Source organism: Ruegeria alba (genome assembly GCF_022321465.1).
Lineage (GTDB): Bacteria > Pseudomonadota > Alphaproteobacteria > Rhodobacterales > Rhodobacteraceae > Ruegeria_B > Ruegeria_B alba.
Genome location: NZ_JAKOEM010000002.1, coordinates 279,698 through 334,985 on the forward strand (window position 1 = coordinate 279,698; position 55,288 = coordinate 334,985).

General features: G+C 64.9%; 57 protein-coding genes and 1 pseudogene (2 of these 58 cut by a window edge). 22 read left to right on the forward strand and 36 right to left on the reverse strand.

Annotated features, from left to right (window positions below; translation table 11 throughout):
- The 4 genes from MB818_RS22035 to MB818_RS05120 form a co-directional block, all read right to left on the reverse strand.
- On the reverse strand, positions 1-1,426 hold the 5' portion of the coding sequence (locus MB818_RS22035; RefSeq protein WP_238904197.1) for a glycerophosphodiester phosphodiesterase. Its footprint begins 419 nt before the window's first position; 1,426 of the gene's 1,845 nt are visible here — the first part of the coding sequence; its start codon is at positions 1,424-1,426; its stop codon lies off the left edge, out of view.
- 70 nt (positions 1,427-1,496) lie between these two features.
- Entirely contained in the window at positions 1,497-1,952 is a 456-nt protein-coding gene (locus MB818_RS05110) for a DUF6173 family protein (RefSeq protein WP_234137196.1), read from the reverse strand.
- A 3-nt stretch (positions 1,953-1,955) separates the two neighbouring features.
- Positions 1,956-3,002: an MBL fold metallo-hydrolase gene (locus MB818_RS05115; RefSeq protein WP_234216108.1), complete on the reverse strand. Its 1,047-nt coding sequence runs from the start codon at positions 3,000-3,002 to the stop codon at positions 1,956-1,958.
- Positions 3,002-4,705 (reverse strand): acyl-CoA dehydrogenase, encoded by a 1,704-nt coding sequence (locus MB818_RS05120; protein WP_238904199.1) that lies wholly within the window; start codon positions 4,703-4,705, stop codon positions 3,002-3,004. Before MB818_RS05120 ends, MB818_RS05115 begins: the two co-directional genes overlap by 1 nt.
- A 125-nt stretch (positions 4,706-4,830) precedes the next feature.
- Here MB818_RS05120 and MB818_RS05125 point away from each other — a divergent pair, with 125 nt between their 5' ends.
- Complete coding sequence (locus tag MB818_RS05125; RefSeq protein ID WP_234137193.1) at positions 4,831-5,781, forward strand: L-threonylcarbamoyladenylate synthase; 951 nt, start codon at positions 4,831-4,833, stop codon at positions 5,779-5,781.
- Positions 5,782-5,928: 147 nt separating this feature from the next.
- On the opposite strand, the gene MB818_RS05130 is transcribed toward MB818_RS05125, so the two are convergent.
- Positions 5,929-6,483 (reverse strand): YqgE/AlgH family protein, encoded by a 555-nt coding sequence (locus tag MB818_RS05130; protein WP_234184752.1) that lies wholly within the window; start codon positions 6,481-6,483, stop codon positions 5,929-5,931.
- A 140-nt stretch (positions 6,484-6,623) separates the two neighbouring features.
- Between MB818_RS05130 and MB818_RS05135 the strand changes: the two genes are divergently transcribed.
- Both MB818_RS05135 and MB818_RS05140 read left to right on the forward strand, forming a co-directional pair.
- Positions 6,624-7,436: a protein-disulfide reductase DsbD domain-containing protein gene (locus MB818_RS05135; protein WP_238904200.1), complete on the forward strand. Its 813-nt coding sequence runs from the start codon at positions 6,624-6,626 to the stop codon at positions 7,434-7,436.
- 3 nt (positions 7,437-7,439) lie between these two features.
- A complete protein-coding gene (locus MB818_RS05140) occupies positions 7,440-7,859 on the forward strand; it encodes an NUDIX hydrolase (RefSeq protein WP_238904202.1) in 420 nt (139 codons plus the stop codon).
- Positions 7,860-7,866: 7 nt separating this feature from the next.
- On the opposite strand, the gene MB818_RS05145 is transcribed toward MB818_RS05140, so the two are convergent.
- From MB818_RS05145 to MB818_RS05170, 6 genes are all read right to left on the reverse strand, one after another.
- A complete protein-coding gene (locus MB818_RS05145; RefSeq protein ID WP_238904204.1) occupies positions 7,867-11,268 on the reverse strand; it encodes an efflux RND transporter permease subunit in 3,402 nt (1,133 codons plus the stop codon).
- A gap of 6 nt (positions 11,269-11,274) precedes the next feature.
- A complete protein-coding gene (locus tag MB818_RS05150; protein ID WP_234142501.1) occupies positions 11,275-12,732 on the reverse strand; it encodes an efflux RND transporter periplasmic adaptor subunit in 1,458 nt (485 codons plus the stop codon).
- Between the two features lie 96 nt (positions 12,733-12,828).
- Positions 12,829-13,371: a molybdenum cofactor biosynthesis protein B gene (gene moaB / locus MB818_RS05155; protein ID WP_234137188.1), complete on the reverse strand. Its 543-nt coding sequence runs from the start codon at positions 13,369-13,371 to the stop codon at positions 12,829-12,831.
- Positions 13,372-13,375: 4 nt separating this feature from the next.
- On the reverse strand, positions 13,376-13,996 hold the full coding sequence (locus tag MB818_RS05160) for a LysE family translocator (RefSeq protein ID WP_234216112.1): 621 nt from the start codon (positions 13,994-13,996) through the stop codon (positions 13,376-13,378).
- Entirely contained in the window at positions 13,993-14,592 is a 600-nt protein-coding gene (locus tag MB818_RS05165; RefSeq protein ID WP_238904206.1) for a metallophosphoesterase family protein, read from the reverse strand. The genes MB818_RS05160 and MB818_RS05165 overlap by 4 nt, the downstream gene beginning before the upstream one ends.
- Complete coding sequence (locus MB818_RS05170; RefSeq protein WP_234165580.1) at positions 14,592-15,377, reverse strand: uracil-DNA glycosylase; 786 nt, start codon at positions 15,375-15,377, stop codon at positions 14,592-14,594. Before MB818_RS05170 ends, MB818_RS05165 begins: the two co-directional genes overlap by 1 nt.
- Before the next feature lie 80 nt (positions 15,378-15,457).
- Here MB818_RS05170 and MB818_RS05175 point away from each other — a divergent pair, with 80 nt between their 5' ends.
- From MB818_RS05175 to MB818_RS05210, 8 genes are all read left to right on the forward strand, one after another.
- Complete coding sequence (locus tag MB818_RS05175; RefSeq protein ID WP_234176289.1) at positions 15,458-16,051, forward strand: scavenger receptor class F, member 2; 594 nt, start codon at positions 15,458-15,460, stop codon at positions 16,049-16,051.
- 71 nt (positions 16,052-16,122) lie between these two features.
- On the forward strand, positions 16,123-17,058 hold the full coding sequence (locus MB818_RS05180; RefSeq protein ID WP_234176287.1) for an aspartate carbamoyltransferase catalytic subunit: 936 nt from the start codon (positions 16,123-16,125) through the stop codon (positions 17,056-17,058).
- The gene (locus MB818_RS05185) at positions 17,055-17,579 is read left to right on the forward strand and encodes a hypothetical protein (RefSeq protein ID WP_234176285.1); all 525 of its coding nucleotides are present in this window, start codon (positions 17,055-17,057) and stop codon (positions 17,577-17,579) included. Before MB818_RS05180 ends, MB818_RS05185 begins: the two co-directional genes overlap by 4 nt.
- Positions 17,564-17,950, forward strand: coding sequence for a hypothetical protein (locus MB818_RS05190; RefSeq protein WP_234137181.1), 387 nt, complete (start codon positions 17,564-17,566; stop codon positions 17,948-17,950). Before MB818_RS05185 ends, MB818_RS05190 begins: the two co-directional genes overlap by 16 nt.
- The gene (gene pyrC, locus MB818_RS05195) at positions 17,947-19,227 is read left to right on the forward strand and encodes a dihydroorotase (RefSeq protein WP_234137180.1); all 1,281 of its coding nucleotides are present in this window, start codon (positions 17,947-17,949) and stop codon (positions 19,225-19,227) included. The genes MB818_RS05190 and pyrC overlap by 4 nt, the downstream gene beginning before the upstream one ends.
- Positions 19,227-19,838 carry a glycerol-3-phosphate 1-O-acyltransferase PlsY gene (plsY, locus tag MB818_RS05200; RefSeq protein ID WP_238904208.1) on the forward strand — a complete coding sequence of 204 codons (612 nt, stop codon included), beginning with the start codon at positions 19,227-19,229 and terminating at the stop codon, positions 19,836-19,838. Before pyrC ends, plsY begins: the two co-directional genes overlap by 1 nt.
- Positions 19,835-20,110, forward strand: coding sequence for a hypothetical protein (locus MB818_RS05205; RefSeq protein ID WP_234142487.1), 276 nt, complete (start codon positions 19,835-19,837; stop codon positions 20,108-20,110). Before plsY ends, MB818_RS05205 begins: the two co-directional genes overlap by 4 nt.
- Positions 20,111-20,288: 178 nt before the next feature.
- A complete protein-coding gene (locus MB818_RS05210) occupies positions 20,289-20,762 on the forward strand; it encodes a YHS domain-containing (seleno)protein (protein WP_234162815.1) in 474 nt (157 codons plus the stop codon).
- A 218-nt stretch (positions 20,763-20,980) separates the two neighbouring features.
- Here MB818_RS05210 and MB818_RS22040 read toward each other — a convergent pair whose 3' ends face one another.
- From MB818_RS22040 to MB818_RS05230, 4 genes are all read right to left on the reverse strand, one after another.
- The gene (locus MB818_RS22040) at positions 20,981-21,460 is read right to left on the reverse strand and encodes a group I truncated hemoglobin (protein WP_369426322.1); all 480 of its coding nucleotides are present in this window, start codon (positions 21,458-21,460) and stop codon (positions 20,981-20,983) included.
- An 85-nt stretch (positions 21,461-21,545) separates the two neighbouring features.
- Complete coding sequence (locus MB818_RS05220; RefSeq protein ID WP_234137175.1) at positions 21,546-22,916, reverse strand: glutamate--cysteine ligase; 1,371 nt, start codon at positions 22,914-22,916, stop codon at positions 21,546-21,548.
- Positions 22,917-23,055: 139 nt separating this feature from the next.
- Entirely contained in the window at positions 23,056-23,583 is a 528-nt protein-coding gene (locus tag MB818_RS05225) for a hypothetical protein (protein ID WP_234137174.1), read from the reverse strand.
- The gene (locus tag MB818_RS05230) at positions 23,580-24,305 is read right to left on the reverse strand and encodes a 16S rRNA (uracil(1498)-N(3))-methyltransferase (protein ID WP_238904210.1); all 726 of its coding nucleotides are present in this window, start codon (positions 24,303-24,305) and stop codon (positions 23,580-23,582) included. Before MB818_RS05230 ends, MB818_RS05225 begins: the two co-directional genes overlap by 4 nt.
- 12 nt (positions 24,306-24,317) lie before the next feature.
- Here MB818_RS05230 and ubiA point away from each other — a divergent pair, with 12 nt between their 5' ends.
- The 3 genes from ubiA to MB818_RS05245 all read left to right on the forward strand — a co-directional run bounded on the left by ubiA (position 24,318) and on the right by MB818_RS05245 (position 27,568).
- Entirely contained in the window at positions 24,318-25,280 is a 963-nt protein-coding gene (gene ubiA, locus MB818_RS05235) for a 4-hydroxybenzoate octaprenyltransferase (RefSeq protein ID WP_238904212.1), read from the forward strand.
- Positions 25,281-25,342: 62 nt separating this feature from the next.
- On the forward strand, positions 25,343-27,256 hold the full coding sequence (locus MB818_RS05240) for an OmpA family protein (protein ID WP_238904214.1): 1,914 nt from the start codon (positions 25,343-25,345) through the stop codon (positions 27,254-27,256).
- Positions 27,257-27,568: a hypothetical protein gene (locus tag MB818_RS05245; protein ID WP_011049311.1), complete on the forward strand. Its 312-nt coding sequence runs from the start codon at positions 27,257-27,259 to the stop codon at positions 27,566-27,568.
- Between the two features lie 18 nt (positions 27,569-27,586).
- Here the strand turns inward: MB818_RS05245 and MB818_RS05250 are convergent, their stop codons facing one another.
- The 11 genes and pseudogenes from MB818_RS05250 to MB818_RS05300 all read right to left on the reverse strand — a co-directional run bounded on the left by MB818_RS05250 (position 27,587) and on the right by MB818_RS05300 (position 37,499).
- Positions 27,587-28,030: a molybdenum cofactor biosynthesis protein MoaE gene (locus MB818_RS05250; protein ID WP_234162817.1), complete on the reverse strand. Its 444-nt coding sequence runs from the start codon at positions 28,028-28,030 to the stop codon at positions 27,587-27,589.
- A gap of 5 nt (positions 28,031-28,035) precedes the next feature.
- Positions 28,036-28,281, reverse strand: a complete 246-nt coding sequence (moaD, locus tag MB818_RS05255; RefSeq protein WP_234162818.1) for a molybdopterin converting factor subunit 1 — start codon at positions 28,279-28,281, stop codon at positions 28,036-28,038.
- On the reverse strand, positions 28,281-28,952 hold the full coding sequence (gene pgsA, locus MB818_RS05260) for a CDP-diacylglycerol--glycerol-3-phosphate 3-phosphatidyltransferase (protein ID WP_234165567.1): 672 nt from the start codon (positions 28,950-28,952) through the stop codon (positions 28,281-28,283). Before pgsA ends, moaD begins: the two co-directional genes overlap by 1 nt.
- Positions 28,953-29,009: 57 nt before the next feature.
- Complete coding sequence (locus MB818_RS05265) at positions 29,010-30,170, reverse strand: serine hydrolase domain-containing protein (RefSeq protein WP_238904216.1); 1,161 nt, start codon at positions 30,168-30,170, stop codon at positions 29,010-29,012.
- A gap of 50 nt (positions 30,171-30,220) precedes the next feature.
- Positions 30,221-32,092, reverse strand: coding sequence for an excinuclease ABC subunit UvrC (gene uvrC / locus MB818_RS05270; protein ID WP_238904218.1), 1,872 nt, complete (start codon positions 32,090-32,092; stop codon positions 30,221-30,223).
- A gap of 289 nt (positions 32,093-32,381) precedes the next feature.
- Positions 32,382-33,170: pseudogene (locus tag MB818_RS05275) on the reverse strand (SDR family oxidoreductase); the annotation flags it as partial.
- Between the two features lie 17 nt (positions 33,171-33,187).
- Positions 33,188-34,147, reverse strand: coding sequence for a calcium/sodium antiporter (locus MB818_RS05280; protein ID WP_238904220.1), 960 nt, complete (start codon positions 34,145-34,147; stop codon positions 33,188-33,190).
- Positions 34,148-34,315: 168 nt separating this feature from the next.
- Positions 34,316-35,113, reverse strand: a complete 798-nt coding sequence (locus tag MB818_RS05285) for a S49 family peptidase (RefSeq protein ID WP_234176266.1) — start codon at positions 35,111-35,113, stop codon at positions 34,316-34,318.
- Between the two features lie 113 nt (positions 35,114-35,226).
- Positions 35,227-35,988 (reverse strand): ABC transporter permease, encoded by a 762-nt coding sequence (locus MB818_RS05290; protein WP_234137162.1) that lies wholly within the window; start codon positions 35,986-35,988, stop codon positions 35,227-35,229.
- Positions 35,985-36,914: an ABC transporter ATP-binding protein gene (locus tag MB818_RS05295; RefSeq protein WP_238904222.1), complete on the reverse strand. Its 930-nt coding sequence runs from the start codon at positions 36,912-36,914 to the stop codon at positions 35,985-35,987. Before MB818_RS05295 ends, MB818_RS05290 begins: the two co-directional genes overlap by 4 nt.
- A 72-nt stretch (positions 36,915-36,986) precedes the next feature.
- Positions 36,987-37,499, reverse strand: a complete 513-nt coding sequence (locus MB818_RS05300) for an SRPBCC family protein (protein ID WP_238904224.1) — start codon at positions 37,497-37,499, stop codon at positions 36,987-36,989.
- A 147-nt stretch (positions 37,500-37,646) separates the two neighbouring features.
- On the opposite strand from MB818_RS05300, the gene MB818_RS05305 reads away from it, so the two are divergent.
- Positions 37,647-38,630: a DMT family transporter gene (locus MB818_RS05305; RefSeq protein ID WP_238904227.1), complete on the forward strand. Its 984-nt coding sequence runs from the start codon at positions 37,647-37,649 to the stop codon at positions 38,628-38,630.
- 2 nt (positions 38,631-38,632) lie between these two features.
- Here the strand turns inward: MB818_RS05305 and MB818_RS05310 are convergent, their stop codons facing one another.
- Positions 38,633-39,493, reverse strand: a complete 861-nt coding sequence (locus MB818_RS05310; protein WP_234137158.1) for a crotonase/enoyl-CoA hydratase family protein — start codon at positions 39,491-39,493, stop codon at positions 38,633-38,635.
- Positions 39,494-39,629: 136 nt separating this feature from the next.
- Between MB818_RS05310 and MB818_RS05315 the strand changes: the two genes are divergently transcribed.
- Positions 39,630-40,724 carry a CaiB/BaiF CoA transferase family protein gene (locus MB818_RS05315; protein ID WP_238904230.1) on the forward strand — a complete coding sequence of 365 codons (1,095 nt, stop codon included), beginning with the start codon at positions 39,630-39,632 and terminating at the stop codon, positions 40,722-40,724.
- A gap of 65 nt (positions 40,725-40,789) precedes the next feature.
- Here MB818_RS05315 and hemE read toward each other — a convergent pair whose 3' ends face one another.
- Positions 40,790-41,824, reverse strand: a complete 1,035-nt coding sequence (gene hemE, locus MB818_RS05320) for a uroporphyrinogen decarboxylase (protein WP_238904232.1) — start codon at positions 41,822-41,824, stop codon at positions 40,790-40,792.
- 106 nt (positions 41,825-41,930) lie between these two features.
- Here hemE and hemC point away from each other — a divergent pair, with 106 nt between their 5' ends.
- From hemC to MB818_RS05340, 4 genes are all read left to right on the forward strand, one after another.
- Complete coding sequence (gene hemC / locus MB818_RS05325; RefSeq protein ID WP_234142442.1) at positions 41,931-42,890, forward strand: hydroxymethylbilane synthase; 960 nt, start codon at positions 41,931-41,933, stop codon at positions 42,888-42,890.
- A gap of 89 nt (positions 42,891-42,979) precedes the next feature.
- A complete protein-coding gene (locus MB818_RS05330) occupies positions 42,980-44,752 on the forward strand; it encodes an adenylate/guanylate cyclase domain-containing protein (RefSeq protein ID WP_238904234.1) in 1,773 nt (590 codons plus the stop codon).
- A gap of 64 nt (positions 44,753-44,816) precedes the next feature.
- Positions 44,817-45,761: a fatty acid desaturase family protein gene (locus MB818_RS05335; RefSeq protein ID WP_238904236.1), complete on the forward strand. Its 945-nt coding sequence runs from the start codon at positions 44,817-44,819 to the stop codon at positions 45,759-45,761.
- 80 nt (positions 45,762-45,841) lie between these two features.
- A complete protein-coding gene (locus tag MB818_RS05340) occupies positions 45,842-46,261 on the forward strand; it encodes a hypothetical protein (protein ID WP_234142445.1) in 420 nt (139 codons plus the stop codon).
- A 93-nt stretch (positions 46,262-46,354) separates the two neighbouring features.
- On the opposite strand, the gene hemF is transcribed toward MB818_RS05340, so the two are convergent.
- Genes hemF through clpS form a run of 4 tightly spaced genes read right to left on the reverse strand, consistent with a single transcriptional unit; the run spans position 46,355 to position 49,441 of the window.
- Positions 46,355-47,239 carry an oxygen-dependent coproporphyrinogen oxidase gene (hemF, locus tag MB818_RS05345; RefSeq protein WP_238904238.1) on the reverse strand — a complete coding sequence of 295 codons (885 nt, stop codon included), beginning with the start codon at positions 47,237-47,239 and terminating at the stop codon, positions 46,355-46,357.
- 11 nt (positions 47,240-47,250) lie between these two features.
- Positions 47,251-48,051 (reverse strand): SDR family NAD(P)-dependent oxidoreductase, encoded by an 801-nt coding sequence (locus tag MB818_RS05350; RefSeq protein WP_234137150.1) that lies wholly within the window; start codon positions 48,049-48,051, stop codon positions 47,251-47,253.
- A 37-nt stretch (positions 48,052-48,088) separates the two neighbouring features.
- Positions 48,089-49,054: a class I SAM-dependent methyltransferase gene (locus tag MB818_RS05355; protein ID WP_238904240.1), complete on the reverse strand. Its 966-nt coding sequence runs from the start codon at positions 49,052-49,054 to the stop codon at positions 48,089-48,091.
- 45 nt (positions 49,055-49,099) lie between these two features.
- On the reverse strand, positions 49,100-49,441 hold the full coding sequence (gene clpS, locus MB818_RS05360) for an ATP-dependent Clp protease adapter ClpS (protein WP_234137148.1): 342 nt from the start codon (positions 49,439-49,441) through the stop codon (positions 49,100-49,102).
- A 90-nt stretch (positions 49,442-49,531) separates the two neighbouring features.
- Between clpS and MB818_RS05365 the strand changes: the two genes are divergently transcribed.
- Positions 49,532-50,233 carry an HAD family hydrolase gene (locus tag MB818_RS05365; RefSeq protein ID WP_238904242.1) on the forward strand — a complete coding sequence of 234 codons (702 nt, stop codon included), beginning with the start codon at positions 49,532-49,534 and terminating at the stop codon, positions 50,231-50,233.
- A gap of 304 nt (positions 50,234-50,537) precedes the next feature.
- The gene (locus MB818_RS05370; protein WP_234216133.1) at positions 50,538-51,923 is read left to right on the forward strand and encodes a D-alanyl-D-alanine carboxypeptidase family protein; all 1,386 of its coding nucleotides are present in this window, start codon (positions 50,538-50,540) and stop codon (positions 51,921-51,923) included.
- Between the two features lie 71 nt (positions 51,924-51,994).
- Here MB818_RS05370 and MB818_RS05375 read toward each other — a convergent pair whose 3' ends face one another.
- The 4 genes in view from MB818_RS05375 to MB818_RS05390 are tightly spaced (at most 10 nt apart) and all read right to left on the reverse strand, a layout consistent with a single transcriptional unit that may run on beyond the window.
- The gene (locus MB818_RS05375) at positions 51,995-52,756 is read right to left on the reverse strand and encodes a LamB/YcsF family protein (RefSeq protein WP_238904244.1); all 762 of its coding nucleotides are present in this window, start codon (positions 52,754-52,756) and stop codon (positions 51,995-51,997) included.
- Between the two features lie 10 nt (positions 52,757-52,766).
- The gene (locus MB818_RS05380; RefSeq protein ID WP_238904246.1) at positions 52,767-53,765 is read right to left on the reverse strand and encodes a 5-oxoprolinase subunit C family protein; all 999 of its coding nucleotides are present in this window, start codon (positions 53,763-53,765) and stop codon (positions 52,767-52,769) included.
- Positions 53,762-54,511 carry a 5-oxoprolinase subunit B family protein gene (locus MB818_RS05385; RefSeq protein ID WP_234137143.1) on the reverse strand — a complete coding sequence of 250 codons (750 nt, stop codon included), beginning with the start codon at positions 54,509-54,511 and terminating at the stop codon, positions 53,762-53,764. The genes MB818_RS05380 and MB818_RS05385 overlap by 4 nt, the downstream gene beginning before the upstream one ends.
- On the reverse strand, positions 54,498-55,288 hold the 3' portion of the coding sequence (locus MB818_RS05390; RefSeq protein WP_238904248.1) for a hypothetical protein. The gene runs 130 nt beyond the window's last position; the window shows 791 of its 921 coding nt (coding positions 131-921); the start codon falls outside the window, past its right edge; it ends in the stop codon at positions 54,498-54,500. Before MB818_RS05390 ends, MB818_RS05385 begins: the two co-directional genes overlap by 14 nt.

Here is a 55,288-nt window from a genome sequence, read left to right on the forward strand (position 1 = left end):
CCTCGACCAGGGCAATCACCCGGTTCTCCAGATCCACGTCATGGCCGTAATATTTCAGTTCGATCAGGACGTTGGACTTACCCTTGGCGGTCTCCAGAACCGCGCGCAAGGTAGGTGCCCGCTCGGCCGCGTAGTCCGGCGAAAACCAGCTGCCGATATCGATTTCCTCGATATCCTGCATGGTGGCGTCCCAGATCTTGGTCGGCACGCCGGAAAGCTTCATGAAATCGCTGTCATGCATGACGACCACCTCGCCATCGGCGGTCTCCTGCACGTCGATCTCGACCCAGTCGGCGCCGTCCTCGATCGCTTTGACGACCGAGGCCATGGTGTTCTCGGGCCGCGCCCCGGCGGCGCCGCGATGGCCAATCACGGTCACCTCGTCCGCAGCCGTCAGTTGGGTCAGCACCCCGTCGCTGACCCACATGCCAACGCCCAGCGCAAGAGCGGCCAGTATCGCCGCTCCAATGAGCCGCGCGCGCAGGCCCTGCGGATCCGCGGGCGGCAGGGGGGCCGCCGCCGCGGCTCCGTCGTAGAAACGATCCAGTAGCTTGGTCAGCGCCCCCAGCGCAGTCGCGGCCAGCACCAGCCCGGCCAGCGACCAGAGCCCCATCACCAGCACCACCAGTACCAACGCCCGACGCAACGCGCCCTCGGCCGGGATCGGTACCAGTGCCAGCGCCGCGCTGGCCAAAGCGCCCAGAACGGCGGCCAGCGCCAACCGGGTCAGAAGCCAGAGCACCAGTTCTATCTTGAGCGCGGTTCGGCGGGTGCCCATGCGGCGGGTGCTTTCGGCAAAGGCCTGAGCCGGCTGGATCCCTTCGAAGATGACCAGATGCAGCGCCAGCGCCCAGCCCGAGAGCCGCAGCATCAAGAGCCAGGCCAGGATTAGAACCAGAACCGCGATGGCCGCCATCGCCAGCCGGAACGAGGGCGGGCGGAAGGTCAGGTAATAGTTGATGTCGTAATCACCCAGCACCCACCAGGCGATCAGCCCGGCGAGCGCGACAAAGGGCAACGCCAGTACCAGCACCCGCAGAACAAAGAGCGCGGCAAAGGCCAGCAGCGGCCGCAGGTGCCGCAGCACCAGAGCCAGACCGGAACTGCCCGCGTGCCAGACATTGCTGGCACCGCTGCGCAGGGTCGCGGCCATCACCGCAAAGCTCAGCACCTCGGCAACCAGAAGGATGCTCAGCACCGCAAGCGTCGCGGCAAAGCCCAGCGGAGACAGGACAAAACGCGCGATATCCTGATCGGTCAGCGCCGATTGGTCCGACAGGCCGACGGCCAGATTGATCAGCCCAGCCAGCGCAGGCGCGATCAGCGCCAGAACCAGCAGGCGCAGTGCGGCATAGAGCGGAACAAAGACCCGTCGCCGAGCCCAGGAACCGGACCAGGCATTGCGGACATGGGTAAAATGCGACACGGGCGGCTATCTCCTGCAAACAATGCAGGTATTGAACGGCCCTACCGCTGCCAAGGCAAGCCGAAAGCGCCTAGTCCGCTTCCAGGTCGGCGGCCAGCCGGAAACCGATGCGCTGGGCAGGACGATCCTCGGTCGCCACCGGCATGGCGCGCAACATCACGTTCAACTGGCTCACATGCTGGACCAGCTGGGTCCGCGCGCCGGTGCCATCGGCCCCGTAAAAGGTGACGATATCGGGGTCGAAATAGCCGATCCCCTCGATCCGCAACACCCCGGCATCGCCGCCGACAAAGCCCATCGCCACCTCTTGGCTGGCATCAAGCTGCTTTTCGAAGTTGCGGATATAGAGGATCAGACGTTCATAGGCCCATTGCGCCGGGCTTTTGTTCTGGACCGGTTCCTGCAGCGGTGCGGGCACCTCGGTCATACGGGCGGGGCTGTCAGGATCGGCATGCACCTCGTGGCACCGGGGCGGCAACACCGCCGCCTCGGCATATTCGGCCGAGGTCTCGATCTTGTTTTCCATGGCTCATCCTTTCCGCTGATAGAGCCAGGCGCCATCCGCGCGCCGGGTCCGTGTCACCTCTCCGGTATGATAGAGATGGTTGACATGGGCAACCGCTTCAACCAGCGCCAGCCCGTACTCGCCCTCGCCAATGGTGCGCTTGAACAGCGGCGCGAAACAGTCCGAGGCCGGCTTTGGCGTATCGAGATGATCACGCAGGCGCGTCAGCGCGCCATGATGGTTGTCGATCAGTTGCCGCATCCGGATCGGCAACCCGGTAAAGGGCAGCTTGTGCCCGCCCAGCGCCAGATGCTCGGGGCGTGCCAACGGTGCCAGCCGTTCACAGGTTTCCAGCCAGTCGGCCAGCGGGTCGGCCATCGGTTCGGTCGCATAGACACCGATATTGGGGCTGATCGAGCTGAGGATCTGGTCGCCGGTGATGACCAGATTGTCATCGCGGCTCCAGAAGGTCGCATGTTCGGGCGCGTGGCCGTTACCCATATGCACGTCCCAGTCGCGCCCGCCCATGCGGAACACGTCGCCCTGCTTGATACGGGTGAACCCCAGCGGCATCGGATAGACCATATCGGCAAAGTTGAACGGCCGCTCGGCCATACGCTTTGCCAGGATCTCGGGCGCCATGCCCGCGCTGCGATAATAGTCCAGTGTTTCCTCGGGCCAGGTCTCCTGCACGTCCAGCGTCAGCATGCGCGAGAACAGCCATGCGGTGCGCGTGGTGACCAGCTCGGCACCCAGTTCAGACTGGAACCAGCCTGCATTGCCCATATGGTCGGGGTGGTGATGGGTCACGACCACCCGGCGCACCGGCTTGCCCGCCAGCGGCCCGTCGATCAGCGCCTGCCAGATGCCGCGCGTCTTGTTCGACGAAAACCCGGTGTCGATCACCGTCCAGCCATCGCCATCATCCAGCGCATAGACATTGACATGATCCAGCTTCATCGGCAGCGGCAGGCGCATCCATAGCACGCCCTCGGCCACTTCGATCGCTGAACCATGGGCAGGCGGTTCGTCCCAGGGGTAGCGCATGGCCAGGCCCGGTGTCCGATCCATCACGCCGACAGCTCTTCAAGGCTGATGGCATACAGGTCGGCACAACCGCCCTGCGCTTGTTCGAGCAGGCCGGCATGTTCGGGCAACAGCGCGTTGATATAGAACCGCGCCAATTTCTCGCGCGCGCCACCGGGATCGGACAGCGCCGCGATCAGGTGGAAATGGCCGCCCAACACCCGCGCAAAGGCGCGCAGGAATGGCACCGCCCCGGCAAAGCGGTCGTTCATCTCACCTTGCGCCACCATCCATTCGGTCGCCTCGCGCAGGGTTTCGGTCGCCTCCCAGACGGGTCCGGCCAGTTCCGGCAGGCGGCCACGGGCGCGCTCGGCGTGGTCCTCGATCTCGTCCAGCAGCTTGGCCGCCGCCTCGCCGCCATCCATCATCTTGCGCGCCACCAGGTCCATCGCCTGAATGCCGTTGGTACCCTCGTAGATCGCCGTCACTCGCACATCGCGATAAAACTGCGCGGCACCGGTTTCCTCGATAAAGCCCATGCCGCCATGCACCTGCACCCCGGCTTCCGAGACCGCGATACCCGTGTCTGTTCCAAATGCCTTGGCAATCGGGGTCAGGAACGCGGCGCGCGCCTTCCACTCGGCCGACCCGGTGGCATTGCCCATGTCAATCGCCACCGCACAGGACGCCAGGATCGCACGGGCGGCAAAGACATCTGCCTTCATGCTGGTCAGCATCCGCCGCACATCGGCATGGTCGGCTATGGTGCCCGAGGCCGATTTGCCCTGTTTGCGCTCCATCGCATAGGCCATCGCGTGCTGCCAGGCGGCCTCGGCCACGCCGACGCCCTGCCCACCCACGCCAAGGCGCGCGTTGTTCATCATGGTGAACATGGCCGCCATGCCGCCATGTTCCTCGCCCACCAACCAGCCGGTGGCGCCGTCATATTGCATCACGCAGGTGGGAGAGCCATGCAGGCCCATCTTGTGCTCCAGCGAAACCACCTTGAGGCTATTGGCCACGCCCGCATTGCCATTCTCTTCGGGCAGGTTGCGCGGCACCAGGAACAGCGAGATGCCCTTGGTCCCGGGCACACCATCGGGCAGCCGTGCCAGCACCAGGTGGCAGACATTGTCGCAGAAATCGTTGTCGCCCCAGCTGATGAAGATCTTCTGCCCGGTCACCGCATAGGTGCCGTCGCCATTGGGCTCGGCCTTGGAGCTCAGCGCGCCCACATCCGACCCGGCCTGCGGTTCGGTCAGGTTCATCGTGCCCGACCACTCGCCCGAGATCAGCTTGGGCAGGTACAGCTCCTTGATCGCGTCGCTGGCATGGTGTTCCAGCGCCTCGATCTGGCCCTGGCTCATCAGCGGCGCCAGTTGCAGCGACAGGCAGGCACCGCTCATCATGTCGTTCACGGCGGTGGTGACCGCCATCGGCAACCCCATGCCACCATGCTCCGGCGACCCGCTCATCCCGATCCAGCCGCCTTCGGCAATCGCTTTCCACCCTTCGGCAAAGCCGGGCGAGCTGCGCAGCGCCCCGTTTTCCAGCCGCGCAGGGTTCAGATCGCCACCGCGTTGCAAGGGCGCCATCACCTCGTCGCACATCCGCCCTGCCTCGGTCAGGATAGCGCTCACCATATCGGCACCCGCCTCGGCATATTTCTCGGTCCCGGACACCCGGTCATATCCCACCACATGGCTCAGCAGGAACGTATAATCGGTCACGGGCGAACGGTATGGCATGGGGTCCCCTCGGTGGTGGTCTTGGTGGCTTGGCAAGCTGCGGGCGCATCGGTATGTATCAAGGCTTGTCCGATTACCTATCCAGAGCCATCCGGCAAGCAACCAAAACGCCGCGTCACCCCGCCATGCCTGTCCAACACACCCTTCGCCTTGCCGCCGATCCCGACGGCATCGCCCGCGCGGCAGAGCTGCTGCGGGCGGGCCAGCTTGTCGCCTTTCCGACCGAGACTGTCTATGGGCTGGGTGGCGATGCCACCAACGGGAAGGCAGTGGCGGGGATCTATGCCGCCAAGGGCCGGCCCAGCTTCAACCCGCTGATCGCCCATGTCGCCAGCGCCAAGGCGGCCCGGCGCCATGTGCAGTGGTCCGAAACCGCCGAGCGGCTCGCCACCGCCTTCTGGCCCGGCCCGCTGACGCTGGTTCTGCCACTGCGCTCCGATCATGGGATTTCAGAGCTGGTTACCGCCGGGCTCGACACGCTGGCGGTGCGGGTGCCCGCCCACCCGACCGCCCGCACGCTGCTTGCCACCCTCGACCGGCCGGTCGCCGCTCCCTCGGCCAACCCTTCGGGCCGGATCAGCCCGACCACGGCGGATCACGTGCTGGCGGGCCTCGATGGCCGGATTGCGGCGGTGCTCGACGCAGGCCCCTGCGGCGTGGGTGTGGAATCGACCATCATCGGCCTTTCCGGCACGCCCACCCTGCTGCGTCCCGGTGGCCTGCCCGCCGAAGAGATCGAGGCGCTGCTTGGCCAGTCTTTGGAGCGGCACCAACAGGGCGACAACATCAGCGCCCCGGGTCAGCTGCTGTCGCATTACGCGCCTCAGAGCACAGTCCGCCTCAATGCCACAGCCCCCTCTGAGGACGAGGTCTTTCTCGGCTTCGGCCCGGTGGACTGCGACGAAAACCTTTCACCCACCGGCGACCTGACCGAAGCCGCCGCCAATCTCTTTGCCGCGCTGCACCGCCTCGACGCAACGGGCCACCCCATCGCCATTGCCCCGATCCCCGAGCGCGGCCTGGGCCTTGCCATCAACGACCGCCTGCGCCGCGCCGCCGCCCCGCGCATGTCCTAAACCCGCTTCATTTCGCCCCAAATACTCCCGCCGGAGGCATCAGCCCCCTCACGACCCAAACAGCAAGACGGCACGTCACGCCGCCACAAACACCGAGGAGGAGGAACGACGACGAGATATCGAGCGCGCCGCAGGCGCTCGATTGGGTCAGGCGTGGCCAGCGCTGGCCGACAGCAAAAGCGCGTCAATCCCGAGCGATTTCAGCGCAGCTTCCCATTTTCCCTCATCACGACTGCCGAACACGATGTCGGGGTCCGCCTCGGCGGTCAGCCAGCCATTGTCGGCGATTTCCGCCTCGAGTTGGCCCGGACCCCAGCCGGAATAGCCCAGCATCAGCACCGCGCGGGCAGGGCCGTTGTCGCGCGCGATGTCTTCGAGAATATCCAGCGTCGCGGTCATGGTGAACGCGTCCGACACTTTCAGCGACTGCAACTTGCCCGCGTAATCCGGTGAGTGCAGCACAAAGCCGCGTGCCATCTCTACCGGTCCGCCCAGCCGTACCGGCGCCCGGGCGGCAGAGGCCGAGGTCGCAGGAATCTCAAGCTGCTCCAGCAGCGTGGCAACATTCAGATCGGCGGGCTTGTTCACGATCAGCCCCATGGCACCGTCCTCGCCATGGCTGCACAGGAAGATCACCGAGCGTTCGAAGCGCGGATCGCCCATCCCCGGCATCGCGATCAGCAGTTTTCCGGTCAGGTCCATCATCGGCTAGGGCTCTCCTTTGCCCTACAATGGGCAACCGCAGGCCAGGGTGCAAGGGACAGCGGGCAGGACGCGCGGAAATCCCGCGGTTGACTGCATCGTGACTTGGCAAACCGCATTTGAAAGCGCATCTATTGGTCATGTCGACCCGTTTTTCTGCCTTGGCGCTTGTCGCGCTGCTGAGTCTGCCGCTCGCCAATCCCGCGCCTGCCGCAGGGCTGGACGATCTGGTGCAGATCGAAATCCTCGACGGCGGGCTGACCCCACGCGGCACCTATCTGGGCGCGATCCGCATGACCCTGTCCGAGGGCTGGAAAACCTATTGGCGCGCTCCGGGCGAAGCGGGTATCCCTCCCAGTTTCGACTGGCGCGGCTCGCGCAATCTGGGCGAGGTGAGCATCACCTGGCCCGCGCCCGAAGTGTTCGAGCAAAGCGGCCTGCGGTCGATCGGTTATACCGACCAGATGGTGCTGCCGATCGAGATCACCCCAAAGGATGCCAACCGCCCGGTACGGCTGCGCGGCGAGATGGAATTTGGCGTCTGCAAGGATATCTGCGTGCCCGGCAATCTGGACTTCGATCATACGCTTGACGCTGGCGCACCGCGCAACCCGGCCATCGTGGCGGCGCTGGCCCGGCGGCCCTATTCGGCGGCCGAGGCGGGCGTGACCTCGGCCACTTGCCGGATCAGCCCCAGCCAGGACGGTATGCGGATCGAAGCGCGGATCGCGATGCCTTCAACCGGCGGCTCGGAACTTGCCGTGTTCGAACCGGGCGACCCGACTCTCTGGGCGGGCGAGGCGCAGACCCGGCGCCAGGGCAATACCCTGATCGCCAGTTCGGAAATCCTCAATGCCGGCGGCACCGCCTTCGCCGTCGATCGCTCGCGCATCCGGATTACGGTACTGGGGGCCAAGCGGGCGGTGGATATCCACGGCTGCCTGCCGGGCTGATCGGTGACACCCGAGCCAAAGATCGGCGCGTTGGCCGTGGTGATCCACGAGGGCCAGGTGTTGCTGGCGCAGCGCGGCAAGGATCCCGGGCGCGGGCTTTGGGGCTTTCCCGGCGGCCACGTGGAATGGGGCGAGACCGTGCGCGAGGCCGCCTTGCGCGAACTGCGCGAGGAAACCGCGATCGAGGCCCGCGCCCAGCGCTATCTGACCCATTTCGATCTGATCCACCACGACGACAACGGGCAGGCCGTGGTGCATTACCTGCTGGTCGGTGTGCTCTGCCGCTATCAGGGGGGCACGTTGCAGGCGGGCGACGATGCAATGGATGCACGCTGGTTCCCGATTGACCGCTTGCGCGATGGTACGGTGCCGGTGATCGACCGGGTGACCGAACTGATGGAAATCGCGCTGCGCGCCAGCTAAGCCCCGCTCAGGCCGGTTTGCGTCCTGCGTTGCGCATCAGGATCAGTGCCGAGACCGCCATTGCCAGCAAGCAGACAACAAGCGCCCCTGCAATGAACAACACCAGCGCGGTAGGCATCGGCGCCAAACTCTGCACCTGCGGTACCAGCCCCAGCATCCAGACAGGCAGCGCGCCCGTTACCGCAACCCAGGCCACCGTGACACCCAGCCAAGCCAAGGTCAGCACACCGCTTACCGCCACCGCCCCACGCGCCAGAGGCGCCCCGCCGCGCAGCGCTCGGCGCAACGCCGACAACGGGCGCGCCACATCATTCTGCACCGCCAGCAGCGCGGGAACCACCAGCAGCACCAACAGCACGCCAAATCCCAGCCCGTAGACCAGCGTGATCACCGTGGGCTTGAGGAATTGCGCCTGTTGCGAGCTTTCATAGAGCAGCGGCGCCAGACCCAGTACCGTGGTCAGCGAGGTCAGCAAAACGGGCCGCAAGCGGTCGGCCGTCCCGTCGATGATCGAGGGCAAAAGCCCCCTGCTCTCGGCATATTCGTCGATGGTGGTCACCAGCACGATGGAATCGTTGATGATGATGCCGGTCATACCCAAGAGGCCCACAACCGTGAACATGCTCAGCGGCACCTCCCAGATATAGTGACCCCAGATCGTCCCGACGAGGCCGAAGGGGATGATCGCCATCACCACCAGCGGCCGGGTCCAGCTGGCAAAGATCCATGCCAGCACCAGGTAGATGCCGGTCAGGCACAGGGTCAGCCCGGTCGCCGCCTCGGACAGGAACGTGTCCTCCTGCTCGCTCAGCCCCGCCATGCGCCATTCGACCTGCCGTTCACTGGCGATGCGCGGCAGGATCTGCGTTTCCAGCGCGGTCGAGATCTCGGTGGCCCGGGCCGGGTCGTCCTCGGAGATATCCCCGGTGACCGAGATCCGGCGGATGCCGTTTTCGCGCCGAACGGTCGAAAACCCGGTGCGCTGGCTGACCGAAACGATATCGGCCAGCGGCACATAGACCCCGGCAGGCGCCCGCATCAGCGTGCGCTCCAGAAAATCGGCGGTCAGCTCGCCCTCGGGCAGTTCCACCCGGATTTCGGCACTGCGGGGACCGTCGGGATAGGTGGCCGCCTCGATCCCGTTCAGCCGCGCCCTGAGCGCCCGGCCCAGCGCGTCGACGGTAAAGCCCATCGCCTGCCCCTGCGCGGTCAGGTCCAGCACCACCTCTTCCTTGTCATAGGCCAGATCATCCTCGACCGCCGACACCTCGGGATAACGCAACAGCGCCGCCTGAAGGTCGTTCGACGCCGCCTTGAGCACCTGTGCCGAGGCGCCATAGAACTGAACGTCCAGCGCATCGCCACCCGGCCCCGAGCGCCAGCCACGGAAGCTGAGCGTTTCGACCTTGGGGTGGCGGGTGACGAAATCCTGCAACTCGCCGACAAAGGCAAAGCTGGAATAAGGACGCAGATCGGCGTCGATCAACTCGATCGAGATACCGCCCAGCAGGTCGGCATCCTTGGTTTCTGCCCCCGCCAGACCGCGCCCGGCATTGCCGCCTATCTCGGCCAGAACATAGTCGATCGGGTTGCGGCCGTGGCGCTCTTCGTAGATGCGGCCCAGTTCCTCGGTGGCGCGCTGCAATTCGCGCATCATCTCGAGCGTGTCGGCGCGGGTGGCGCCTTCGGCCATGATAAAATTACCCGTGACCGAGCCGCGCTCGGGCGCATTGAAGAACCGCCATTGCACATCACCGGTGATGAACAGTGCCGCCTGGCTGGCCAGCACGGTGACGGCCGCGGCCAGCACCACATAGCGGGCCTGCACCACCCAGCCGACAAAGGGCCGGAACAGGTGATCGCGCAGCCAGCGAAAGCCGCGGTTCACCACCCGGTTGGGCCAGTCATACCAATGTTCCTTGGCCGAATGGGCGATGGCATGGGACATGTGGTTGGGCAGGATCAGGAAACACTCGACCAGCGAGGCCGCCAGCACCGCGATCACGGTAAAGGGGATGTCGCGGATCAGCTCGCCGAACCGGCCACCGATGGCGGTCAGGCCGAAAAAGGCGATGATCGTGGTCAGCGTCGCGGCAAAGACCGGCATCGCCATGCGGCGCGCGGCGGTCTCGGCGGCGACCACGGGGTGTTCGCCCAGACGCCGGGCGCGAAAATCGGCGTGCTCGCCCACCACGATGGCGTCGTCCACCACGATGCCCAGCGTGATGATCAGGCCAAAGAGCGACACCATGTTGATGGTCAGCCCACCCACATACATCAGCGCGATCGCCGCGAACATCGAGGCCGGGATCCCCGCCGCAACCCAGAAGGCGGTGCGCGCGTTCAGGAACAGGAACAGCAGCATCACCACCAGCGCCAGCCCCATCAGCCCGTTGTCGACCAGAATGTTGAGACGGTCGCTGATCGCCTCGGCCCGGGTGCGGATCAGCTGCATGGTGACGCCTTGGGGCAGGCTGGCCTGCATCCGCTCGACCACCTCGGCGACCTGCTTCTGTACCCGGATCGCGTCGCCCCGGTCGGAGCGGTCGACCCGGATCGACATGGCCGGCTGGTCGCCGACCCAATAGGAGCGGTCGCGGGTGACGCCTTCGACCCGGATCTGGGCCACATCCGCGATCCGCAGCTTGGAGCCATCGGGGTTCGAGCGCAGGACAATGCCCGCGATATCCTCGGGACTGCGCTTTTCCACCCCGGTTCGGATGCGCGCATTGGCCCCCGACACATCGCCCGCCGGGTCGCCGGTGACCTCGGCGGCGATGGCCGTTGCGATCTCGTTCATCGAGATATCGTTGGCGATAAGCTTGGCCGAGGACACCTCGACCACCGTGCGCGGCGCGGCGATGCCTCGAATGGTGGTGCGGGTGACGCCGATCTCGAACAGGCGCACGATCAGCTCGTCGGTGAAAAGCGCCAGCTGCTGCGGACCCACCGGCCCCGTGATCACCACATCGGTCACCCGGTCGCGCCAGGCGCCCCGGCGCACCGCCGGGTCCTCGGCATCCTCGGGCAGGGTGGTGACCGCGTCGACGGCGGCCTGCACATCGTCGGCGGCCTGCGACATGTCCCAGCCGGGCTCGAATTCCAGCTCGATATCGGCGCGCCCTTCGCGGGAACTGGCGGTGGTGCTTTCCACCCCGTCGACCGCCAGCAACGCCGGTTCCAGCACCTGCACGATGGCGCTGTCCACATCCTCGGGGCCGGCGCCTTCCCATTCCACGTTGACCGAGACACTTTGCACGATCACATCGGGAAAGAACTGCGCCCGCATGTTGGGGACCGCCGCCGCGCCCAGCACCAGCAACACCATCAAGAGCAGGTTCGCCGCCGTCCGGTGCCGGGTGAAATAGCTGAGCAAGCCGCCCGCCGCGCTGGGGATGCCGCGCACCATCGCGGATCAGCCCCCGGCCCGGTCTTCCAGCCGGGCCACCAGCCCGGCGGGAACGCGGGTTTCGGCGAGCTGGCCCAGCACCTTGGCCTTCACTTCAGAGGGCATCCGCTCGTTGGCTTCGACCAGCGCCACCAGCCGGGCACGATGTTCGTCGCTCAGTTCCAGCATCGACAGATCGGGGCTGCCCGCCTGCGCCTCGTCCCTCAGGGGACGGACCCGGATGCCGGGGCCAAGCAGCGGCGTGCGGCCCAGCACCACCTCGCGCCCGGCCAGCCCCTCACCCCGGATCAGCACCATATCACCCTGCCGCCGGATCAAGGTGACCGGCACTTGTTCCAGCCGGTCCTCACTGTCCAGAACCAGCACCGTGCCCGCCGCGTCCAGCGCCGAGGCCGGCAGGCGGACCACGTCGGCCAGCGGCGGTTCCTCGACACGGACGGTGACGAAATCGCCGGGCTTGAACCCCGGCGCCGCATCGAGACGGGCATAGATCACCCGGCCCGACTGTCCCTCGCCCGCTGCCGCGCTGTCGCGGCTGACAGTGCCGGTGGCGGTCAGATCGGCCCCCGCCACATCCAACTCGATCTCGACTGCAGCACCAATCAAACGACCGGCCGCATCCAGCAGCCGCGTATGCTGGGCCGTCGAGACGCGGAACACCACTTCGAGCGCGTCGGGGTCGATCAGTTCGGCCAACTTCTCGTTCACCGCCACCAGCCGCCCCTCGACGAGAGTCACGCCGCTGAGCGTGCCGTCGAACCGGGCTGTCACCTCGGTTTCGGTCAGGTCGCGTTCGGCCTGTTCCAGCGCCAGCCGGGCGCGGGCCAGACGGGTCGCTGCCTGATCCACGCGCGCCTCGGCCTGGGCCACCGCGATGCGCCGCGCCAATACGGCTTGCCGCGCCTGGGCATCGGCCAGCTCTGCGGTCTCGGCGGCGGCGGCGCTGCCGACGCCGCGTTCCACCAGGTCCCGTTGCCGCTTCATCGCCTGGGCCCGCAAGGCCGACTGATCCTCGGCGGCCTGCAACTCGTCACCGGCCAGGATCAGCGCCCTTGCGGCATCGCGTTCCTCGGCCTCGGCATCCATCAGGTCGGATCGCGCGCGGTCCAGCTCGGTCTGCGGCTTGGCCGGGTCGATGCGCACCAGCACCTCGCCCATAGCGACCGTGCCGCCCTCGACGAAATTGTCCGACAGGCCGATCACCCGCCCGCCCATCGCGGCGCGCAGTTCCAGCGTGCGCCGGCTTTGGACCTGACCGAAGGCTTCGAGAACCGGGGTGACGGTGCCATATTCGGCACGCTGCACATTGACCGCAAAGACCCGTTCGCGCGCGGCCGGCGGCTTGCGGTCACCGGCCATTCTGGTTTGCACCGCCTCCATCACCAGCTGTCCGGCCCAGATCAGCAGGGCAAGCGCCACCGAGGCCAGAAAGACACCCAAAAGGCTCTGCCGCAAAAATCGCATCGGTTTTCGCACCCCGCTCGCTCAGGATCGCACTGTAACAGAACTAGCAGCGCATGGAAAAACGCCAAGCCCCAAGTGCTTGAACGGGTCGCAAAGCTATTTCCGTCGCAGATGTTCGTCCAGTCTGGGCATGATTTCCACGAAATTGCAGGGCCGGTGCCTATAATCCAGCTGTTTTTCCAGAATTCCGTCCCAGGCATCCTTGCAGGCACCGGGGCTGCCGGGCAATGCGAACAGATAAGTGCCGCCCGCCACACCACCCGTGGCGCGTGACTGTACCGCCGAGGTACCGATCTTTTCCATCGAGATCAGGGTAAAGACGGTGGCAAAGGCCTCGATCTCTTTTTCATAGACGTCGCGATGGGCCTCGACGGTCACGTCGCGCCCGGTCAGGCCGGTGCCGCCGGTCGAGATGATCACGTCGATCTCGGGGTCTGCAACCCAGGCGCGCAGCTGGTCGGCAATCTGGGCGCGTTCGTCCCGGATGATGCGCCGGTCGGCCAGCACATGACCTGCCCGCGCGATCCGGTCGACCAGGGTCTGGCCCGAGCGGTCTTCCTCCAGCGAGCGGGTATCCGACACGGTCAGCACCGCGATACGGACCGGGATGAAATCGAGGCTTTCGTCGATGCGGGACAAGGGATCAGGTCCTTTCTAGCAAGGCAAGCCGCAGCGCCAGCGCGGCGAAAATGCCGGCGGTAAAGCGGCTGAGCAGACGGCCCAATCGCGGATCGCCGGTCAACCGTCTGCCCAATCCGCCAGCGAACTGACCCACCATGCCGTTGACGATGAATCCGCCGATCGCGATTACAAGGCCAAAGGTCAGGAATTGCATCAGGATCGGTCCGGCAGCCGGGTCGATGAATTGCGGGATGAAGGCAAGCACGAACAGGATCACCTTGGGGTTGGTGAGGTTTACCAGCATCCCGTCACGAAAGGCGCGGCGCGCCGGGCGTATCGGCACCTCGGATGCGCTGAACTCTTGCCGCAACGCGCCCCAGGCCAGCCAGAGCAGATAGGCAACCCCGACCCAGCGGATCACGTCGAACAGCCAGGGCATCGCCTGTACCGCAGCCCCCAGACCCAGTCCCGCGATCGAAACATGCACCATGCCACCCGCCGAAATCCCGGCGCTGGCGGCCCAGCCCGCGCGTGGACCCGCGCGCAGCCCCTGCCCGAGACAAAACATCATGTCGGCCCCCGGTGTCAGGTTCAGCGCGAGCGCGGCGGGAACGAATGTAAGCAAGGTGACCGGATCGATCATGCCGGTATCTCGAACCAGTTCACGGTGGGGCCAAGGTTGACGACCCGGCTGCGCCCGATCATGCCCTCAGCCCCCCAGCTGTCATGGATATGACCGCACAGCGCCAGCCGGGGCTGGACCCGTTCGATGGCGTCGCGGATCTCGGTCGACCCGACCGAAAGCCCGGTTCCGGTCACATCGCCGATCCCCTTGGGCGGCGAATGGGTGATCAGGATATCGGCACCTGTGCAGCGGTCGAGCAATTCGGCCGCCGCGCCCTCGGTCAGGTCGCAGGACCAGTCGCCAAAGGGGGTGGGCGGCACACCGTATCCCACACCGAACAGGCGCAACCCGTCGATGCGCGCGCCAGAGCCGTGCAGCACATGGGCACCATCGGGGGCGGCAGCGCGCAGCTCGTCGGCGCTTTCGGCATTGCCGGGCACCAGCACCAGCGGCACCATGATCCCGGCCAGCATGGCCATCGCCTGATCCAGGCCCTGCCGCCCGTTGCAATAATCGCCCGCCCCGATGACCAGATCGGCCTCAAGACTGGCGGCAACCAGATCGGCGGCCCGGGCGCGCGCCATGTGCAGATCGGAAAAGGCCAGAATGCGCATCACGCCTCCCTCAGCTTCGCCTGAAGCTCCAGCAGATCGACCCAGGCCTGCCGCTTCATCTGCGGCTGACGCAGCAGATAGGCCGGATGAAACATCGGCAGCACCGGCAGGCCCATGGCTTGGGTCCATTGCCCGCGCAACCGGGTAATCCCGCGTCGGCCCAGCACCGTTTCGCAGCTGATATTGCCCATCAACACCAGCACCTCGGGCTTGGCCAATGCCACATGCCGTTCCAGAAACGGCTTCATCATGCCGATTTCCACCGGCAACGGGTCGCGGTTCTGCGGGGGCCGCCATGGCAGGACGTTGGTGATATAGACGCTCTCCGACCGGCTGAGACCGATCGCCGCCAGCATCCGGTCCAGCAACTGCCCGGCCCGGCCGACAAAGGGACGGCCCTCGCGATCCTCGTCACGGCCCGGAGCCTCGCCAATGATCATCACCCGCGCACCGGGCGCCCCATCGGCAAAGACCAGATTGCGGGCCCCGCGCTTCAGGTCGCAATGCTCGAACTCGGCCAGCGCAGCACGCAAGGCATCGAGCGAAGCTGCCGCATGCGCGGCGTGCGCAGCTTCTTGGGCCGGATCGACCTCGGGCGCCTTGGGAGGCGGCGCGGACATTGCCGGGCGACGCGGATCGGGCGTCGCATGCACCGACTGGCGCGGTTCGGTGTCGGTCAGCGCATAGCGATCCAGCGGCGCATCCATGATCGTCTCGGACACACCCAGTTCGACCTGCCATTGCAGCAGGGCCAGCGCGGTATGAGGGTCAAGTGCCGATTCCATGCCCCCAATCTAACCGTCCCTGCGGCAAGGGAAAGCGGATTGGGCTGGACAGCGCGCGCGACGGGGTCGAGCATGGGGTCATGTCCCGCGTCCACCTCTTGCTGTTGCCCGTTCTGCTCTGGTTCTGCGTCACGCTGCCTGCTGGCGCCGCAACCGCAGATTGCCCGCCCGGAACCTTGCGGTGTGGTGCGACAAGCTGTTGTTCAGGGGCGCAGACCTGTTCCTGGGACGGCTATTGCATCCCCCTGGGCGCGACTTATTGCGGCGGCGGGCGCTCGTGCGGCCCGTTCGAGCAATGTGTGGCGGGTGGTACCCGCTGCGCCCCCAAGGGAGACGGCAGCTGCCAATCGGGCCTGACCTGCGGCCCCGGCATGACCTGCACCGTCAGTGGCAGATGTGTTCCTATCACAACGCGCGAGCTGGAAACTCCGATAAACACACCCTGCAAGGACGGGCGGGTCTGCCCGGCAGGCACTCAATGCCTGCCCGGTGGCGGGTGCAGTCGCGTCGGCTGGTTCCTTTGCGAAGAGACCGGATCGCAATGCAGGCCCGGCTTCAAATGCTCGGCCGAACGGGGCTGTGTCCCGCAGCTGGCGGTCGATTGCGGACAAGGCAAATGGTGCAAACCGGGCGAGATCTGCCTGCCCGAGGGCGGCTGCGCGCCCGCCGACTGAGGCGAAGGGCCGTATTGCCCCCAGACCGCACCCTTTCTATAAGCGGCGCAATCGCCTGACCGGAGCCGCCCATGTCATTTGCCCACCGACACCTGCTTGGCATCGAACAGCTGTCTCCCGCCGATATCACCGCCATTCTGGACCTGGCCGAGACCTATGTGGCCCTGAACCGGCAATCGGCCAAGCATTCCGACGTGCTGTCGGGGCTGACCCAGATCAACATGTTCTTTGAAAACTCCACCCGCACGCAGGCCAGTTTCGAACTGGCGGGCAAGCGGCTGGGAGCGGATGTGATGAACATGTCGATGCAGGCAAGCTCGATCAAGAAGGGCGAAACCCTGATCGACACCGCGATGACATTGAACGCGATGCATCCTGACCTGCTTGTCGTGCGGCATCCGCATTCGGGCGCCGTGGACCTGCTGGCGCAGAAGGTCAATTGCGCGGTGCTGAACGCGGGCGACGGGCGGCACGAACACCCGACCCAGGCGCTCTTGGATGCGCTGACGATCCGCCGGGCCAAGGGGCGGCTGCACCGGCTGAACATCGCCATCTGCGGCGACATCGCGCACAGCCGCGTTGCCCGCTCGAACCTGATCCTGCTGGGCAAGATGGAAAACCGGATCCGCCTGATCGGCCCGCCAACGCTGGTTCCCGGCCAGTTCGCCGAGTTCGGCGCCGAGGTCTATGACGACATGCGCGAGGGCCTGAAAGACGTCGATGTGGTAATGATGCTGCGCCTTCAGCGCGAGCGGATGGATGGCGGCTTCATCCCGTCCGAGCGCGAATACTACCACCGCTACGGGCTGGATCGCGACAAACTCGGCCTCGCCAAGGCGGACGCCATCGTGATGCATCCCGGCCCAATGAACCGGGGGGTCGAGATCGACGGAACACTGGCCGACGACATCAACCGCTCGGTGATCCAGGAACAGGTGGAAATGGGCGTCGCCGTGCGTATGGCGGCGATGGAGCTGCTGGCCCGCAACCAGCGCGAGGCCGCATGACCCGGCTGGACGTTTCCGCAACCGAACACGGCGTGATCCGGCTCTATTCCCTCGACATGCGGCCCGAAGAGGCGCGGTTCCTGCAAGAGCCGGGTGCGGTGGCGCAGCTATTGGGGGCCGAGACGCTCGACATGGATCATGTCGAAGTCTTTCCGATCTCTGACCTCGAAGAGTTGGGCCTGGACGGATACCTGACCGAGGGGCTGGGCGTGCCCGAGGATCAGTTCGACCGAGCGGACTTGCGGGCGCGCACTGGCTGGGTGCTGATGCTGCGCAGCCGGGCCTTTGGCGGGCGGGCGCTGGACCTGCCGCTGCCGGCGGTGCTCAAACCCATCGGGACGTATCGCGAGGCCGGAACCGACTGGACCGGCACCCCGATAGAGACCGCCAGCGCCCTGCCCCATTCCGCGCCCCGCCTTTCTCCGCGCGCGGCACGGCGCAAGGCACGCAATATCGGCTTCGCCCTGTTTGCCATCATCATGTCACTGATCATCGTGGGGCTGGCATGGCTGATCCTGTGATCCGCTTTGTTGCAGACCGGCAGGCCTATCTGCGCAACCACACATGGATGGCGGCAATCGCCATGGGTGGCGCCATGGCCGTGCTCTGGGCATTGGGCAACCCCTATATCTGGACCGGCGCTCCAGCGGGTCTGGCCGCGATTGCCCTGCGCGGCTGGTACCTCGCTTCCGAGGAACTGGCGGTGGTCTGGGAAATCTCCGGGGGCACGCTCAGCGGGCCCGGCCCCCGCGTGCCGCTCAACCAGATCGAAATGGTGCGCACCATGGGCAGCTATGTGCAGGTGATCACCAAGGGCGGTGACAAGCACCTGATCAAGTATCAGGCGGATCCGGCCGCTACCAAGGCCGCCATCGAAAGGGCGATGACATGAGCAACATCCTTTTCACCAATGCCCGGCTGATCGACCCCGAGGCAGGCACCGACGAACGCGGTGCGTTGCTGGTCGAGGGCGGGCGGATCGTGGCGCAGGGCCACGAGATCGGCGTGCCCGAGCATGTCGAGGTGGTCGATTGCGGCGGCAAGTGCCTGGCCCCCGGCATCGTCGATATCGGGGTCAAGGTGGGCGAGCCGGGCGAGCGCCACAAGGAGAGCTTTAAATCCGCAGGACTTGCAGCGGCGGCGGGCGGTGTCACCACCATCATCACCCGGCCCGACACTCACCCGGCCATCGACACGCCCGAGGCGCTGGAGTTTGTCACCCGCCGGGCGCAGGCCGATACGCCGGTCAACGTGCTGCCGATGGCGGCACTGACCAAGGGGCGGCAAGGCCGCGAGATGACCGAGATCGGCTTCCTGCTGGATGCGGGCGCGGTGGCGTTCACCGATTGCGACCATGTGGTCGCCAATACCAAGGTGTTTTCCCGCGCGCTGACCTATGCCAGGTCCTGCGGCGCTCTGGTGATCGCGCATCCGCAGGAACCGGGGCTGAGCGAGGGGGCGGCAGCCACCAGCGGCAAGTTCGCGGCACTCTATGGCCTGCCCGCCGTGTCGCCCATGGCGGAACGGATGGGTCTGGACCGGGATATCGCGCTGTTGGAGATGACCGGGGCAAAATACCACGCCGACCAGATCACCACCGCGCGCGCCCTGCCCGCGCTGGAACGGGCCAAGAAGAACGGGCTGGACATCACCGCTGGAACCTCGATCCATCACCTGACGCTGAACGAACTGGATGTGTCGGGCTATCGCACCTTCTTCAAGGTCAAGCCGCCCTTGCGCAGCGAGGACGACCGGCAGGCGGTGATCGAGGCGGTGCGCACGGGCCTGATCGACACGATCAGTTCCATGCACACACCACAGGACGAGGAAAGCAAGCGACTGCCCTTTGAGGAGGCCGCCAGTGGCGCGGTGGCGCTGGAAACCCTGCTTCCAGCGGCACTCAGGCTTTACCACGCGGGCCAACTGGACCTGCCGACCCTGTTCCGGGCCATGGCGCTGAACCCGGCGCGGCGGCTGGGGCTGGCGTCGGGACGGATGAGCGCGGGGGCGCCCGCCGATCTGGTGCTGTTCGACCCGGATGTACCCTTTGTACTGGACCGGTTCACGCTGAAATCGAAATCGCAGAACACTCCGTTTGACGGCCAGCGGATGCAAGGTAGGGTGCTGGCAACCTATGTCGCGGGCCTGCCCGTCTATCGGAGAGACTGATGCCCCCAATCGATACCGCCACCAATGCGCTGATCCTCTGGGCCTTGATCGGCTACGGTCTGGGTTCGATCCCCTTTGGACTTCTGCTGTCACGCATCATGGGTCTGGGCAACCTTCGCCAGATCGGTTCGGGCAATATCGGTGCCACCAACGTGCTGCGCACCGGCAGCAAGAAGGCGGCGGCACTGACCCTGCTATTGGACGGCGGTAAAGGGGCGGTGGCGGTGTTGCTGGCGCGGGTGTTCGCTGGCGAGGATGCCGCACAACTGGCGGCGCTGGCAGCGTTCCTGGGCCATTGCTATCCGGTCTGGCTGGGCTTCAAGGGTGGCAAGGGAGTCGCCACCTTTCTGGGTCTGTGGCTGGCGTTGGCCTGGCCTGTCGGCATCGCCTGCTGTCTGACCTGGCTGGTGGTAGCCTTTGTCACCCGTATTTCGTCACTCAGTGCCCTGGCAGCGGCGGCCAGCTCGACGCTGTGGCTGGTCTTTCTTGGCCATGGCACGACGCTGTTCCTGGGCATCGCGTTGACCCTGCTCGTCTATTGGCGTCACAGCGCCAATATCGCCCGCCTCAAGGCCGGCACCGAGCCGCGCATCGGACAGAAATCCAGTTGAGCCCCATCCCGACGGCACTGACCTGCCTGCGGAACTGGCCGCTGGGAACGCATTACGGTCAGTCTGGTGGCAAGCACTATCTAGTCAGCAAGACCGTCTTTGCCGCTGGTCGCTCGATCAAGCTGGTCGCGCATGAGCGCGGCGGCAACGATTACATCAGCCTTTGTTTCTACGACCTGACCGCGGGGCCGCGGCTGGCGCCCTGCGAGATGCCGCTGGACAAGGTCATCACCTTCCTTAGCCAGTTGCGCCGCGAGGGAAACCGGGGCTAGGTCCTGCTGTCCCCGGCGTGCTCACCGACACAACACGCCCACTCAAAAAGAGTTGCTTTGAACGTGATCGGGGGACCTCCCAGATCGGGGTCACCACGGCGCATTACGCCGTGCGGGATCAAAGGGCCCTTACAGCGCATAGACCGCCAAGGGGCCATCAACGCGAAAGGCACATAGAATGAACACTCTCAAATCTTTCATCGGCGGCGTCGCCCTGTCGCTGACGCTGGCCGGGTCGGCCCTGGCAGCCGGTGTCGAACTGAACGCAAGCTCGACCGGACTGGCGCTGCAAGGCTATGACCCGGTGGCCTATTTCACCGTGGGCGAAGCCACTGAAGGCGACTGGAAGATCACCTCGGTCTATCATGACGCCACCTATCGCTTTGCCAACAACGAGAACAAGGCGGCGTTCGAGGCAAACCCGGAAGCCTATCTGCCGGCTTATGGCGGCTATTGCGCCTTCGGCGCAGCGATGGGCTTCAAGTTCGATGGAGACCCGGACAACTGGAAGATCGTTGACGGCCAACTGTACCTGAACCTGTCCGACGAGATCCAGGCCAAGTGGGAAGAAGACATCTCCGGCTTTATCGTGAAAGCCGACACCAACTGGACCGACATCGCCGCGAAGAGCCCGGCTGAACTGCAGAACTGAGTCCGGTTTCCGGAACAAGGATCGGCGGCAGTGCATACTGCCGCCGGTCGCGTTTTGTAGTGTGCGGGTAGGGCAGTCTGTAGCAGAACCGTCCACAAGGCCACGGCATGTAGAATAGAGGGGCCTATCGCGCAATGTTCGAATATCAGCAGCGCGTAAGCATCATTCACCAGGCAATTCATAGACAGATGCCCAGGGTTGCCGCGGTGTCGAGACAGTCAGATTCCGACGACCTGATCTTTGAGGCTGTACAAATTAAACAAGACTTCTTCTTGTTCCCGCTGACCAACATTGTTCGCTTGCAGAGCGTTCATCGCATCGTCGAGAACTGCGACAAACTCGTCTCCACTGATATTCATGTGCTTGTGGGCCGCAATCATGTCCTTGCCCGTATAAATCTCGGGCACGCCAGAGCCAGCTATGAAGAAATCTCCGGCCATTTTCTTGAGGTTCTTCATATCGCTTCCCGCAAATCGTGGCGCCACGACAGGGTTTTTGGCGTGATTATCGACAAGTACACCGACGATGCGTCGGATACCGTCCGCTCCTCCCAGACGGTCAAATAACGTTGCAGCAATGATGCGCCTCCTCGTTTCCGGACGATTTCGAAACAGTGGTCTATCGTCGACGCTAGTATGGAGGCCTATTTGGACCAAAACGCCCAGAATTTTGGTCGTACTGACGCGGCCAGCTCGCAACTGACAGCCTAGCCGGATATGGCGCGCGAACTGCGCTCGTCAAGCAAGGACTCTGCCCGAAAAGGCAACTGGCCGCCGGGGGCAGTCAATAGCTGTATTGTGCGTAGATCTGGCTCAGGTCGCCGTTCCAGTCGCTGTTGTAATGGTCGAGCAGTTCGTCGGCGGGGACCTTGCCTGTTTCGACGCTGTCCCTCAGCGCGCTCAGGAAGTGGGTCTCGTCCGGGACCATGCCGCCGGCGCCAGGGCGGGCGCGGGCCTTCAGCCCGGCCTCTGAGATCGCCAGCACCTCGCGCGCGAGATCGTGCATGCCGATGTCACCAGCCTGTGCCTGAAGACCCTGACGGCTGGCCTCTACTCGCAATGTCTCACGGGTCTCGGCATCCCACCCCTTGACAAGGTCCCAGGCGGCATCGAGCGCGGACTGGTCGTACATAAGCCCGACCCAGAAGGCGGGCAGCGCACAAAGCCTGCGCCAAGGGCCACCGTCAGCGCCGCGCATCTCGATGAATTTCTTGATCCGCGCCTCGGGGAAGAGCGTGGTCAGGTGATCGGCCCAGTCGGACAGCGTCGGCGTCTCGCCCGGCAGCGCGGGCAATTGGCCCTTGAGGAAATCGCGGAAGGATTGGCCCAGCGCGTTGATATACGCGCCGTCGCGGTAGACGAAATACATCGGTACATCGAGCGCGTATTGCACCCACCGTTCGAACCCGAACCCCTCTTCGAACACGAAGGGCACCATTCCGGTGCGGTCGTTGTCGAGATGCCGCCAGACGCGGGCGCGCCAGCTCTTGTGGCCGTTGGGCTTGCCTTCGAGGAAGGGGGAATTGGCAAACAGCGCGGTGGCCACCGGTTGCAGCGCGATGGCGACACGCAGTTTCTGCACCATGTCCGTCTCGGAGGAGAAATCGAGGTTCACCTGCACCGTGCAGGTGCGGCGCATCATGGTGGTGCCCGAAGTGCCCACCTGTTGCATGTAGTTGTCCATCAGCTTGTAGCGGCCCTTGGGCATCAGCGGCATCTGGTCATGGGTCCAGATCGGCGCGGCGCCAAGGCCGATGAAGCCGACGCCGATCTTGTCGGCGATATCCTTGACATCGCGCAGGTGGTCGTTCACCTCGTCGCAGGTCTGGTGGATGGTTTCCACCGGTGCGCCGCTGAGTTCCAGCTGCCCACCCGGTTCAAGGCTGACATTGGCGCCGTCCTTGGTCAGGCCGATGAGCTTGCCGCCCTCTTCCAGCGGGGCCCAGCCGTGCAGGTCGCGCAGACCCTGGAGCACGGCGAGAATCGAGCGCTCGCCCTCGTAAGGGAGCGGTTTCAGCGTGTCCTTGCAGTAGCCGAATTTCTCGTGCTCGGTGCCGATACGCCAGTCGGACTTGGGCTTGCAGCCCGAGGCAAGGTATTCGGCCAGCTGTTCATGGCGTTCGATCGGTCCGCCGCCGGACTGGGGAATGGACATGCTCGGGCTCCGTCTTGGCTTTACTCGATCTGCCGACAAGTGGCACATTTGACGCAAGTGTCAATGGAACGGGGGGCAGAAACTCACGCGGTTGTGTTGGCCAGCCCATCACCGGAAACGATGCAACACCCTGGCCGGATCAGTGCAAAGGCAGCGCCGCGGGACGTGAAGGCGTACGTTCCCAGATCACCACCGCATGGCGGGCTTCGGTATTCAATGCGCTCAGCATGCGCTCGGTCCTGAGACCGGGCAACGCCGAAAAACTGTCGAACAGGGCCTCGGCCCCCTCGGCATTGACCGGGATGGCAAGCACGTCGCGCCCCTTTTGTTCCAGCAACCAATGCGGCGGGGTGGCCGTCGGGTCAAAGGTCAGCCGCTCGATCTCGGACGAAGCGACCGAACCGCCGCCGAGCGGCCCCATATAGGTGATCTCGCCCTCGTCCAGCAGCACGATTCCGGGCCCGCCACCACCGGTGCGGAACCGTGCGCGCTGGACCCCGACGACCGCCAGTATCACGCCGGCCGCCGCGACCGGCCACCCGGTCCAGCCCAACAGACCACCCGGTCCCGCGATCCAGCTGAACCCAAGAAGGACCAGCGCAAGCCCTGCGAGCACCTCACGCCAGCGCCACAGCGCGGCGCGCGCTTCGGGTCGGACGAAGCTCATGCCCAATCCCCTAGCGCTTGTTGCCACAGGGTCATGGCTGCCACCGCCGCCGTATCGGCGCGCAGGATACGGGGGCCAAGGCTGACCACATGGGCCTCGGTCATTGTGTGCAGACGCTTGCGCTCGGCTTCGGAGAAGCCGCCTTCGGGGCCGATCAGGATGGCCCAGGGTTTGCCCCGCGTCTCGGAGGTGAGGCGCAGGGCGGACCCGGCCTCGGCCTCGTCGCAGAACATCAGTTGCCGGTCGGCGGGCCAATGATCCAGCAGGCGGGAGAGTTTTTGGAGATCCGTCACCTCGGGCACGAAGGTGCCGCCGCATTGTTCGGCGGCCTCGATGGCGTGGGCCTGGAGCCGGTCTTGGCGGATGCGTTCGGAATTGGTGAAATCGGTCTGCACCGGCACGATCCGGGCCGCCCCCATCTCGGCCGCTTTCTCGACGATGAAATCGGTGCGCGCCTTCTTGATCGGAGCGAACAGCAGCCAGAGATCGGGGGGCAATTGAAGCGGTCTGGTCTGCGTCTCGCAGACCAGCGTACCGCCGCGTTTGCCAGCCTCGGTCACCTGGGCCAGCCATTCGCCGTCACGCCCGTTGAACAGTGCCACGGCGGCGCCCACGTCTAGCCGCATCACCCCGAAGAGGTAATGCGCCTGGTCGCGCGACACTGGAACCGGTTGCCCCTGGCCCAGCGCCTGCTCTACATACAGTCTGATCTTTGCACTCATGAAAGACTACATATGCAAGGCCAAGCCCCAACGCCAGACGGTCAGGTCGCAGATGCGGTGACCGGCAACTGGGTCGATATCCATGCACCGGCCTGGTCGCGCCCCTATTTGCGGCTGAGTCGGGCCGATCGGCCCATCGGCACCTGGTTGTTGTTGATCCCCTGCTGGTGGGGATTGTCGCTGGCCATGCTTGACGGGCAGGATGCGCGCTGGGGCGATCTGTGGATTGCTGTCGGTTGCAGCATGGGCGCGTTCCTGATGCGGGGCGCGGGCTGTACCTGGAACGATATCACCGATCGCGATTTCGACGGTCGGGTCGAACGGACCCGCTCGCGCCCGATCCCCTCGGGGCAGGTGAGCGTCCGGATGGCGGTGGTCTGGATGGTGGCGCAGGCGCTGTTGGCGTTGATGATCCTGCTGACGTTCAACCGGGCGGCCATTGCCATGGGCGTGCTGTCGCTGTTGCCGGTGGCGATCTATCCCTATGCGAAACGCTTCACCTGGTGGCCGCAGGTGTTTCTGGGGCTGGCGTTCAACTGGGGCGCGCTACTGGCCTGGACAGCGCATTCCGGCTCGCTGGGATGGGGGGCGGTGTTCCTTTATGTGGCGGGCATCGCCTGGACGCTGTTCTATGACACGATCTATGCGCATCAGGATACCGAGGATGACGCGCTGATCGGGGTCAAGTCCACTGCCCGGCTGTTTGGCGACCAGACGCCGCGATGGATGGCCTATTTCCTGGTCGCAACCGTCAGCCTGATGGGGATCGCGGTGATCGAGGCCGCGCTGCCAGATGCCTCGATCCTGGCGCTGGTCCTGGCGCTGGCGGGACCCTGGGCGATGGGCTGGCACATGGCCTGGCAACTGCGTGGACTGGACCTGAACGACAATGGCAAACTGTTGCAGCTGTTCCGGGTCAATCGCGACACCGGCCTGATTCCGCTCATCTTCTTTCTGGTTGCACTGCTCGCATGATTGCACCCCCGACCCTTGAGAGTTAAGAACTCTGCCAAAGACCGGAGAGACACGACCTGCTCATGCGACTTCCCCTGACCCTTGTGGTCGCGCTGACCTTTGTTCTGGCTGCGGCGCTGTGCGGTGTCGCCGCCAGTTTTGCGGTGTCCGCTGTCGAGGAAAGCTCGGAAATCGCCGTGCGCCGCGCCTTGGACCTCAAGGGGCACAACTGGGCCGAGGTCGAGGCCGATGGGTTGCAGGTCAAGCTGACCGGCATGGCGCCCGACGAGGCGACGCGGTTCAACGCGCTGTCGGTGGTCGGAGGCGAGGTTGACGCATCGCGCGTGATCGACCTGATGCAGGTGCGACCGTCAGCGGGCATGGCGGCTCCGAAATTCTCCATCGAAATCCTGCGCAATGATTCCGGTGTCTCGATCATCGGGCTGGTTCCCGCCTCGATGAACCGGAAGGCGCTTCTGACCTCGCTGAAACGGCTGGCCGACGGGCAGCAAGTGGCCGATCTGCTGGAAACCGCCAGCTATCCCGTCCCCGAAGGCTGGCAGGATGCTCTCGATTACGCGGTGGTCGCGCTGGGTATGCTGCCGCGTTCGAAAATCTCGGTCAGCGCCGGACGGGTGACCGTGCGCGCCATATCGGACAGCGGCGCCGACAAGAAACGGCTGGAACAGGCGCTGAACCGTGCCGCGCCGCCTTCGCTGCGGATCGGCCTTGATATCGCGGCACCGCGTCCGGTGCTGACGCCGTTTACCCTGCGGTTCCTGATCGACGAGGAGGGTGCCCGCTTCGATGCCTGCGCCGCCGACACCGAGGCCGCCCGCGACCGTATCCTGACCGCCGCCCGCAATGCCGGGATGCAGGGCAATGCTTCGTGCACCATCGGGATGGGCGTACCGTCGCCCCGCTGGGCCAAGGCGGCCGAGTTGAGCCTTGCCGCACTGGCCGAACTGGGCCGGGGCACGGTGACCATCGCGGATGCCGACATCACGCTGGTCGTTGCGCAGGGCACCGACCCAGCCCTGTTCGACCGCGTGGTCGGAGAGTTGGAAACCGGGCTGCCAGATGTGTTTGCCTTGCATGCGGTCTTGCCCGAGCCAGAAACCAAGCAAACAGTTGGCCCGCCCGAGTTTACCGCCACACTAAGCCCAGAGGGGCTGGTGCAACTGCGCGGTCGCCTTGGCAGCGACTATGCCCGCGAGATGGTGGACAGCTATGCTAAGGCGGCGTTCGGCGCAGCTGCGGTCTATACCGCCGCCCGGATCGTTCCCGATCTGCCGGCCGACTGGCCCGTCAGGGTGTTGGCCGGCCTCGAGGCGCTGGCGACGCTCAGCAAGGGCGCTCTTGTGGTAACTCCTGATCTGGTTGTCCTGCGCGGTACCAGCCATTTGGAAGAGGCCAGCGCCGAGATCGCCCGCCTGCTGGCCGACAAGCTGGGTGAGAACCAGAGCTTCGATCTGGAAATCGCCTATGAGGCGCCGCCAGAACCCGCAGAAACCAGCCTGGACGCCGACCGGTGCGAGGCTCTGCTGGCCGAGGTGCAGGCGAATGACAAGATCGCCTTTGAACCCGGCTCTGCCACCATTACGGCCAGTGCCTCGGGCACGATGGACCGGATCGCGGAGCTGTTGCAGAGCTGCGGACCGATCCGGCTGGAAATCCAGGGTCATACCGACAGTCAGGGCCGCGAAGAGATGAACCAGCAGCTTAGCCAGGCGCGCGCACAGTCGGTTCTGAACGAGCTACGCGCGCGCCGGGTGCTGACCGCCAGCTATGCCGCCGTCGGTTATGGCGAAAGCCAACCGATCGCCGATAACGGGACCGAGGATGGTCGCGAAGCCAACCGCCGCATCGAATTCCGCCTGATCCGACCGGAACAGGCAGACGAACACACCACGGCGCTGGAACAGGTCGAGGCAGAGCAATCCGGCGATGCGGATACCGAACAGAGCACCACCGGGGCCACCGGGGAGGATCAGTAAGTGAACAGAACCGAATTCATCATCACCACCGCCATCATCCTGTTCGTGGCCTTTTCCATGGGATGGTTCGCGAACTGGCTGGTGCACCGGTTTACCCGCGTGCGGCAAAGTGATGTGGCCGATCTGGACCGGATGAGCCAGGAATTGCACGAGGCCGAAGAGGCCCGCGATCAGGCGATCACCTATCTGCAACAGCGCGAGGCCGAGCTGACCAATCAGCTAACCCAGACCGAGGCAGAACTGGGCGCTGCCATGGACGGGTTGCGCGCCGCCCGGCAAGAGGCCGAAGAGCTACGCCATCATCACGGCTGAGCGACCGTCGCGGGGCGCCTACCAGCGGGTCAGGGCGTCTTCGTCTTCGTCCTTGGCAGCGACCCAGCCTGCGCCAGTCCCGGTGATTTCCTTTTTCCAGAACGGAGCGCGGGATTTCAGATAGTCCATCAGGTATTCGGCGGCCTCGAACGCATCCTTGCGATGGGGTGCGGCGGTGGCGACCATCATGATCCGGTCGCCGGGCGCCAACCGCCCGTAGCGGTGGATTACCAGCACATCGCCCAGCGACCAGCGTTCCTGCGCCTCGGTCGCGATCCTGGTCAGCGCCTTTTCGGTCATGCCCGGATAATGCTCGATCTCCATCACATCCAGATCGCCCTGCGCCAGATCGCGCACCACGCCGGTAAAGGTCACGATGGCGCCCATGCCTGTATCGGCGGCGGCAAAGGCGTTGGCCTCGGCGCCAAGGTCAAAGGGTTCCTTCTGGACCACCACCCGCATCGGGCTCAGCCCCCGGTCATCGGCGGAAAGAAGGCCACTTCGCGCACGCCGCTGAGCGATGCGTCGAAATCGGCCAGATCCTGATCCAGCGCCACCCGCAGGGCGGTCAGGTCGGCAAAGGCCGCCTCGTAACGCGGCTCGCGCGCGCGCAACTCCTCGACCAGTTGCGCCACGGTCTGCGCCCCGGTTTCGACCCGCTCGCGCGGCACACCGATCCGCTCGCGGACCCAGGCGAAATAGAGAACATCCATCAGCGCGTCTCCCTCAGGTGCGGCATGGCTTTACGTAGGTAGTCAAAGCCCGTGATCAATGTCAGCGCCGCCGCGATCCACAACAGCCACAGGCCCACGCGTCCGGACCAGATCATGCCATCCAGCTTCCAACGCAGGCCGTGCAGGTCCGCGACCTCGCCCGCCATGATCTGATCGACGATCCCCTGATCCATGCCGAACGAGGACATCACCAGATAGTGTTCGAAAATGCCCTGACTGAACAGGACCGCGATGGCGATCATCTGGGCGGTGGTCTTCCACTTGGCCAGCTTGGTGACCTTGAGCGTGCCGGCCACATCGCCGAGATATTCGCGCAGGCCCGAGACAAAGACCTCGCGGAACAGGATCACCGTGGCAGGCAGCACCAGCCATGGCGTCCAGTGTTCGGTGGAATAGCCCACAAGGATCATCAGCGCGATCACCACCATCGCCTTGTCGGCGATCGGGTCCATCATCGCACCCATCTTGGTTTCCTGTTTCCAGGCCCTTGCCAGATAGCCGTCGAACCAGTCGGTGATCGCCGCAGAGACAAACAGGATTAGCGCGAACCAGTCTGCATAGGGCCGTGTGAAATAGAGAAACATGACGGCCAGGCCGGGCGCGGCAAGCAGGCGCAGCAGGGTCAGGATATTGGGCAGGTTCCACTTCATGCGCCGGGTTTATCCTGCCCCGAGCGAATGGGAAAGAGGACAGAAGTACCACATCTCTCAGACAACCGCGCGCAACTGTTCAATCAGGCGATAGCGCAGGCCAAAGGCGCGGTCGCTGGTTGGGTCCGACTCGGATGCCATCCACGCCACAACGAGGTCGCGGGCTGGATCGGCAAAGAGGTATTGACCGTGGATGCCCATGCCATGGATCAGCGGTTTGGCTCCGGGGTGGACATACCATTTGCTGCGATAGACCATGTCATATTCCGGGAAACGGTCGGCGAAATCACCGGTCGCCCAGGCCTCGGGATCACCCTGCGTTGCGATATCGTCCAGCCAGTCGGCGGGGATAACCTGACGCCCATCCGCGCGCGCGCCGCCCTGGCAGATCAACTGCCCCACCCGCGCCAGATCGCGGGCGGTGACGCACATGCCACCCGCCGCGCGCGGTCCACCAATGCGGTCGACAGTGATATAGGCCGCCTGCTGGGCGCCCATGGGCCGCCAGAGATGCTCGGACATCAGGTCGGCATAACGCCGCCCCGCCGCCCGTTCGATCACCCAGGCCAGCAGGTCGGTCACCGGCGAGACATAGTGAAACCGTCCGCCATGCGGGCCGTCACGCTCGGTCAGCATCTGCTGGAACCCGCGCAGATCGGGTACCGTGTCACCCGGCTCGACCACGTTCCAGTTGGCCGCCTTGCGATAGGCGATGATCGGGCCGGTGGTGGCGGTGTAATCCTCGGAGAATGCGACGCCCACCCGCATATCCAGCGCCTGGCGCACCGTCGCGCCGGCATAGGCGGTTGCTGCCAGTTCGGGAACATAATCGGTGATCGCCGCGTTCAGGTCCAACAGCCCCTTGTCCGCCAGAATCCCGGCCAGAAGGCCCAGCATGGATTTCGAGACCGACATCAGGATATGCGGATCATCGGCCCCCATGCCGTTGCGATAGACCTCGTGGACCACGCGGCCCCGATGCAGCACAACCAGCGCATCGGTGCAGGTAGGGGCGAGGATATCGTTCAGCATATCCTCGGAAAGCAGCGGCGCGCCCTGCTCCAGCGCCCACACGTCGCCCGGCGCGTTGGCGATCAGCGCCGAGGGCACGATCTCGCGCACATGATGGAACGCCCAGGCCGAATAGGGCCGGGTGCGCCAGTTCGCCAATGTGGCGCGGTCACCCTCGGCTGGCGGAAACCCCTGCATCAATGTCATCGAAACGTCCTCCCCGCGTCAGCCAAGCGTAGGGCAAGGCAAATGGCAAGTCAGCTTTCGTGGAAGAAGTCGTAGATTTTCTGCGCCAGACCCTCGGAGACACCTTCGACCGCGGTCAGGTCGGCCAGATCGGCGCGGCTCACCGCCTTGGCGCTGCCGAAATGCGCAAGAAGTGCGCGTTTGCGGGCGGCGCCGACGCCGGGGATATCGTCGAGCGGAGTTGCGCTGACCGCCTTTGCCCGCTTGGCGCGATGGGTGCCGATGGCAAACCGGTGCGCCTCATCCCTGAGCCGCTGGATGAAATACAGCACCGGGTCGTTGCGTTTCAGGGCAAAGGGGTGCTGGCCGATGCGGTGGAACTCTTCCTTGCCGTGGTCGCGGTCGATGCCCTTGGCGACGCCGACCATCGGGATTTCCTCGACCCCGTGCGCCACCATGATTTCTTGCACCGCGCTGACCTGACCGGCGCCGCCGTCGATCAGCAACAGATCGGGCCACAGCCCCTTGTCGCGGTCCGGGTCCTCTTTCAGCAGCCTTGTAAACCGCCGGGTCAGAACCTCTTTCATCATGCCGAAATCGTCGCCCGGCGTCAGGTCGTCGCCCCGGATGTTGAACTTGCGGTACTGGTTCTTCATCAGCCCCTCAGGTCCGGCCACGATCATGCCGCCGACCGCATTGGTGCCCTGGATATGGCTGTTGTCATAGACCTCGATCCGCTTTGGCGGGCCGTCCAGGTCGAAGGCCTCGGCCAGGCCGCGCAGCAGCTTGGCCTGGGTCGCGCTTTCCGACATGCGCCGGGCCAGCGACTCGCGCGCGTTGCGCAGCGCGCCCGAGACCAACTCTGCCTTTTCGCCGCGCTGGGGCACCAGCAGTTCCACCTTGCGCCCGGCCTTCTCGCTCAGCGCCTCGGTCATCAGGTCTGCATTCTCGATCGCGTCCGACAGGATCAGCTGCCGGGGCGGTTCCTTGTTGTCATAGAACTGGCCCAGGAACGCCTCCATCACCTCGGCCGCCGAGACGTCCTCGCCCACGCGAGGATAGAAATCGCGGTTACCCCAGTTCTGGTTTGCCCGGATGAAAAAGACCTGCACGCAGGCCTGGCCGTTTTCGAGATGCAGCGCCACCACATCCGCCTCGGCCACGCCGCGCGGGTTGATGCCCTGTGCGCCCTGCACCGTGGTCAAGGCCCGGATCCGGTCGCGCAGGGCGGCGGCGCGCTCGAACTCCATCGCCTCGGAGGCGGCCATCATCTGTTCGGCCAATTCCTCCTGCACCCGGGTCGAGCGGCCCGAGAGGAACCGTTCGGCATCCTTGACGGCGGCGGCATAGTCAGCCTCGGATATCAGCCCCACGCAGGGTCCCGAACACCGCTTGATCTGATAGAGCAGGCAGGGCCGGGTGCGGCTGTCGAATACCGCGTCGGTGCAGTTGCGCAGCAGGAACGCCTTTTGCAGCTGGTTCAGGGTGCGGTTGACCGCACCGGCACTGGCGAAGGGGCCGAAATAGGTGCCCTTCTCCTTCTTCGCGCCCCGGTGTTTCTTGATCTGGGCAAAGGGATGATCCTTGGCCACCAGGATATTGGGAAAGCTTTTGTCATCCCTGAGCAGCACGTTGTATTTCGGCTTGAGCTGCTTGATCAGGTTCTGTTCCAGCAGCAGCGCCTCGGTCTCGGTGCGCGTGGTCAGGAACATCATCGAGGCGGTCTCGCGGATCATCCGCTCGATCCTCGGACTATGGCCTGGGCGGGCATAGTTCGACACCCGCGCGCGCAGGTTGCGCGCCTTGCCGACATAAAGCACCCGCGCCTGTGCATCGAGCATCCGGTAGACTCCCGGCGCGCCGCTCAGACTGCGAAGATAGTCCTGGATACAGGCATATCCGGTGACCGGGGAATCAGGTTGGGACGGGTTCGTGTCTTGCATGGGACCGAGATATGATTCTCTGGACCCCGCTGCAATCTTGTGGCGTCCGTTTCAAGAGGAAACAAATCCACGGATTATGTGGATAAGTCTGAAGACAAGTTTAAGACGCGCGGGATTTTCCCTTGTTTCGCGGGCGGTTTGCCGAGTTGCCTAAAAATTAGGCACCAATGCAACATATTGAATCTAAACAAAACTTTTTTAATTCGCTGCAAGCCAATGAAAACAAAGGTGTTTTTGTAACGCTTTCGTAACATGACTGACGCCGGTGCAAAACTCGCGGCGCAAACCTCTATTCCACCCCCAGAACATCGGGTGTGCGCCACCCCAGGTGCTGCCCGCCATCGACGCAAAGCAACTGTCCAGTTACCGCAGGGGCATCAAGGAAATATCCCAAAGCAGCGATGATATCCCGCGGGTTCGAACCGCGCCCCGAGATCGTGTTGGCCCGCTGCGCCGCGAAATGCTCTGGCGACTGGCGGTGACCTTTCAGGGTTGGGCCGGGTCCGATCGCATTGACCCGGATCGCCGGCGTCAGCGCCTGAGCGCTGGTTTGAGTCAGGGTCCACAATGCGGCCTTTGCCAGCGTGTAGGTCATGAACTCCGGTGTCAGCTTGCGCACCCGCATGTCGATCATGTTGACGATCAGCCCGCTCGCCATCGGCTCGCCATTGTCGTCCAGTATCGGTTCCAACCCCTGTGCTGCCATCGCCTGGGTCAGTACGAATGGCGCGCGCAGATTGCTTTCCATATGCCGATCCCAACTATGACGGCTGGCGCTGGACAGGCTGTCATATTCAAAGATCGAGGCATTGTTGACCAGGCAGGTGACAAGACCGCCCAACGCCTCGCTCGCGCGCGGCAAAAGGGCCTGCATCTGGTCCTCGTCCAGCAGATCGGCCTGAAGTGCTACGGCGCGTCGTCCCAAATGGTGGATCCGCTCCACAACTTCGGCCGCATCGGTCTCGGAGCGGGCATAGTGCACCGCCACATCATGACCGCGCCCGGCAAGATACAGCGCCATAGCGCGGCCCAGACGGATACCTGCCCCGGTGACAAGCGCCAATGCCATGACCGCTCCTCTCTGTTGCGGGTCGCCTAAACGAGGACGACAACGATATAGACGAGGTAGATACCCGTCAGGAACACCCCCCAGGTGCGGGTGATGTCCCACTTGAAGAACACGAAGGGGATAAGCAGCAGCGAGGCTGCCAACATCACCCAGAGGTCGAAACGCAGGAATTCCGGATCGACCGGGATGGGGCCGAACATCGTAGCCACACCGATGATGGCCAGCAGGTTGAACATGTTCGACCCGATCACATTGCCCAGCGCCACATCCGCCTGACGTCTGAGCGCCGCCATAACGGTGGTGGCCAGTTCGGGCAACGAGGTACCGACAGCCACCAGTGTCAGGCCGATCACGGTTTCGCTGACCCCGTAGGTGCGCGCGATGATCGAGGCATTGTCGACCAGCAGATGCGCGCCCATCGGCAGCCCGATCAGACCCAGCAGCAGATAGATGCCGATGCGCCACCAGGGCATGTCGGGGTCGGCTTCTTCCAGCACCTCCAGATCGTCATCGGCACAGGGGTCGCCATAGGCCTTGCGATGGGCATGCGCCTCGCGAAAGGCATTGGCCAGCATCAATCCCAGACCGGCCAGCAGGATCAGACCGCTGGTGGCGGTAAAGGTGCCGCAAAAGGCCAGGCCGATGAAAAGGACCGAGGCAAGGATCATCAGCACATAGTTGCGACGGCTGTCGCATTCGCTGGTGTGCAGCGTCGCCAGCAGCGCGGGAACCCCCAGAACCAGCAGGATGTTGGCGGTGTTCGAACCGACCACATTGCCCAGTGCGATGCCCGGGGCATGCTCCAGCACCGCCTTGATCGAGATCAGCAGCTCCGGCGCCGAGGTACCGAAGGCCACGATCGTCAGGCTGACGATCAGCGCGGGCACGCCCAGCCGCAGGCTGAGATTGACCGCGCCCCGTACCAGCGCGTCCCCGGCCAGAAGCAGGATGACCAGCCCCAGCGCCGATAGGATCCATGGCATCATGCGCGGCCTCCATGTCCACAGGCACAGGGGCCCTTGCCGATCCTGTAGCGCCCGCACCGCGGACATTTTGCCGATTTCAACCGGGACGCGCCCGGAAACCGCAAACGTCCGAACATGGCGAGAACCATCATGCCAACCAGGAAAAGGGCGACGATCTTTGTCAGCATGTCAGAGACCGAAACGCGCAAAGGCCGCGCGCTCCTCGATACCGGCAAGGGCGTCCTCGGCCAGATGCACGCCGATGCGCGACCAGAACGGGCGGCGGATACCATAGCGGCGGAACCGCACCTTGTCGCCGAACCGCTCCTGCATCTTGGGCTTCAGATGGGCGATACCGTCGATCAGCCCCAGATCGCGGGCCCGCGCGCCCAGCCAGACCTCGCCGGTGAACAGGTCTTCGGTAGCATCCAGCCGGTCGCCGCGACGTTCTTTGACATGAGTGATGAAGTTCTGGTGGATGTCGCCCAGCAATCCCTTGAGCCGGGTCACATCCTCTTTCTTTTCCGGGCTGAACGGGTCGAGCATGGATTTCGACTTGCCCGCCGTGTGTACCCGCCGTTCGAACCCTTGGCGCGCCAGGAACACATGCGCGCCGAAGCTGGCCGAGATTACCCCGATCGAGCCCAGGACCGAGCTGTCATCGGCCCAGATCTCGTCAGCGGCGCAGGCCAGCCAATACCCGCCCGAGGCGGCAACATCCTCGACAAAGGCATAAACCGGCATCTCATGCTCGGTCGCCAGGCGCCGGATGCGCGCCCCGATCAGCGAGCTTTGCACGGGCGAGCCGCCGGGCGAATTGATTTCCAGCGCAACGGCGGCAGGCTTGCCCTTGCGAAAGGCGCGCTCCAGCATGGGGGCAAGCGTGGTGTCGTTCAGCGCCCCGCGCCCGGCGAGACCAATCGCACCGGACAGGCGAACCACGGCCACCAGAGGCGGCTTTTTCTTAAACGGAAGGGCGAGTGTCATGGCAGCCGATGTAGAGCGCGCCCTGCCGACAAACAAGACGCGCGGCATGACAGATACGCGACGGCAACACATTTCCCACAGCGAACGGGCATATTTGCAACGTGCTCCTCCTCTTAACTGCGAATGCGCCAGCCGGTCCGGAAGATCCACCAGATCACTGCCAGGCACAGCCCCGTGAACCCGGCAATCGCTAACAGGCTCAACCCAACGGGCACATCGGCCAGCCCGTAGAACGACCAGCGAAACCCCGAGATCAGATAGACCACCGGGTTGAACAGGGTCACCGTTTGCCAGACCGGTGGCAGCATCGAGATGCTGTAAAACGTACCGCCCAGAAAGATCAGTGGTGTCACCACCAGTTGCGGCACCAGCGACATCTGTTCGAAATTGCTGGCCCAGATGCCGACGATGAAGCCAAGCAGCGAGAAGCTGAGACAGGTCAGCACCAGAAAGGCTGCCATGGCAAAGGGATGCTCGATCCTGAGGTCGACAAAGAAGCTGGCGGTCACCAGGATCACCAGCCCCACAAACAGCGCCTTGGTCGCCGCCGCGCCGACATAACCTATGACGATCTCGATGAAATTGACCGGCGCCGAGAGCAGTTCATAGACTGTGCCGAGGAATTTCGGGAAGTAGATCCCGAAAGAGGCGTTCGAGATCGACAGCATCACCACCGACAGCATGATCAGCCCGGGCACGATGAACGCGCCATAAGAGACACCTTCGATTTCCTGGATGCGGCTGCCGATGGCGGTGCCGAACACCACGAAATAGAGCGAGGTGCTGAGCACCGGCGAAATGAAACTCTGCGCCAGGGTGCGAAAGAACCGGGCCATTTCGAACCGGTAGATGGCGGCAATGGCGGCCCAGTTCATTGTGTCTCTCCCTTGACGAGGGTGACGAAGATCTCTTCCAGGCTCGATTGGCGGGTCACCACGTCGCGCAATACTAGACCGGCCTCGGCCACGTCGTTCAACAGCGTGGTGATCCCGGTCCGGTCGGCATGGGTGTCATAGGTATAGATCAGCACATCCCCCGCCGCGCCCAGCAACAGGTTGTGACGGGCGAGGCTGGCCGGGATCGTGGAAATCGGTCGGGTCAGCAGCACGTCCAGCTGTTTGCGGCCCATCCGCGCCATCAGCTTGGCCTTGTCCTCGACCAGCAGCAGTTCGCCCTTGTTGATGACGCCGATGCGGTCGGCGATGGCCTCGGCCTCTTCGATGTAATGGGTGGTCAGGATTATGGTGACACCGGCGGCCTTCAACTCGGCCACGATCTCCCACATGTCCTTGCGCAGTTCCACATCGACCCCGGCGGTGGGTTCGTCCAGGAACAGCACGCGCGGGTCATGCGCCAGCGCCTTGGCGATCAGCACCCGGCGTTTCATCCCGCCCGAGAGTTCCTTGATGGCGTTGCGGCGCTTGTCCCAGAGGGACAGCTTGCGCAGCACCTCCTCGATGCGGCCATCATTTGCGCGCTTGCCGAACAGCCCGCGCGAAAAGCGGACGGTGTTCATCACCGTTTCAAAGGGTTCCAGCGCGATTTCCTGCGGCACCAACCCGATCATCTGCCGGGCGGCACGGAACTCCTCCTGAATATCGTGCCCGCCCACGGTGACGCTGCCCGATGTCGGCGTGGTGATGCCGCAGATGGTCGAGATCAGCGTGGTCTTTCCGGCGCCATTGGGGCCGAGCAGCGCCAGAATCTCACCCTCGCGAATGTCGAGCGAAACGCCCTTGAGCGCCTCGAACCCGTCGGCATAGGATTTTCGCAAGTCCCGGATCGAAAGAATGGTCGTCATGTATTGGTCCCGTTCTGGCCGGAACCCTACAATCTGCCGCAGCAAGGGAACAGAGCGAATATGCAGCCCCGCTCAGCCGCGCCCGAACCAGGTTTTGCGGGGCGGGGCGGCCTCTTTGGCCCCTTGCGGGTCCTCGTCGGCCTCGGCCGTGAACTGCGCTTGCAGGTTGTCAAAGAACTGGTCCGCCATCTTGCGAGCGAACCCGTCGATGATCCGGTTGCCAAGCTGGGCCAGCTTGCCGCCCACCCGCGCCTCGGCCCGGTAGGACAGCAGCGTTCCGCCCATATCACTGGGGGCAAGCCGGACCTCGGCGCCGCCCTTGGCAAAGCCCGCCGCGCCGCCCTTGCCCTCACCTGTCAGGGTCAGCCCCGCGCCCGGCACCAGATCCGAGAGGGTGACGGTGCCGCGGAACGTCGCCTTCACCGGCCCGACCTTTTGCACCACCACCGCCTCGAAACCGCCATCGGCGGTGCCGGTCACCTCTTGCGCGCCGGGCACGCAGGCGCACAGGACCGCGGGGTCGAGAAGCGCGCTAAAAACCGTTGCGGGGTCGGCCGCGATCGTGCGGGTGTCGTGCAGGTGCATGGGGTGCCTCCGTTCTGCGTGCCGGACTTGTGCTAACGCCCGGCCCGGCATGCGGCAACCACAGGGGCTATCGAAAATGGGCATGGCACACCGGCCAAACCGTGATAGCCAGAGACAGGGCGCGGGCGCCCGGACAGGATCCACGATATGACCGAGACCGCACAACACCGGCCAGGTGCCGGAATTGCCTTTATCATGGCCGGAATGCTTGCCATTTCGCTCAACGACATGCTGGTCAAGCAGTTGTCGGGCGCCTATCCGTTGCACCAGATCGTCTTTACCCGCTCGGCGGTGGGGATCGTGCTGTCGCTTGGGCTGGTCTGGATTGAGGGTGGCTTGCGCATCCTGAAAACGCGACATCCCTTCCTGCACGCCCTGCGCGGCCTGCTGGTCGTGATCTCGAACATGAGCTTTTTTGCCGCGCTGGCGGTGGCGCCTCTGGCGGATGTGACGGCGCTGTTCTTTGCAGCACCGCTGTTCATCACGCTGTTGTCGGTGCCAATCCTCAAAGAGCGTGTCGGCCCGATGCGCCTGGGCGCGGTGCTGGTCGGCTTTTCGGGCGTGATCCTGATGCAGCGCCCGTGGCAAGGGGCCGAAAGCCTGGAGGCAAGCAGGCTTGTCCTGCTGCTGCCGGTTCTGTCTGCCCTGACTTATGCGCTGCTGCAACTGATGACGCGCAAGCTGGGCGTCAGCAGCAAGGCCTCGGCCCTTTCGGTCTATATCCAGCTGATGTTCATCCTGGTGGGCGCATTGTTCTATCTGGTCGCGGGCGATGGTCGGTTCGTCGACGAAAGCTCGGACCCCAGCCTGATCTTTCTGCTGCGCGCCTGGACATGGCCCAGCGGACAGGACTGGCTGTTCCTGACCGGTCTGGGTCTCAACTCGGCCATCATCGGCTATTGCCTGGCACAGGCCTATCGCCAGGCCGACGCGGCAACGGTGGCGCCCTTCGAATATGTCGGATTGCCGCTGGCGGTATTCTGGGGCTGGATGATCTGGGGCGATCTGCCGGATTGGGAGGTCTGGGCCGGAATGGCGCTGATCGCAGGTTCAGGCCTGTTCGTGTTCCTGCGCGAACAACGCCAGCGCAGAACTGGCGTAAGGTCGGGCAGCCGCGCGGGCCGGGTCTGAGCCTAGCGGTTCCGCTTGGGGATCGCCTCGTTCGCTGTCCAGTCCCAGGTGCCCTGATCGCGCTCGTCCACCGCCTGTTTCCAGCCCACCGCCTCGGCCCGTTCCTTGAAATGGATGCCTTCGGGGCTGTGCCGGGTGATGCCGTCGAAAATCGTTGCCAGCCGCTGGGTCTGCATCAGCCCGGTCTGCTCGATCGCCTGGTTGATCACCAGTTTCTGCATCGCCAGCTGGTTGATCGGCACCGTCGCCATACGCGCGGCCAGTTCCTCGACCCGGTCGTCCAGACGCTCCGCCGGCACCGCCTCCAGCACCAGCCCCATATCCGCCGCCTGACGCCCGGTGATCTTGTCGCCGGTGAACAGCATCCGCTTGGCCCGTTCGGCCCCCAGCCGATAGACCCACATCGCCGTGGTGGGACAGCCCCAGACCCGCGAGGGCATGTACCCGATCTGCGCATCCTCGGCCATGATCGTCATATCGGCACATAGTGCGATATCCGACCCGCCCGCCACTGCGAAGCCGTGCACCTTGCACAACACCGGTTTCACCGCCCGCCAGAGTGACATGAAGTGCTGGGTATTGGCCCACATGAACCGATAGTCTTTTATGGGATCCCAGGGCATCGGCTGGGTCACGTCGCCCGCCCCGTTGCCCTCGGCGTAATAGGTCAGGTCATAGCCCGCGCAGAATGCGCGCCCCGCCCCCGACAGCACCATCACATGCACACCCGGATCGGCATCGGCCCGCGCCACGGCAGCGGCCAGCGCGCCGGGCAGCTCATCATTGATGGCATTCATCACCTCGGGCCGGTTCAGCGTGATCCGGGCGATACGCCCGTCCTTTTCATAGGCAACAACGGACATGTCTTCCTCCCTGACTGCACCCTAGCAGAGCATGCGAAACGGCGCGCACAAAACGCAACGCCACGTCATGCGTCACCGCCGCGCTTGATTTCGGCACGCGGGGCCGGGAACCTGCCGCAAAGAGAAGGAGAGCATCATGCTGAACGGCATCCGCATCGTCGAGATCGAGGGGCTGGGCCCCGGGCCCTTTGCCGCCATGCTGCTGGCGGATCTGGGCGCCGACGTGATCACCGTGCATCGCAAGGGCGGCGCGGTGACACCCGGCATGCCGGAGCGTTCGCTTCTGGACCGCGGCAAACGCTCCATCGCGCTCGACCTCAAGGATGCCGCAGACGTCGCCACCGCCCGCGCCCTGATCGCCAGTGCCGATGCCCTGATCGAAGGCTTCCGCCCCGGTGTGATGGAGAAGCTTGGCCTTGGTCCTACGGAGTGCCATGCGCTGAACCCGGCGCTGGTTTATGGCCGGATGACCGGCTGGGGCCAGGACGGGCCGCTGTCCCATGCCGCCGGGCATGACCTCAACTATATCTCGCTCTCGGGCGCGCTCTGGTACGGCTCGGCCCCCGGCGATGCGCCGCAGACGCCCGCGACACTGGTGGGCGATATCGGCGGCGGCGCCATGTATCTGGTGACCGGCCTGCTCGCGGGCCTGCTGAATGCCCGCGCCACCGGGCAGGGCACGGTGGTCGATGCCGCGATCTATGACGGCTCGGCCCATATGATGAACCTGCTGATGAGCCTCGGCCAGACCGGCAGCCTGTCCGAGACACGCGGCCGCAGCCTGCTCGACGGGCCGCATTGGAGCCGGACCTATGCCTGCGCCGATGGCGGCCACATCACCGTGCAATGCCTCGAGCCCAAGTTCTATGCGCTCTTCCTGGAGCGGCTCGGCCTGTTGGACGACCCCGAGTTCTCGCAGCAGTTCAATCCGAAGCTATGGCCCTCGCTCACCGCCCGCCTCGCCGCGCTTTTCGCGACACAGCCGCGCGACCACTGGGCCGATCTCTTCCTCGGCACCGATGCCTGTGTCGCGCCCGTCCTCAGCCCGCACGAGGCGCAGCACCAGCCGATGAACGCCGCCCGCCGCACCTGGGCCGAGATCGACGGCACGCTTCAGGCCGCCCCCGCTCCCCGTTTCAAAGACCGCGACTGGCAGCCGAAACCCAGTCCCGCGCGCGGGGAACACACGGCGGAGATCCTTGCAGAACTGGCCCAGCCCGGGACTCCCTGACCCGCCCCTTCATTTCGCCCAAAATACTCCGGGGAGCGCGAGGGGCAGCGCCCCTCGCTCCGCACTCAACCTTCGCGCACCGTGTCGATCATCAGCTGCACGTTTGCAGGATCGGCATCCGGCGTGATGCCATGGCCCAGGTTGAAGATATGCGGCCCCTTGGAAAACGCCTCGACAATGCGCCGCGTCTCGTCCACCAGCGCCTGACCGCCGGTCACCATATGCGACGAGGCCAGGTTGCCCTGCACGCAGCCATCCACCTGTACATGCGCCGCCGCCCAGTCGGGCGTCACCGAATTGTCGAGCGCCACGCAATCGACGCCGGTGGCCTTGGCAAAGCCGACATAGCCCTCTCCGGCCTCGCGCGGAAATCCGATCACCGGGATACCGGGATGGCGCTCTTTCAGCGCCTTTGTGATCTCGCGGCAGGGCTCCAGCGCATACTTGGTGAAGGCCTCGCCCTTCAGCGACCCGGCCCAGCTGTCGAATATCTTGACCACCTCGGCGCCCGCTTCGATCTGGGCGCTCAGGTATTCGATGGTGGCCGCTGTCAGCCGTTCGATCAGCGCATCGAACAGCGCCGGATTGCCCTCGCGCAGCGCATGCGCCGGGCCCTGATCCGGTGTGCCGCGCCCTGCGATCATATAGGTGGCGACCGTCCAGGGCGCCCCGGCAAAGCCGATCAGCGCCGTCTCTGACGGCAGTTCGCGGGTCAGGATACGCACCGTCTCATAGATTGGCGCCAGCGTTTCGTGGATCGCCTCGACCGGCTTCAGCCGGTCGAAATCCGCCTGCGCCCCGATAGTCGACAGACGCGGCCCCTCGCCGGTCTCGAACCACAGATCGGCCCCCAGCGCCTGCGGCACCAACAGGATATCGGCAAAAAGGATCGCCGCGTCGAACCCATAGCGGCGGATCGGTTGCAACGTGACCTCGGCAGCCAGTTCGGGGTTATAGCACAGCGACAGGAAGTCGCCCGCCTGCGCGCGGGTGGCGCGATACTCGGGCAGGTACCGTCCGGCCTGCCGCATCATCCAGATCGGCGGGGTGTCCAGCACCTCGCCCGCCAGCACCCGCAGCAGTTTCTTTGTCTCGGCCATATCTGCCCCCATCCTTCACTTTGCGCCACGGGTCTGCGTTCGGCGGCAATTTGTCAAGCGCAGCCCCCATTGTCAGGGCAATGTGACGCGACTAAAGCTGACGTCCATGAAAATCGCACTTCCCTCTCCCGCATCGCCGCTGAAGATCGGCACCCGTGGCTCGCCTTTGGCGCTGGCGCAGGCGTATGAGACCCGCCGCCGCCTTGGTGCCGCATTCGACCTGCCCGAGGACGCATTCGAGATCGTGGTGATCACCACCACCGGCGACAACCGCGCGATGATCGAGGCGGACCGCCCGCTGAAAGAGATCGGCAACAAGGGTCTCTTCACCAAGGAGATCGAAGAGGCGATGCTGCGCGGCGATATCGACATCGCGGTGCACTCGACCAAGGACATGCCGGTGGAACAGCCCGCGGGCCTGGTGCTCGACACCTTCCTGCCACGCGAGGATGTGCGCGACGCTTTCATCTCGCCCAGCCATTCGGCAATCCGCGACCTGCCGCAGGGCGCCGTGGTCGGTACCTCGTCGTTGCGCCGCAAGGCGCAGTTGCTGAACCGTCGGCCCGACCTCAATGTGGTCGAATTCCGCGGCAATGTGCAGACCCGCCTGCGCAAGCTCTCCGAAGGTGTCGCCGAATGCACCTTCCTCGCCATGGCTGGTATCCGGCGGCTGAACATGGCCGAGGTGCCCGCCACCGCAATCTCGCCCGACGACATGCTGCCCGCCATCGCGCAGGGCGCCATCGGGATCGAGCGACGCGCCGATGATACCCGCGCCGGTGACATGCTGGCCGCCATCCACCATGCCGAGACCGATCAGCGGCTGGCCGCCGAGCGCGCGCTGCTCGCCGCACTCGACGGGTCCTGCGAAACCCCCATCGCCGGTCTGGCCGAGCTGGACGGCACCACCCTGCGTCTGCGCGGCGAGGTACTGCGCCCCGACGGGTCCGAGGCGATCGCGCTCGACCGCAGCGGCGACGTGGCCGATGGTCCGGCACTGGGTACCCAGATGGCGCGTGACCTGCTGGCACAGGCGGGGCCGGGCTTTTTCGACTGGCGCGGATGACCACCCGCGCGGCCTTTGCCGCTTTGCCATCGCCGGTTCCCCGGGCATAGTAGGCGGGGCGCAGTGCTGCGCCCGCCCGGAGACCCCGCATGGACCGCCGCTTGACCACAATCCTCGCCGCCGACCTGTCGGGCTACTCGCGCCTGATGGCTGTGGATGAGGAAGGCACGGTCACCCGCCTGCGCCACCTCTTTGACCACATCATCCGCCCGGGCCTGTCCCGCGAAGGCGGGCGGCTGATCAAGACCATGGGCGACGGCATGCTGGTCGAGTTCGCCTCGCCCGTCGCCGCCCTGCGGTCGGCCGTCGCCATCCTGCAACGGGTGGCGCGCGACCAGGCCGAAAACGCCCCCGACACCCGGATGTTGTTCCGGGTCGGTATCCACCTGGGCGACGTGATCAGCGATGGCGACGATATCCTGGGCGACGCGGTCAATATCGCCGCCCGGCTCGAAAGCCTGGCCACCCCCGGCGGCATCTGCATCTCCCGCAGTGTCCATGACCAGGTGCGCGGCAAGGTCGCCGCCGAGCTGATCGAACTGGGCCCGCAGCCGGTCAAGAACATCCCCGACCCGGTCGAGGTCTGGCGGGTGGACGCAGAGGGCATCGCCTGCGCCGCGGACAAATCCCTGGTGCGCACCGAACTGCCCGCCGTTGTCATCCTGCCCTTTGACAACATGTCGGCCGACCCGGAACAGGACTTCCTGGCCGATGGCATTGTCGAGGACGTAACCACCGAACTCAGCCGCTTCCGCACCCTGACCGTGATCGCCCGCAACTCGGCCTTTGCCTACAAGGGCAGCCACAAGGACGTGCGCCAGATCGCCGAGGAACTGGGCGTGCGTTATGTGGTCGAGGGTTCCGTCCGACGCGCAGGCGACCGGCTGCGCGCCACCGCGCAGCTGATCGATGCCCGGACCGGCGCCCATGTCTGGGCCGAACGCTGGGACCGGACCATGGCCGATCTGTTCGATCTGCAAGACGAGCTGACCGCCGCCATCGTTTCCGGGGTGGAGCCGGAACTGGGCGCGCACGAACGTAATCTGGCGCGCCGCAAGCCCACCGACAGCCTGACCGCCTGGGAGATGTGCCAAAAGGGTTATTCCGAATTCACCCGCTACACCGACGAGGGTTATTCGCAGGCACATGCCTTCTACACCCGCGCCATTGCCGCCGATCCGGATTTCGCCTTGCCGCACGCGCTGCTGGCGCGCCTCGCCTGGGTGAAGGTCATTACCGGGCGGACGCGCGACCCGGCCGCCGAAATCTCGACTGGGCTAGACCATGCTGCGCAAGCCATCGAGCGCGACGATCGCCTTGAAATCGGTTATGTCGCGCTGGGCGTCCTGCTGGCTATAACCGGGCGGGAACAGGATGCCGCCGACGCGCTGGACAAGGCCGAGGCGCTCAATCCCAACAACGCGGTGCTGCATTTCGGTCGCTGCCACGCCTGCCTGTTCATGCAAAGGCTCGATTGCGACCGGCTGGAGCGGGCCGCCCGCACCGCACTGCGCCTGAACCCCAAGGACCCGATGGCCTGGGGCTTCTGGTTCCAGCTTGGCAATGCCTTCACTTTTCGCAACACCGACGCCGCCGATCCCGAGGCGCTGGCCGCCTATGAGACCGCCTGCCGGTTTCCCAATGCGGACTACTTCGTCTTCATGGCCACCGCGCTGAAACACGCCAAGCTTGGCAACCGGGACAAGGCTGCGCATTACCTTGCTCAAGCACGCGAAAGATACCCGGCCCTGACGGCTGAATTCTGGCGCCGCGCCTTCCGCTTTCCGATCTGGGCGCGCTGGGTAGCGGCCGACGAAGCCAATATCCAGATCCTGATCGATCTCGGCCTGCCCCCGGAATGACGTGGCGCTCTGTTTGACAGGCCCGTCCCCGACCTGAGACCCTTTCCGCCATGGAGGACCACGCATGACACCGGGAAAGGCCTATCTCAACACCGAGGAAATCCGTCCGCTGGCGGAACGGTCGGACCTGATGGGCGTCTGGCTGGTCGCCCATTGCTGGGGCACCATTGCGCTGGCTGTGGCGCTGTTTGGGCTTTGGTCCAACCCGCTGACCTTTGTGCTGGCGGTGATCGTGATCGGCTCGCGCCAGCTGGGCCTTGCCATCCTGATGCACGAGGCGGCGCATAACGCGCTGTTCCGCAACCGACGGCTCAACGATCTGGTGGGCGAATGGCTCTGTGGCCGTCCGATCCTGGCGGAACTGGCGGCCTATCGCCATTACCACCTGACCCACCATCGCTTTACCCAGACAGACAAGGACCCCGACCTTGTCCTGTCGTCGAAATTCCCCACGTCGCATGCTTCGATGAAACGGAAATTCGCGCGCGACCTGACCGGGCGTACCGGGATCAAGCAGCTGACCGGTCAGATCCTGATGTCCTTCCGCCTTGCTGGCGATGACGAGGCGATCAAGGCCGCCGCGTCCGATTTCGCGCAAAGCTTCAAGGCGCCGCAACTGTGGAAATCGCTGCCGGTGTTTCTGGCCGTCGCCCTGGCGATGAGCCTTGCAGGCGACTGGTGGTGGGGGCTGGCCTTCTGGATCCTGCCCTATCTCACCTGGTTCCAGTTCGTCCTGCGCATCCGCAATATCGCCGAACATGGCGCCACCGAACAATCCGAGGACCCGTTCCGGAACGTCCGCACCACCCTTGCCGGGCCGATCGCGCGCCTGCTGGTGGCGCCCTATTGGGTGAACTACCACCTCGAACACCACATGATCATGCATGTGCCCTGCTACAACCTGCCCCGGATGCACGCGCTACTCCTCGACAAGGGGCTGGGTGGCCGGATGAAAACCGCCCCCAGCTATGGCGCCGCCTTGCGCGAGGCCGGCTGGCGCAGCGCCTGACGCGTGCCGTCATCATTGGCGCTAGCGGCGAATCCCGTTATCCTGTCCCGGCCAACTCATTGAAGAGCAGGAGTAATACCATGACATGGCGCAGGACAGGCTGGACCCTCGTCACCGCGGCGTTGCTGCTGCCCGGTATGGCGATGGGGTTTCAGGCCTTCAACCGGTTCGAAGTCTATCCCGTCAGCAAGGGGGTGTTCGAAGTGGTCAACCGGCATGGTTCCGCGCCCAAGGATTTCTGGTGCGGCGCGGGTGATTACGCCATCCGCGTGCTGCGCACCAGCGCGACCCAGCGCATCTACCTGTGGCAGGCGGTGGGACCGGCGGTCACGGTCAAGGGCCGCAAGGGCGTGCAGTTCTCCCTGCAACCACCCCAAGGCGCCGATACCAACCCGGGTTATTCGATCAGCGTCAAAAAGGTCGGCGACAACATGACAGCGTCGATGGCACAGAACTATTGCTACGACCGGCTGACCGACGATTTCTGGCTCCGTCCCTGACAATGGGTAAACCGGCCCGCCCCTTCACTTTGCCGAAAATACTCCGGGGGAGTCACCGCAGGTGACGGGGGCAGCGCCCCCCGCCCGCCCTGGTCAGATCCATTTCGCCAGCGGTGGCAGGCTCATCAGCACCGCGTTGGCGTCATGCCCGGTCTCCAGCCCGAATTTGGTGCCCCGGTCATAGACCAGGTTGTATTCGGCATAGAGCCCGCGATGCACCAGTTGCGCCTCCTTCTCGGCCTCATCGAACGGCTGCACCCGGCGGCGTTCGACCAGCGGCAGATAGGCGGGCAGGAAGGCGCGACCGATATCCTGCGTCAGCGCGAAATCCGCCTGCCAGTCACCGGTACACAAATCATCCATGAAGATACCGCCGACGCCGCGCGCCCGCTTGCGGTGCGGGATATAGAAATACTCGTCCGCCCAGGCCTTGAGGCGGGGATAATGCTCGCTCCCATGCGGGTCCAGATGCGCCTTCTGCGTGGCGTGAAAATGCGCTGTGTCCTCGGCGTATTCGATACAGGGGTTCAGGTCCGAGCCGCCCCCGAACCACCAGGCATGCGGGGTCCAGAACATGCGCGTGTTCATATGCACCGCCGGCACATGCGGGTTCTGCATATGCGCCACCAGGCTGATGCCCGAGGCCCAGAAACGCGGATCGTCCGCCATGCCGGGAATGCCCTTGCGCGCGGCCATCGCCGCCTGCGCCCGCTCACCCAGCGTGCCGTAGACGGTCGAGATATTGACGCCGACCTTCTCGAACACCCGGCCGTCGCGCATCACGCTCATCAGCCCGCCGCCCGCGTCCGAACCATCGTCGGATTGCCGCGTGGTCTCGGTCACCTCGAACCGGCCCGGCGCCATGTCACTGAACGGCCCCTCGGAATGGCTGTCTTCCAGCCCCTCGAATGCGGCAACGATCTGGTCACGCAGATCGCGGAACCAGGCGGAGGCGGTGGATTTCTCGGTCTCGAACATCTGGTCTTCCTTCAATGCGCGGGGGCGGCCACCGGGTCCAGCAGGGTGCGACCGCCATCGACCGTCAGGATCTGTCCGGTCATGAAGCTCGACGCATCCGAGGCCAGATATTGCGCGGTCAGCACCAATTCGTTCGCGGCGGCGACCCGGCCCAGCGGCGTGTGCCGCTCGATATCCTTGCGAAAGTCGCGGTTGTCCTTCAGCGCCACTTGCAGCGAAGCGCTCATCACCGAGCCGATGGCAATGGCATTGACCCGGATCCGCTGTGGCGCCAGTGCCACCGCCAAGGCGCGGGTCATCTGGTCCAGCGCGGCGGTCGAGACCGAATAAGCCAAGAGGTCGGGGTGAGTCCGCCGGGCGGCGACCGAGCTCAGGTTGATGATCGCACCGGCCTGCCCTTCGCCGTTTTCGCCAGCCTGCTTGATCATTCTCTTGGCCACCGCCTGGCTGAGGCGATAGGCCGGGAACAGGTTCTGATTCAGGGCCACGCGCACCGAGTCGTCCTCGGAATCCAAGGGATCGGTGGGAATCACCTGCCGTGCACCGTTGACCAGAATGTCGATCTGGTCGAAAGCGTCTATCGTGGCGGATAGCAGGTTGGCGACTGTCAGCCGCTCGCGCAGGTCGCCGGCGAAATAGCGGATGTTGCCATCTTCGGCAAAATCGCCCAGCTGCTCCTCCAGCCCCTTTTCGTCCATGTCCGCGAACATGACATTGGCCCCGGCCGAAGCGAATTGGCGCGCGATGGCAAGGCCGATACCGTTGGCCGCGCCGGTGACGATGGCGGTCTTGCCTGCGATGGAAAAGGACATGAGCTTTCTCCTGACTTTGGGCGCAACTTAGCCGGGTTCAGCGCCGGGGGCGAGAGGCGTGGAAAACCTTGAACCGGTTGTCGCCCGCGACCTCGTCCACCTGCTGGAACCGTTCGTTCAGCGCCGCCTCGTAGGGCAGGTGCCGGTTGGCCACCATCCAGAGCTGCCCCGACCCGGACAGATTGCGCGCGGCCGCCGCGATGAAGCCCTGGCCAAGCGACGGTTCGGCGGCACGCCCGGTGTGAAACGGCGGGTTCATCACAACGCAATCCAGCCGCTCGGGTGCTTGCCAGCTCAGCACGTCTGCCCAATGAAAGCTGGCGCGCGGATCGTCGATATTGGTGCGTGCACAGTCCAGCGCGACATGGTCGGCCTCGACCAGATGCAGCGCTCGCACCCCCTCGCGCGCCAGGACCCCCGCAGACAGATACCCCCAGCCCGCGCCCAGATCGGCGATCACCTTTCCGGGCTTCTTCGGCAGCGCGGCCAACAGCAGGGCAGAGGCCGGATCGACCCCATCGGCGGAAAACACGCCGGGCGCGGTGCGGAACCCTGCGACCCGCTGATCGCCGGGTGGGGTCCAGTCGGAAAAATCCACCGCATCGACGCGGAACCAGAAAATCTTGCCATGCGCCTTGGACAAAGGCCCCTCGACCACGACCCGCTTGCGAATGTCTTTCAGCAGGCTGTCGATCCCCTCGGTCTTGGCCCCGTCCACCACCACCTGACCGGAGGCACGGCGGCACGCCTCGGCCACCATCGCGCGCGCCAGCGCCTTGGCGCGCGGCAGGAATACCACCGCATCAGAACAGGGCGCATCCGACTGCGCCACGGTATGAAAGCCGCGCGCGGCGAAATGGTCGTGCCAGGGGCGATAAGGTTGCACCACCTCGGTATCGGGCGGCAGCGCCGACAGGTCGTGATCGGGCGTCGGACCCAGCACCGAAACAGGCGTGGTCAGGTCCAGCCCCGAGGCCAGCGCAAGCTCAAGACGCGAAGACATGTTCGGATATCCGTTCCGGGACCTTGCGGCGCAAATGGCGCGGCATCAGTCCTCTTTTTCCATGGTGCATTGCAGCGGGTGCTGATGACGGCGGGCGAAATCCATCACCAGGCTGACCTTGGTCTCGGCGATCTCGTGGCTGAACACACCAACCACCGCGACCCCCTTCTTGTGTACGGTGAGCATGATCTCGAACGCCTGCGCGTGGTTCATGCCAAAGAACCGTTCCAGCACATGCACGACAAATTCCATCGGCGTGTAGTCGTCGTTCAGCAGCAGCACCTTGTACAGCGGCGGGCGCTTGGTCCTGGGGCGCGTCTGCAACAGGACCGAGGCATCGTTGTCCTGGTCATGCTTGTCCGACATCATGTGCTGTTGTGCGGTCATGGGGTGCGCGTTTCCGATTCCGGGTTCGGTTTGGTCGCAAGCTTATATAACCTTAGCGTGGAAATGGAAAAGAGAAAGCAAACGCGACAGATGGCGCAAAATCTGACCACTGTCGGCTTTGATGCCGATGATACGCTCTGGCATAACGAGCGGTTCTTTCAAATGACGCAGGACCATTTCGCAGGGCTGCTGGCCGATTTCGCCGAAGCCGATCACCTGATGGAGCGGCTGTTGGCCGCCGAACGGCGCAACATCCGCCACTATGGCTACGGGGTCAAAGGGTTCACCCTGTCGATGATCGAAACCGCGATCGAGGTGACCGAGGATCGGGTACCCGCGGCCGTGATCCGGCAGTTGATCGAGGCCGGGCAAGAGATGCTGGCGCACCCGATCGAGCTGTTGCCGCATGCCCGCGCCACGGTCGAGGCGTTGGCGCAGACCCATCGTGTGCTGCTGATCACCAAGGGCGACCTGATAGACCAGGAACGCAAGCTGGCGCAATCAGGGCTGGGCGACCTGTTTCACGGGGTCGAAATCGTCTCGGAAAAGACGGCCAAAACCTATGAGAGGGTCTTCGAACGTCATGGCGAGGGGGCCGGTCGGGCGATGATGGTCGGCAACTCCATGCGCTCGGATGTGCTGGCGCCGATCCAGGCGGGGGCCTGGGGCGTTCATGTGCCTCACGGCCTGGAATGGGAGATCGAAAGGGCCGACCCGCCCGAGGACCGGTCCCGGTTTCACAGCCTGCCCGACCTAGGTGCCTTGGCCAGTTTTGTCGCGCGGCTCGACTGACGCAGAACCAACATGTCTTGTGACCTGTGTTACGAAGCGTACACATTCGAATCACGTGGTCTCGCGCCACAAAATTGCCATGATCGCCGGTGTTGGGTCAGGCTTTGAACCAGCCCCTACATATGGTTCACTTGAGCGAAGGAAAATCCGCCGAAGCATGCAGCGGGCGGGTTTATTTCGGGAATCCGCTGTGTTAGCCTTGTAGCAAGCAAAACAAACTAGCCAGCCGGAAACCGGCGGCGTGAGGCAGACAGAGGCAATGATCGTGCAGGTTCGGCAAACAATGCCGGCCCGTTTGGGCCTAATGCTATTCTTCGCGTTCTGGATGATCGCGGTTCTCGCTGGCGTTGTCAGGGCAGCTCCCTATGCGGCGATGGTGATCGACGCGCGGACCGGTGAGGTGTTGCATTCCACCAATGCCGATACCCGTCTGCACCCTGCCTCTCTTACCAAGATGATGACGCTCTATATCGCCTTCGAGGCGGTCCGGAATGGCGAGTTGACCATGGACACCCAGGTGCGGATCGACCCGTTCGCGGCCAAGGAACCGCCCTCGAAACTGGGCCTGCGCGCGGGTCAGAAAATCGCCTTTCGCTATCTGGTTCGGGCCGCCGCGGTGAAGTCGGCCAATGATGCCGCCACCTCGATCGGGATTGCCATTTCCGGGTCAGAGGCCGCCTTTGCCCGGCGCATGAACCGTACTGCCAAGGCGCTGGGGATGACGCGCACCACGTTCAAGAACGCCCATGGGTTGACCGAATCCGGCCATCTCAGCACCGCGCGTGACATGACCACGCTGGGGCGGCATCTGCTGTATGATTACCCGCAGTACTACAACCTGTTCTCGCGCCGCCAGACCAGCGCCGGGATCAAGACCGTTGCCAATACCAACCGCCGCCTGCTGGACGCCTATCAGGGTGCCGACGGGATCAAGACAGGCTATACTCAGGCGGCCGGCTTCAACCTTGTCGCCTCGGCCAAGCGCGGCGACGAGCGGGTGATCGCCACCGTTTTTGGCGGCAAATCGAGCACCGCGCGCAACGCCAAGGTCGCCGAGTTGCTGGATCTCGGTTTCCGCAAGGCGCCGTCGCGTGCACCGATCCGACGTCCCGACATGCCGCTCTATGCAGGCGAGGTCGGGGAAAGCTCGAAAACCGTGCGCGTCGCCGGCGCCCCCAGCAGCAGCCTGCGACCCAATCAGCGCCCGGGCGGCGCTATCGCCACCGTTGTTGCACAGGCGGTTGCCGAAACCGCCCGTCAAGACGAAGACCGCATTCAGGCCGGCATCAATGCCGCCATGGCCCAGGCCGATGTCGTCACGCAGAAAACCGACGCTCCCGATGTGGGCGTCCGTCCCAGCATGCGGCCTGAAAACCTGATCCTTGCAGCGGTTGAACCCGATGCCGAACCGGAACCCGAACGCGAGGTGGTCACCCGGCTGTCGACCTCGGGCGGGCATCTTTGGGGCATCAATATCGGGCGCTATCCCAACCGCTATGACGCGGAAAAGGTGTTGCTGCGCACCGCGCTGGCCGAAGTGTCGACACTGGACGGTTCGTTGCGCAAGGTGCACCAGTCCTCGAAAGGGTTCGAAGCCACGTTTCAGGGCATGACCCGCGATCAGGCCGACCGCGCCTGCCGCCGACTTCAGGCCCGCAACGTCACCTGTTTCATGATCGGGCCGTCATAAGGCCCGGCGCACGACGACCTCGTGAGTATTGGCCGCAGTCCCAAGCTGCGGCCTTTTCTTTTCCCGCTCGCTCAGCGTTCGAATGCGGTGACGCGGACGCCGCCCTCTTCCAGGCACGCCCGCACCGAGCGGGCGATCTGGACAGCGGTCGGCCCATCGCCATGCAGGCAGATCGTGTCGACCGAGCTCTCAAGATGTTTGCCGCTTTCGGTTATGATGGCGCCCGCGCGCACCATTTCGAGCATGCGCGGCCCGGCCACCTCCGGGTCATGGATAACTGCGCCGGGCAGCGACCGGTCGACCAGCGTGCCGTCGTCGTTATAGGCGCGGTCGGCAAAGATCTCGCCCACCCATTTGCAGCCCAGTTCGCGCACCGCCTGTTCCTGTTTGGTGACCGCCAGCACCATGATGATGATATCGGGGGCGACGTCCAGCGCGCCCTGGTAACAGGCACGCGCCATGTCCTGATCGACCGAGCACATGTTGGCCAGCGCCCCGTGCAGTTTCAGATGCCGGACCTGCGTGCCCACCGCCCGCGCCATGCCCAACGCGGCGCCCAACTGATATCGCACCATGTTGCGCAGGCTGTCATGCGGCACCTTCATGTTGCGCCGACCGAACCCTTGCAGGTCGGGAAAACCCGGATGCGCGCCGATACCCACGCCGTTTTCCGCCGCAAGCGCCATGGTCTTCGCCATCACGTCCGGGTCGCCCGCATGAAAGCCGCAGGCGATATTGGCCGAGGTGATGATCTTCAGCAGGCTGTCATCGTCGCCCATCTTCCAGGGGCCAAAGCTTTCGCCCATGTCGGCGTTCAGGTCCACTTGGGTCATGCTATGCTCCTCAGTCATTGGCGGACACGACGCCGCTGATCAGTTGGTAGGACAGAAGGTCGGGAATGTCATGCGGGTCGCGCACCAGTGGATCGACCCGAGCTGACAGCCGCGCAAGGTCCTTGAGCCAGGTCGCGTGCAGCGTGACCGCCTCGTCCAGCGACACGAACTGAAAGCGTACCGCGCCCCCCGGCGGCGTCTGTGCCGCGCGCGGCAGGTCGCAGGGCAACACGGTCGCGATCCGGGGATAGCCGCCCGTAGTCTGGCATTCGGGCAGCAGGATGAACGGGTTGCCGGTGCCGGTCATCTGGATGTCGCCGGGCGAGATCACCTCGGACAGGATGTTGAGCTGCCCCTTAGCGGCAAAACCCGGACCGTCGCTGTCCATCTGCATGCCCATCCGGTTGGCGCGCGGGCCACGGCGGAACTCGGTCGCCTCGAACCGGGCCAAGGTTTCGGCATCGAACAGTGCGGTCTGGAAACTGGCCACCACCCGCAGGGTGCCGCCACCGAACCGATCTTCGGCGGCGATCTTCATGCCCGCCTCGCCCTTGTCCGGCCCGTTTTCCAGCGTATCGCCCACGGCGACAGCGCGGCCGACCCGCGCCGCCAGATGCGCCGAGCGCGAGCCGAGAAAAGGCTCGGTTGCAATGCCGCCACCCAGATGCAGATATCCATAGCCGCCACGCAACACCGCGCCGATGCTCAGCCGCTGGCCCTTGGCCAGCGCGTGCGAGGCGTTCCAGGCGACCGGGCTGCCGTCTATGCTGGCCTGCATCGGTGCACCGGTGAGTGCGATGCGCACAGGCGAGACGGCCTCGAACTCGCCGCCCATGCCGGCCATTTCCAGCGCCGCCAGATCGGGTTTCTGACGGAGCAGCGCCGCCCCTTCGTATAGCGCGCGCAGATCGGCGGCGCCCGAGCGGGACAGGCCCTGGTCCAGGTAGCCTTCACGCCCCTGGTCCTGGATGGTGCAGGCGGGGCCGATGCGGTGGACGATCAGGCTCATGCCGCGATCTCCTCGACCGTGGCGCCGCCGGTGCCGTCCTCGTTATGGGCGCGGATATGCTCCAGTTCCGCCCGCTCGATAGGTTCGAACACCATTTCGTCGCCGGGGTTAAGCGCGAATGTCGGCTCCATCCCCGGGCGGAAGCAACGGAACGCGGTCTGGCCGATATGGCGCCAGCCGGTGGGTGTGGGGCCTGCAAAGACGATGAGCTGGCGTATGGCACATACCAGCGCTCCCTCGGGCACCATCGGGGTGAGCTGTTGCAGGCGAGGGATGTCGAACTCGGGCGCCAGTGGCCCGAGATAGGGTTGGCCAGGCGCAAAACCGATGGTCAGCACCCGCACGCGCGATTTTCCCAGACGGCGGACCGCCTCGTCCACGTCCAGACCCGCGGCGGCGGCGGCGTCCTCGAGCTGCGGCGCCAGATCGGTGCCATAGACCGTGGGCACCCGCCACAGTTTGCGGCCCGAGGGCAGTGGCGCGGCATACCAGTCGCGTTCGGCCAGCAGGGCGGCCAGCCGGGCCTGCACCTCGGCATGGCTCAGGCGCAGCGGGTCAAAGCGCAGATAGGCCGAGGCGAGCGAGGTCGAGCTTTCCACTACGCCCTCCCACCCGGCCTCGTGCAGCGCGCCGCGAAAGGCCAGCGCGGCCCGGTTCGACGGTTCGGTCATGGTGTCGGCAAAGGTGACGAGTGCACCATCCAGACCGACGGTCCGTATCAGGGGAAAGGGGTCAGCGCGGGTCATAGAGCCTCCGCATCAGGGTCGGGGTCAGGTACATGGGAAACTGGTAGCATCCCAGAAAGATCAACAGCGGCTCGGTCACTTCGCTGGGCAGAGCGACAAAGAACAGAGCAAAGTTGCGGTTGCCCGCAACGATCGAAGTGGGCACCGGATCGGCGCCGCCCGTGGCGCGCAGGGTCAGAAAGCACAGGGCCTGCCCGCCCAGATTGATGGCAAAAGCCGCCAGCAGCCAAAAGACCAGCTCGCCCGGGCGTTCGGTCATGGCCGGGCGCACCGCTGACATCAGCGCGATCACGATCACCGCCAGCGCGATCACCGTCAGCCCGTCCAGCGCGCGGCGGTTCAGATCACTCAGATGCCGCGCACCCCAATGGCGCAGGGCAAAACCGCAGCCCGCCGCCGCAAGGATGACCGTTAGCAGGCGCAGGGCGGCGCCAAACACCTCGGCCGGGTCGCCAAAGGCGGGCAACAGCCAGAACACCGGAATCGCGGTCAGCGGCAACAGCGCCGTGCCCAGAATCAAGAGCCGCAGCGCCGGCGCCGGGTCATGCCCCAGCAGGATGGTGAAATTGGCCGAGCCGGTGACCGAGGGCGCAGCCAGAACCAGCGCCGCCACCAGCGCCAATGGCGTTACCGGCAAGCCCAGCAGGTGCAGGCCCAACAGGAACAGGATCGGCAGCGCCAGTTGCAGCACCAGAACCCGGCGGGCGGTTCGGGTCAGGTCCGCCAGCGAGCCTGCCGCATCGACCGGGCCGATGCGAAAGGCGGTCAGGAACAGCA

What these genes read in the sequence shown, in the direction of transcription:
- MB818_RS05110 (WP_234137196.1), bottom strand. Translation starts at nt 1,952, where the DNA reads ATGGAAAACAAGATCGAGACCTCGGCCGAATATGCCGAGGCGGCGGTG.
- MB818_RS05115 (WP_234216108.1), bottom strand. Translation starts at nt 3,002, where the DNA reads ATGGATCGGACACCGGGCCTGGCCATGCGCTACCCCTGGGACGAACCG.
- MB818_RS05120 (WP_238904199.1), bottom strand. Translation starts at nt 4,705, where the DNA reads ATGCCATACCGTTCGCCCGTGACCGATTATACGTTCCTGCTGAGCCAT.
- MB818_RS05125 (WP_234137193.1), top strand. Translation starts at nt 4,831, where the DNA reads ATGCCTGTCCAACACACCCTTCGCCTTGCCGCCGATCCCGACGGCATC.
- MB818_RS05130 (WP_234184752.1), bottom strand. Translation starts at nt 6,483, where the DNA reads ATGGACCTGACCGGAAAACTGCTGATCGCGATGCCGGGGATGGGCGAT.
- MB818_RS05135 (WP_238904200.1), top strand. Translation starts at nt 6,624, where the DNA reads ATGTCGACCCGTTTTTCTGCCTTGGCGCTTGTCGCGCTGCTGAGTCTG.
- MB818_RS05145 (WP_238904204.1), bottom strand. Translation starts at nt 11,268, where the DNA reads ATGGTGCGCGGCATCCCCAGCGCGGCGGGCGGCTTGCTCAGCTATTTC.
- MB818_RS05150 (WP_234142501.1), bottom strand. Translation starts at nt 12,732, where the DNA reads ATGCGATTTTTGCGGCAGAGCCTTTTGGGTGTCTTTCTGGCCTCGGTG.
- MB818_RS05160 (WP_234216112.1), bottom strand. Translation starts at nt 13,996, where the DNA reads ATGATCGATCCGGTCACCTTGCTTACATTCGTTCCCGCCGCGCTCGCG.
- MB818_RS05165 (WP_238904206.1), bottom strand. Translation starts at nt 14,592, where the DNA reads ATGCGCATTCTGGCCTTTTCCGATCTGCACATGGCGCGCGCCCGGGCC.
- MB818_RS05170 (WP_234165580.1), bottom strand. Translation starts at nt 15,377, where the DNA reads ATGGAATCGGCACTTGACCCTCATACCGCGCTGGCCCTGCTGCAATGG.
- MB818_RS05175 (WP_234176289.1), top strand. Translation starts at nt 15,458, where the DNA reads ATGTCCCGCGTCCACCTCTTGCTGTTGCCCGTTCTGCTCTGGTTCTGC.
- MB818_RS05180 (WP_234176287.1), top strand. Translation starts at nt 16,123, where the DNA reads ATGTCATTTGCCCACCGACACCTGCTTGGCATCGAACAGCTGTCTCCC.
- MB818_RS05185 (WP_234176285.1), top strand. Translation starts at nt 17,055, where the DNA reads ATGACCCGGCTGGACGTTTCCGCAACCGAACACGGCGTGATCCGGCTC.
- MB818_RS05190 (WP_234137181.1), top strand. Translation starts at nt 17,564, where the DNA reads ATGGCTGATCCTGTGATCCGCTTTGTTGCAGACCGGCAGGCCTATCTG.
- pyrC (WP_234137180.1), top strand. Translation starts at nt 17,947, where the DNA reads ATGAGCAACATCCTTTTCACCAATGCCCGGCTGATCGACCCCGAGGCA.
- plsY (WP_238904208.1), top strand. Translation starts at nt 19,227, where the DNA reads ATGCCCCCAATCGATACCGCCACCAATGCGCTGATCCTCTGGGCCTTG.
- MB818_RS05210 (WP_234162815.1), top strand. Translation starts at nt 20,289, where the DNA reads ATGAACACTCTCAAATCTTTCATCGGCGGCGTCGCCCTGTCGCTGACG.
- MB818_RS05220 (WP_234137175.1), bottom strand. Translation starts at nt 22,916, where the DNA reads ATGTCCATTCCCCAGTCCGGCGGCGGACCGATCGAACGCCATGAACAG.
- MB818_RS05225 (WP_234137174.1), bottom strand. Translation starts at nt 23,583, where the DNA reads ATGAGCTTCGTCCGACCCGAAGCGCGCGCCGCGCTGTGGCGCTGGCGT.
- MB818_RS05230 (WP_238904210.1), bottom strand. Translation starts at nt 24,305, where the DNA reads ATGAGTGCAAAGATCAGACTGTATGTAGAGCAGGCGCTGGGCCAGGGG.
- ubiA (WP_238904212.1), top strand. Translation starts at nt 24,318, where the DNA reads ATGCAAGGCCAAGCCCCAACGCCAGACGGTCAGGTCGCAGATGCGGTG.
- MB818_RS05240 (WP_238904214.1), top strand. Translation starts at nt 25,343, where the DNA reads ATGCGACTTCCCCTGACCCTTGTGGTCGCGCTGACCTTTGTTCTGGCT.
- MB818_RS05250 (WP_234162817.1), bottom strand. Translation starts at nt 28,030, where the DNA reads ATGCGGGTGGTGGTCCAGAAGGAACCCTTTGACCTTGGCGCCGAGGCC.
- moaD (WP_234162818.1), bottom strand. Translation starts at nt 28,281, where the DNA reads ATGGATGTTCTCTATTTCGCCTGGGTCCGCGAGCGGATCGGTGTGCCG.
- pgsA (WP_234165567.1), bottom strand. Translation starts at nt 28,952, where the DNA reads ATGAAGTGGAACCTGCCCAATATCCTGACCCTGCTGCGCCTGCTTGCC.
- MB818_RS05265 (WP_238904216.1), bottom strand. Translation starts at nt 30,170, where the DNA reads ATGACATTGATGCAGGGGTTTCCGCCAGCCGAGGGTGACCGCGCCACA.
- uvrC (WP_238904218.1), bottom strand. Translation starts at nt 32,092, where the DNA reads ATGCAAGACACGAACCCGTCCCAACCTGATTCCCCGGTCACCGGATAT.
- MB818_RS05280 (WP_238904220.1), bottom strand. Translation starts at nt 34,147, where the DNA reads ATGATGCCATGGATCCTATCGGCGCTGGGGCTGGTCATCCTGCTTCTG.
- MB818_RS05285 (WP_234176266.1), bottom strand. Translation starts at nt 35,113, where the DNA reads ATGACACTCGCCCTTCCGTTTAAGAAAAAGCCGCCTCTGGTGGCCGTG.
- MB818_RS05290 (WP_234137162.1), bottom strand. Translation starts at nt 35,988, where the DNA reads ATGAACTGGGCCGCCATTGCCGCCATCTACCGGTTCGAAATGGCCCGG.
- MB818_RS05295 (WP_238904222.1), bottom strand. Translation starts at nt 36,914, where the DNA reads ATGACGACCATTCTTTCGATCCGGGACTTGCGAAAATCCTATGCCGAC.
- MB818_RS05300 (WP_238904224.1), bottom strand. Translation starts at nt 37,499, where the DNA reads ATGCACCTGCACGACACCCGCACGATCGCGGCCGACCCCGCAACGGTT.
- MB818_RS05305 (WP_238904227.1), top strand. Translation starts at nt 37,647, where the DNA reads ATGACCGAGACCGCACAACACCGGCCAGGTGCCGGAATTGCCTTTATC.
- MB818_RS05310 (WP_234137158.1), bottom strand. Translation starts at nt 39,493, where the DNA reads ATGTCCGTTGTTGCCTATGAAAAGGACGGGCGTATCGCCCGGATCACG.
- MB818_RS05315 (WP_238904230.1), top strand. Translation starts at nt 39,630, where the DNA reads ATGCTGAACGGCATCCGCATCGTCGAGATCGAGGGGCTGGGCCCCGGG.
- hemE (WP_238904232.1), bottom strand. Translation starts at nt 41,824, where the DNA reads ATGGCCGAGACAAAGAAACTGCTGCGGGTGCTGGCGGGCGAGGTGCTG.
- hemC (WP_234142442.1), top strand. Translation starts at nt 41,931, where the DNA reads ATGAAAATCGCACTTCCCTCTCCCGCATCGCCGCTGAAGATCGGCACC.
- MB818_RS05330 (WP_238904234.1), top strand. Translation starts at nt 42,980, where the DNA reads ATGGACCGCCGCTTGACCACAATCCTCGCCGCCGACCTGTCGGGCTAC.
- MB818_RS05335 (WP_238904236.1), top strand. Translation starts at nt 44,817, where the DNA reads ATGACACCGGGAAAGGCCTATCTCAACACCGAGGAAATCCGTCCGCTG.
- MB818_RS05340 (WP_234142445.1), top strand. Translation starts at nt 45,842, where the DNA reads ATGACATGGCGCAGGACAGGCTGGACCCTCGTCACCGCGGCGTTGCTG.
- hemF (WP_238904238.1), bottom strand. Translation starts at nt 47,239, where the DNA reads ATGTTCGAGACCGAGAAATCCACCGCCTCCGCCTGGTTCCGCGATCTG.
- MB818_RS05350 (WP_234137150.1), bottom strand. Translation starts at nt 48,051, where the DNA reads ATGTCCTTTTCCATCGCAGGCAAGACCGCCATCGTCACCGGCGCGGCC.
- MB818_RS05355 (WP_238904240.1), bottom strand. Translation starts at nt 49,054, where the DNA reads ATGTCTTCGCGTCTTGAGCTTGCGCTGGCCTCGGGGCTGGACCTGACC.
- clpS (WP_234137148.1), bottom strand. Translation starts at nt 49,441, where the DNA reads ATGACCGCACAACAGCACATGATGTCGGACAAGCATGACCAGGACAAC.
- MB818_RS05365 (WP_238904242.1), top strand. Translation starts at nt 49,532, where the DNA reads ATGGCGCAAAATCTGACCACTGTCGGCTTTGATGCCGATGATACGCTC.
- MB818_RS05370 (WP_234216133.1), top strand. Translation starts at nt 50,538, where the DNA reads ATGCTATTCTTCGCGTTCTGGATGATCGCGGTTCTCGCTGGCGTTGTC.
- MB818_RS05375 (WP_238904244.1), bottom strand. Translation starts at nt 52,756, where the DNA reads ATGACCCAAGTGGACCTGAACGCCGACATGGGCGAAAGCTTTGGCCCC.
- MB818_RS05380 (WP_238904246.1), bottom strand. Translation starts at nt 53,765, where the DNA reads ATGAGCCTGATCGTCCACCGCATCGGCCCCGCCTGCACCATCCAGGAC.
- MB818_RS05385 (WP_234137143.1), bottom strand. Translation starts at nt 54,511, where the DNA reads ATGACCCGCGCTGACCCCTTTCCCCTGATACGGACCGTCGGTCTGGAT.